General features: G+C 45.9%; 55 protein-coding genes (1 of these 55 only partly in view). 41 read left to right on the top strand and 14 right to left on the bottom strand.

The features are described from left to right. Positions 1 to 277 precede the first annotated feature (277 nt). Both QMY49_RS17790 and phnW read right to left on the bottom strand, forming a co-directional pair. Positions 278 to 1,657, bottom strand: coding sequence for an aspartate aminotransferase family protein (locus QMY49_RS17790; RefSeq protein ID WP_283315791.1), 1,380 nt, complete (start codon positions 1,655 to 1,657; stop codon positions 278 to 280). Positions 1,658 to 1,683: 26 nt separating this feature from the next. Next, on the bottom strand, positions 1,684 to 2,787 hold the full coding sequence (phnW, locus tag QMY49_RS17785; RefSeq protein WP_283315790.1) for a 2-aminoethylphosphonate--pyruvate transaminase: 1,104 nt from the start codon (positions 2,785 to 2,787) through the stop codon (positions 1,684 to 1,686). 266 nt (positions 2,788 to 3,053) lie between these two features. Here phnW and QMY49_RS17780 point away from each other — a divergent pair, with 266 nt between their 5' ends. The 5 genes from QMY49_RS17780 to QMY49_RS17760 all read left to right on the top strand — a co-directional run bounded on the left by QMY49_RS17780 (position 3,054) and on the right by QMY49_RS17760 (position 9,097). After that, positions 3,054 to 4,064, top strand: coding sequence for a putative 2-aminoethylphosphonate ABC transporter substrate-binding protein (locus QMY49_RS17780; RefSeq protein WP_005384363.1), 1,011 nt, complete (start codon positions 3,054 to 3,056; stop codon positions 4,062 to 4,064). Positions 4,065 to 4,571: 507 nt separating this feature from the next. Further along, a complete protein-coding gene (locus QMY49_RS17775; protein ID WP_283315788.1) occupies positions 4,572 to 5,678 on the top strand; it encodes a putative 2-aminoethylphosphonate ABC transporter ATP-binding protein in 1,107 nt (368 codons plus the stop codon). A gap of 8 nt (positions 5,679 to 5,686) precedes the next feature. Then, entirely contained in the window at positions 5,687 to 7,411 is a 1,725-nt protein-coding gene (locus tag QMY49_RS17770; protein ID WP_029789150.1) for a putative 2-aminoethylphosphonate ABC transporter permease subunit, read from the top strand. A gap of 9 nt (positions 7,412 to 7,420) precedes the next feature. Then, positions 7,421 to 8,125: a phosphonate utilization transcriptional regulator PhnR gene (phnR, locus tag QMY49_RS17765; RefSeq protein ID WP_005374048.1), complete on the top strand. Its 705-nt coding sequence runs from the start codon at positions 7,421 to 7,423 to the stop codon at positions 8,123 to 8,125. 66 nt (positions 8,126 to 8,191) lie between these two features. Next, on the top strand, positions 8,192 to 9,097 hold the full coding sequence (locus tag QMY49_RS17760) for an EamA family transporter (protein ID WP_283315784.1): 906 nt from the start codon (positions 8,192 to 8,194) through the stop codon (positions 9,095 to 9,097). 91 nt (positions 9,098 to 9,188) lie between these two features. On the opposite strand, the gene QMY49_RS17755 is transcribed toward QMY49_RS17760, so the two are convergent. Together QMY49_RS17755 and QMY49_RS17750 are read right to left on the bottom strand one after the other, a co-directional pair. After that, a complete protein-coding gene (locus QMY49_RS17755; RefSeq protein WP_005445404.1) occupies positions 9,189 to 9,740 on the bottom strand; it encodes an outer membrane beta-barrel protein in 552 nt (183 codons plus the stop codon). A 27-nt stretch (positions 9,741 to 9,767) separates the two neighbouring features. Further along, positions 9,768 to 10,679, bottom strand: a complete 912-nt coding sequence (locus tag QMY49_RS17750) for a VirK/YbjX family protein (RefSeq protein ID WP_017188571.1) — start codon at positions 10,677 to 10,679, stop codon at positions 9,768 to 9,770. Positions 10,680 to 11,269: 590 nt separating this feature from the next. Between QMY49_RS17750 and QMY49_RS17745 the strand changes: the two genes are divergently transcribed. The 6 genes from QMY49_RS17745 (at position 11,270) to QMY49_RS17720 (ending at position 18,048) form a co-directional block, all read left to right on the top strand. Continuing rightward, entirely contained in the window at positions 11,270 to 11,629 is a 360-nt protein-coding gene (locus tag QMY49_RS17745) for a DUF3316 domain-containing protein (RefSeq protein ID WP_009696903.1), read from the top strand. Between the two features lie 233 nt (positions 11,630 to 11,862). Then, a complete protein-coding gene (locus QMY49_RS17740) occupies positions 11,863 to 13,263 on the top strand; it encodes an FAD-dependent oxidoreductase (RefSeq protein ID WP_283315781.1) in 1,401 nt (466 codons plus the stop codon). Positions 13,264 to 13,376: 113 nt separating this feature from the next. Continuing rightward, positions 13,377 to 14,501: a M14 family metallopeptidase gene (locus tag QMY49_RS17735; protein WP_283315778.1), complete on the top strand. Its 1,125-nt coding sequence runs from the start codon at positions 13,377 to 13,379 to the stop codon at positions 14,499 to 14,501. Between the two features lie 618 nt (positions 14,502 to 15,119). Further along, positions 15,120 to 16,085 carry an OmpA family protein gene (locus QMY49_RS17730; protein WP_005445398.1) on the top strand — a complete coding sequence of 322 codons (966 nt, stop codon included), beginning with the start codon at positions 15,120 to 15,122 and terminating at the stop codon, positions 16,083 to 16,085. A 115-nt stretch (positions 16,086 to 16,200) separates the two neighbouring features. Continuing rightward, positions 16,201 to 17,076 carry a LysR substrate-binding domain-containing protein gene (locus tag QMY49_RS17725; RefSeq protein ID WP_277204494.1) on the top strand — a complete coding sequence of 292 codons (876 nt, stop codon included), beginning with the start codon at positions 16,201 to 16,203 and terminating at the stop codon, positions 17,074 to 17,076. A gap of 186 nt (positions 17,077 to 17,262) precedes the next feature. Beyond that, a complete protein-coding gene (locus tag QMY49_RS17720) occupies positions 17,263 to 18,048 on the top strand; it encodes a phosphotransferase enzyme family protein (RefSeq protein ID WP_009700230.1) in 786 nt (261 codons plus the stop codon). Here the strand turns inward: QMY49_RS17720 and QMY49_RS17715 are convergent. After that, positions 18,045 to 18,935, bottom strand: a complete 891-nt coding sequence (locus QMY49_RS17715; RefSeq protein ID WP_005445394.1) for a LysR family transcriptional regulator — start codon at positions 18,933 to 18,935, stop codon at positions 18,045 to 18,047. The genes QMY49_RS17720 and QMY49_RS17715 overlap by 4 nt on opposite strands. A gap of 210 nt (positions 18,936 to 19,145) precedes the next feature. On the opposite strand from QMY49_RS17715, the gene QMY49_RS17710 reads away from it, so the two are divergent. Further along, on the top strand, positions 19,146 to 19,382 hold the full coding sequence (locus QMY49_RS17710; RefSeq protein WP_005445393.1) for a VPA0252 family protein: 237 nt from the start codon (positions 19,146 to 19,148) through the stop codon (positions 19,380 to 19,382). 214 nt (positions 19,383 to 19,596) lie between these two features. Then, positions 19,597 to 20,868: an Nramp family divalent metal transporter gene (locus QMY49_RS17705; protein ID WP_005445392.1), complete on the top strand. Its 1,272-nt coding sequence runs from the start codon at positions 19,597 to 19,599 to the stop codon at positions 20,866 to 20,868. Positions 20,869 to 20,954: 86 nt separating this feature from the next. Here the strand turns inward: QMY49_RS17705 and QMY49_RS17700 are convergent, their stop codons facing one another. Further along, positions 20,955 to 22,439 (bottom strand): peptide MFS transporter, encoded by a 1,485-nt coding sequence (locus tag QMY49_RS17700; protein ID WP_009696908.1) that lies wholly within the window; start codon positions 22,437 to 22,439, stop codon positions 20,955 to 20,957. 374 nt (positions 22,440 to 22,813) lie between these two features. After that, on the bottom strand, positions 22,814 to 24,184 hold the full coding sequence (locus tag QMY49_RS17695; protein WP_283315773.1) for an L-serine ammonia-lyase: 1,371 nt from the start codon (positions 24,182 to 24,184) through the stop codon (positions 22,814 to 22,816). A gap of 144 nt (positions 24,185 to 24,328) precedes the next feature. Between QMY49_RS17695 and QMY49_RS17690 the strand changes: the two genes are divergently transcribed. Further along, entirely contained in the window at positions 24,329 to 25,171 is an 843-nt protein-coding gene (locus tag QMY49_RS17690) for a YdcF family protein (protein WP_283315772.1), read from the top strand. 9 nt (positions 25,172 to 25,180) lie between these two features. Here QMY49_RS17690 and QMY49_RS17685 read toward each other — a convergent pair whose 3' ends face one another. Then, positions 25,181 to 25,855 (bottom strand): hypothetical protein, encoded by a 675-nt coding sequence (locus QMY49_RS17685; protein WP_009696910.1) that lies wholly within the window; start codon positions 25,853 to 25,855, stop codon positions 25,181 to 25,183. Positions 25,856 to 26,114: 259 nt separating this feature from the next. Continuing rightward, entirely contained in the window at positions 26,115 to 26,375 is a 261-nt protein-coding gene (locus QMY49_RS17680) for a putative hemolysin (RefSeq protein WP_283315771.1), read from the bottom strand. A gap of 260 nt (positions 26,376 to 26,635) precedes the next feature. On the opposite strand from QMY49_RS17680, the gene QMY49_RS17675 reads away from it, so the two are divergent. Continuing rightward, complete coding sequence (locus QMY49_RS17675; protein ID WP_005445385.1) at positions 26,636 to 27,154, top strand: NUDIX hydrolase; 519 nt, start codon at positions 26,636 to 26,638, stop codon at positions 27,152 to 27,154. A gap of 403 nt (positions 27,155 to 27,557) precedes the next feature. Here QMY49_RS17675 and QMY49_RS17670 read toward each other — a convergent pair whose 3' ends face one another. From QMY49_RS17670 to flgA, 4 genes are all read right to left on the bottom strand, one after another. Next, positions 27,558 to 28,235 carry a lytic transglycosylase domain-containing protein gene (locus tag QMY49_RS17670; protein WP_033008241.1) on the bottom strand — a complete coding sequence of 226 codons (678 nt, stop codon included), beginning with the start codon at positions 28,233 to 28,235 and terminating at the stop codon, positions 27,558 to 27,560. Positions 28,236 to 28,278: 43 nt separating this feature from the next. Next, positions 28,279 to 28,716: a flagellar export chaperone FlgN gene (gene flgN / locus QMY49_RS17665; protein ID WP_005445383.1), complete on the bottom strand. Its 438-nt coding sequence runs from the start codon at positions 28,714 to 28,716 to the stop codon at positions 28,279 to 28,281. Between the two features lie 22 nt (positions 28,717 to 28,738). Further along, positions 28,739 to 29,020: a flagellar biosynthesis anti-sigma factor FlgM gene (flgM, locus tag QMY49_RS17660; protein WP_026000156.1), complete on the bottom strand. Its 282-nt coding sequence runs from the start codon at positions 29,018 to 29,020 to the stop codon at positions 28,739 to 28,741. A gap of 138 nt (positions 29,021 to 29,158) precedes the next feature. Continuing rightward, on the bottom strand, positions 29,159 to 29,956 hold the full coding sequence (gene flgA, locus QMY49_RS17655) for a flagellar basal body P-ring formation chaperone FlgA (RefSeq protein ID WP_283315766.1): 798 nt from the start codon (positions 29,954 to 29,956) through the stop codon (positions 29,159 to 29,161). A 78-nt stretch (positions 29,957 to 30,034) separates the two neighbouring features. On the opposite strand from flgA, the gene flgB reads away from it, so the two are divergent. From flgB to QMY49_RS17595, 12 genes are read left to right on the top strand one after another with little or no spacing between them, the layout of a single operon-like run. Then, positions 30,035 to 30,397: a flagellar basal body rod protein FlgB gene (gene flgB, locus QMY49_RS17650; protein WP_005445380.1), complete on the top strand. Its 363-nt coding sequence runs from the start codon at positions 30,035 to 30,037 to the stop codon at positions 30,395 to 30,397. Between the two features lie 2 nt (positions 30,398 to 30,399). Next, positions 30,400 to 30,834, top strand: a complete 435-nt coding sequence (gene flgC, locus QMY49_RS17645) for a flagellar basal body rod protein FlgC (RefSeq protein ID WP_005445378.1) — start codon at positions 30,400 to 30,402, stop codon at positions 30,832 to 30,834. Beyond that, entirely contained in the window at positions 30,834 to 31,517 is a 684-nt protein-coding gene (gene flgD / locus QMY49_RS17640) for a flagellar hook assembly protein FlgD (RefSeq protein ID WP_009696914.1), read from the top strand. Before flgC ends, flgD begins: the two co-directional genes overlap by 1 nt. Positions 31,518 to 31,543: 26 nt before the next feature. After that, a complete protein-coding gene (gene flgE, locus QMY49_RS17635) occupies positions 31,544 to 32,743 on the top strand; it encodes a flagellar hook protein FlgE (RefSeq protein ID WP_005445376.1) in 1,200 nt (399 codons plus the stop codon). Between the two features lie 12 nt (positions 32,744 to 32,755). After that, the gene (gene flgF / locus QMY49_RS17630; RefSeq protein WP_029789141.1) at positions 32,756 to 33,487 is read left to right on the top strand and encodes a flagellar basal-body rod protein FlgF; all 732 of its coding nucleotides are present in this window, start codon (positions 32,756 to 32,758) and stop codon (positions 33,485 to 33,487) included. Between the two features lie 60 nt (positions 33,488 to 33,547). Next, on the top strand, positions 33,548 to 34,333 hold the full coding sequence (gene flgG / locus QMY49_RS17625) for a flagellar basal-body rod protein FlgG (RefSeq protein ID WP_005445374.1): 786 nt from the start codon (positions 33,548 to 33,550) through the stop codon (positions 34,331 to 34,333). 32 nt (positions 34,334 to 34,365) lie between these two features. Beyond that, positions 34,366 to 35,037 (top strand): flagellar basal body L-ring protein FlgH, encoded by a 672-nt coding sequence (gene flgH, locus QMY49_RS17620; protein ID WP_009696916.1) that lies wholly within the window; start codon positions 34,366 to 34,368, stop codon positions 35,035 to 35,037. Then, the gene (locus QMY49_RS17615) at positions 35,037 to 36,158 is read left to right on the top strand and encodes a flagellar basal body P-ring protein FlgI (protein WP_005445371.1); all 1,122 of its coding nucleotides are present in this window, start codon (positions 35,037 to 35,039) and stop codon (positions 36,156 to 36,158) included. The genes flgH and QMY49_RS17615 overlap by 1 nt, the downstream gene beginning before the upstream one ends. 10 nt (positions 36,159 to 36,168) lie before the next feature. After that, entirely contained in the window at positions 36,169 to 36,717 is a 549-nt protein-coding gene (locus QMY49_RS17610; RefSeq protein WP_283315761.1) for a rod-binding protein, read from the top strand. Further along, positions 36,718 to 38,091: a flagellar hook-associated protein FlgK gene (gene flgK / locus QMY49_RS17605; RefSeq protein WP_005445369.1), complete on the top strand. Its 1,374-nt coding sequence runs from the start codon at positions 36,718 to 36,720 to the stop codon at positions 38,089 to 38,091. It begins immediately after the preceding gene. A 12-nt stretch (positions 38,092 to 38,103) separates the two neighbouring features. Further along, complete coding sequence (gene flgL, locus QMY49_RS17600; RefSeq protein WP_005445368.1) at positions 38,104 to 39,003, top strand: flagellar hook-associated protein FlgL; 900 nt, start codon at positions 38,104 to 38,106, stop codon at positions 39,001 to 39,003. Positions 39,004 to 39,014: 11 nt separating this feature from the next. After that, positions 39,015 to 40,055 carry a hypothetical protein gene (locus QMY49_RS17595; protein WP_005445367.1) on the top strand — a complete coding sequence of 347 codons (1,041 nt, stop codon included), beginning with the start codon at positions 39,015 to 39,017 and terminating at the stop codon, positions 40,053 to 40,055. A gap of 250 nt (positions 40,056 to 40,305) precedes the next feature. Here QMY49_RS17595 and QMY49_RS17590 read toward each other — a convergent pair whose 3' ends face one another. Next, positions 40,306 to 43,023, bottom strand: coding sequence for a DUF2339 domain-containing protein (locus tag QMY49_RS17590; RefSeq protein ID WP_283315757.1), 2,718 nt, complete (start codon positions 43,021 to 43,023; stop codon positions 40,306 to 40,308). Positions 43,024 to 43,527: 504 nt separating this feature from the next. Here QMY49_RS17590 and QMY49_RS17585 point away from each other — a divergent pair. The 14 genes from QMY49_RS17585 to QMY49_RS17520 all read left to right on the top strand — a co-directional run. Then, positions 43,528 to 45,321 carry a cation:proton antiporter gene (locus tag QMY49_RS17585; protein WP_283315756.1) on the top strand — a complete coding sequence of 598 codons (1,794 nt, stop codon included), beginning with the start codon at positions 43,528 to 43,530 and terminating at the stop codon, positions 45,319 to 45,321. A gap of 249 nt (positions 45,322 to 45,570) precedes the next feature. Then, positions 45,571 to 46,590, top strand: coding sequence for a type 2 isopentenyl-diphosphate Delta-isomerase (fni, locus tag QMY49_RS17580; RefSeq protein ID WP_101960119.1), 1,020 nt, complete (start codon positions 45,571 to 45,573; stop codon positions 46,588 to 46,590). A 161-nt stretch (positions 46,591 to 46,751) separates the two neighbouring features. Continuing rightward, positions 46,752 to 47,015 carry a DUF3012 domain-containing protein gene (locus tag QMY49_RS17575; protein ID WP_005445362.1) on the top strand — a complete coding sequence of 88 codons (264 nt, stop codon included), beginning with the start codon at positions 46,752 to 46,754 and terminating at the stop codon, positions 47,013 to 47,015. A gap of 168 nt (positions 47,016 to 47,183) precedes the next feature. Then, positions 47,184 to 47,585 (top strand): GFA family protein, encoded by a 402-nt coding sequence (locus QMY49_RS17570; protein WP_009696921.1) that lies wholly within the window; start codon positions 47,184 to 47,186, stop codon positions 47,583 to 47,585. Positions 47,586 to 47,736: 151 nt separating this feature from the next. Continuing rightward, positions 47,737 to 48,450 carry a class I SAM-dependent methyltransferase gene (locus tag QMY49_RS17565; protein WP_050934140.1) on the top strand — a complete coding sequence of 238 codons (714 nt, stop codon included), beginning with the start codon at positions 47,737 to 47,739 and terminating at the stop codon, positions 48,448 to 48,450. Positions 48,451 to 48,748: 298 nt separating this feature from the next. After that, on the top strand, positions 48,749 to 48,994 hold the full coding sequence (locus tag QMY49_RS17560) for a hypothetical protein (RefSeq protein WP_017188587.1): 246 nt from the start codon (positions 48,749 to 48,751) through the stop codon (positions 48,992 to 48,994). A gap of 140 nt (positions 48,995 to 49,134) precedes the next feature. Next, positions 49,135 to 49,587, top strand: coding sequence for a hypothetical protein (locus QMY49_RS17555; RefSeq protein ID WP_005445358.1), 453 nt, complete (start codon positions 49,135 to 49,137; stop codon positions 49,585 to 49,587). A 172-nt stretch (positions 49,588 to 49,759) separates the two neighbouring features. Next, positions 49,760 to 50,182 carry a hypothetical protein gene (locus QMY49_RS17550; protein ID WP_005448633.1) on the top strand — a complete coding sequence of 141 codons (423 nt, stop codon included), beginning with the start codon at positions 49,760 to 49,762 and terminating at the stop codon, positions 50,180 to 50,182. A 426-nt stretch (positions 50,183 to 50,608) separates the two neighbouring features. After that, positions 50,609 to 52,579: an FTR1 family iron permease gene (locus tag QMY49_RS17545; protein WP_283315749.1), complete on the top strand. Its 1,971-nt coding sequence runs from the start codon at positions 50,609 to 50,611 to the stop codon at positions 52,577 to 52,579. A gap of 45 nt (positions 52,580 to 52,624) precedes the next feature. Further along, positions 52,625 to 53,158 carry an iron transporter gene (locus QMY49_RS17540; protein ID WP_017188589.1) on the top strand — a complete coding sequence of 178 codons (534 nt, stop codon included), beginning with the start codon at positions 52,625 to 52,627 and terminating at the stop codon, positions 53,156 to 53,158. A 104-nt stretch (positions 53,159 to 53,262) separates the two neighbouring features. Then, positions 53,263 to 54,666, top strand: a complete 1,404-nt coding sequence (locus QMY49_RS17535) for a Fe-S-containing protein (RefSeq protein ID WP_283315745.1) — start codon at positions 53,263 to 53,265, stop codon at positions 54,664 to 54,666. A gap of 2 nt (positions 54,667 to 54,668) precedes the next feature. Beyond that, positions 54,669 to 55,955 (top strand): ABC transporter permease, encoded by a 1,287-nt coding sequence (locus QMY49_RS17530; protein WP_009696928.1) that lies wholly within the window; start codon positions 54,669 to 54,671, stop codon positions 55,953 to 55,955. Continuing rightward, complete coding sequence (locus QMY49_RS17525) at positions 55,942 to 57,078, top strand: ABC transporter permease (RefSeq protein WP_017188591.1); 1,137 nt, start codon at positions 55,942 to 55,944, stop codon at positions 57,076 to 57,078. The genes QMY49_RS17530 and QMY49_RS17525 overlap by 14 nt, the downstream gene beginning before the upstream one ends. Positions 57,079 to 57,080: 2 nt before the next feature. Continuing rightward, positions 57,081 to 57,671, top strand: the 5' portion of a protein-coding gene (locus QMY49_RS17520; RefSeq protein ID WP_017188592.1) for an ABC transporter ATP-binding protein. The gene runs 84 nt beyond the window's last position; the window shows 591 of its 675 coding nt (coding positions 1-591); it begins with the start codon at positions 57,081 to 57,083; its stop codon lies beyond the right edge, outside the window.

Here is a 57,671-nt window from a genome sequence, read left to right as displayed (position 1 = left end):
TCTATTGACTCTAGGTTTTGCTGACCTTTTGCGGTTAAATTTTGTTCGAGATAAAAGCGTTTTAATCGCGGCGAGAGGTTTGTAGCCTAGTCATTCTAAGCACAACACCTCACAACAAAGAGTAAAACGCTTTTAGCCGAACCCTTCGGGCAGCGTTTGTGGTTCCTTTCTTCTGCGTTATCGGCTTATCAGGTAGGACAGCTACAACTCAAAGCCTCTGCCTTGCATAAAGAACCCACAAACTGCTGCAAAAATCAGCTCAAAAGATCAACAAAACCTAAATGTAGTTAAAGTCTTTACACACTTTGGCGATGGCTTCTTCGAAGATTGCCAACGCTTCTGTTAGTTGTTCGCGAGTAATGATCAGCGGTGGGCTGAGCTGAATCACGTTACCTTGCGATACCTTGAAGCTCACTCCGTTGTTGAGGCATTGGTACAGCACAGCTTCCGCTTCGTCATACGCGCGTGCTTTGCTTTCGTGGTCAGTGACCAGTTCAATGCCCCATAACATGCCGATGCCACGAACATCGCCAATCACAGGGTACTTGGCTTTCATCTCTAGCAGCTTTTCACGCATGAACTGGCTGTCGGCTTTGGCTTTATCTAGCAAGCCGTCATGCTCAATGGCTTCCATGGTTGCCAGTGCTGCAGCACAACCGATAGGGCTTTTCTCATGAGTGTAATGACCCATTGAGATTTGCTCGGCAGTGTTGTATTTGTCTTTGGTTACCACGGCTGCGATAGGCACTAAGCCTCCGCCCAAACCTTTACCGATGCAGAGCATATCTGGCTCGATGTCGTAGGCTTGGTAGGTAAACCATTCACCACTGCGACCCATGCCGTTTGGGATGTCGTCGATGATCAGCATGACATTGTGTTTGTCACAGATTTCACGGATGCGTTTCCAATAGGCTTTACTTGGCACTTGAACATCCGTGTTGCGAACCGCCTCTGCGATAAACGCGCCCACGCCACCTTCTTTCTCAATCACGTACTCAAGGTAGTCGGCATAATGCACATCGCTACCGTCGGCAACTGGGAAAGCGCCTCGGTAAGATACAGCTGGTGGAATGCGCTCAACGCCTGCCATTAATGGTCCCATGCCTTGACGGAAACACGCTTCACCACCTACTGAGATGGCATCCAACGATGCGCCGTGGAAGGAATCCCACAGAGACACCACCTTGTAGTTGCCCGTGATGTGGCGCGCTAGTTTAAGTGCCATGCCAACCGCAGATGTGCCACCCGGAGCAAACAGCACGCGGTTCAATTCGCCGCCACAGATTTGGGTGAGCTTTTCGGCACATTCAATCGCGGTTTCATTGGTAAAACGACGTGGTGAAAACGGCAGTTTGGCAATTTGCTCTTGCACACGTTTAATCACATGCGGATGACCATAGCCTAGCTGGTGGACGTTATTGCCATGAAAGTCCATGTACTTTTTGCCGGTAGCATCTTGGATATAGATGCCTTCCGCTGCTTCCAAGGTATCTAAGCAAGGCGTTGACATGGCTTGATGAAGAAAGACCTCCGAATCACGCTTCAATAATGCTTGCGTGCGTTCGTCATCCATCGATGCATTCCAAGCTTGGCGCGCTGGTGTCGTGTTGACATCACCTTCGCTGCGGAAATGGGTCGGTTTGATATTCTGAGTCATAACGCTCTCTCAATCAGAAGGCTGCTTTACGCAACTTGCCAGTACATTGCTTTTTCAATCGCACCGATTAAGCGCTCGATATCTGCTGGGTAAACTTCGCCAATGTTGCCGATACGGAAGCAATCTGCGTTCGATACCTTACCCGGATAAATCACAAAACCTTGCTCTTTCAAACGCGTGTAGAACGCTTTGAATTGGTAATCACTGTGCGTTGGAGAGTAGAAAGAAGTGATGATTGGCGAGTGTAGGTCATCACTCAGTAGTGGCTCAAACCCCAAAGAACGCATACCTGCAACCAGTGTTTTCTGGTTAGTTTGGTAACGGTGATGACGAGCCTCAATGCCGCCTTCTTGTTCCAGCTCTAACAAGGCTTGGTAGAAAGCGCGAACCGTGTGCGTTGGAGACGTGAAACGCCATTTGCCGTGGTTCACTTCCATGCACTGCCACTGGTCGTAAAGATCAAGGCTCAAAGAACGTGCCTGACCTTGGCACTTTTCGAGCTCAGTTTGTTTTGCAATCACAAAGCCAAAACCCGGTACGCCTTGAATACATTTGTTTGCAGAGCTGATCATAAAATCGATGCCTAGCTCAGCGATATCGATAGGAATGCCACCAAAGCTCGACATGGCATCGAGAATCACCACTTTGCCGTGTGCTTTTGCCGCAGAAGCAAATGCCTTAATTGGGTTAAGCATGCCAGTGGTTGTCTCACAGTGAACAATCGCCACGTGTGTGATAGCAGGATCCGATGCCAATGCAGTTTCCACCTCGTTCAAGTGTGGCTGTGATGTTTCGCCAGGGGAAACTACATGGCATGGAATATTTAGGTAATCAGCGATCTGAGCGATACGCGCACCGTAAGCACCGTTGTCGACTACCAACAACTTTCCATCTTTGCCAATGGCGCTGCCAATCGTCGCTTCTACTGATGCGGTGCCGCTACCTTGCATTAGTACGCTGGTGTAGCCGTCTTGCTCCGTCGCCAGTTTTACAAGCTTAGTGCGGATCACTTCTACAATGTCTTTGTTGTATTCATCATCCCAAGTACACCAGTCTTTAAGCATGGCTTCACGTACCGTTTCAGAAGTAGATAGAGGACCTGGAGTCAGTAGTAGGTATTCGTTTTTCATCTCGATTTCCATCAGAATAAGCTAATTGGTCTACACCAAATTTCGGGTTCACTCTAGCGAGGAAGAAAAGGGCAGTAAATAGGCGAATATCCAATTTCATAAAACTTTAATATCCAGAAAATGGCGGATCAATTGAACGATTATTCATCGCAAATTTTCGTAAAACTGCCATTTAATGGTCATGATTTCGTCACAAAGGCTCAGTAGGGTGTATATCGTCAACTGGTACAGACCAAATGAAAACTTAGCCAAATTAACTGGAGAAAATGATGAAAAACCGTTTGATGAAAGGATCGCTGGCTGCACTTGTCTCTCTGCTAGCTACGAATGCAATGGCAGCACAGGAAGTCACGGTTTACACCGCTTTCGAAACTGACATTCTTGCGAAATACAAGTCTGCGTTTGAGAAAGATAACCCAGATATCAAGATTAAGTGGGTTCGTGATTCAACCGGTATCATGACGGCGAAATTGCTGGCAGAAAAGAACAACCCTCAAGCGGAAGTGGTTTGGGGTCTTGCTGGCTCGTCAATGGCACTGCTTAAAGATGAAGGTCTTCTTAAGCCTTACACGCCAAAAGGTTTGGAAGAGCTGCACGCGAACCTAAACGACCCTCAATCAAACCAAGCTTGGTTCGGTAACGATGCGTTCTTTAACGCAGTTTGTTTCAACGAAGCGGTAGCGAAACAACTTAACCTACCGAAACCAACGTCTTGGGAAGACCTAACAAAGCCGGTTTACAAAGGTCACATTGCAATGCCGAACCCAGCGTCTTCAGGCACTGGTTACATGCAGGTTTCTGCTTGGCTACAAAACATGGGTGAAGATCAGGCATGGAACTACATGCGTGACCTAGATAAGAACATTGCACACTACACGCACTCTGGTTCTAAGCCATGTGTTCAAGCGGGTATGGGTGAAGTAGCTATCGGTATTTCGATGGCGAGCCGCGGCGCGAAGTTGAAAACACAAGGCGCGCCACTAGCGGTTATCACACCAAAAGGCATCGGCTGGGAATCAGAAGCGGTTGGTCTAGTAAAAGAATCGGATGCAGCGAAACGTGTTGTCGACTGGTCAATCTCTAAAGCAGCAAACGAGCTTTACGTAGAAATGTACCCAGTGGTTGCACATAAAGAAGTGAAAGCGACAGTATCGAACTTCCCGAACGTTCAAGAGAACATGGCGAAGATGGACTTCGCGCAAATGGGCAGCAAGCGTGCAGAGATTCTAGCGGCATGGTCTGAGAAGTTTGACGCGAAATCAGAGCCAAAGTCTTAATTGAATTTACTTTGAGTTGAATGCTGAAATCCACCTCGGTTGAGGTGGATTTTTTGTTTTCTCTGTTATTTCAGAGTTTGCTGAAAGTAGATTCCTAGTCTCACCTAGGTTCGCTGGAATGACGGACTTAAGAAAGTTGGGATCTTCTATCCGCACTTACAACGTCATTCTCGAGAGCGACGGAGGAGTGAGTCGGGAATCTCAGAATATAGTGCTTGTAAGAGATTCCGGATGGCTCGCTTAGGCTCGTCCGGAATGACGATCTTAAGCGTATGGCGTGAAAGTCAAAGCTCGTAATTCTAGGCAATGAGTGTGATTTCAGAATTTATGAACCACACTCACCACGTCATTCTCGAGAGCGACGGAGGAGTGAGTCGGGAATCTCTAATTACCACTTGAACAAACCTCATCTCCCTTCATCTATTTGTCATCTTCTGGCTATAAATTTGTCATTGGAACGTAACACTCCAAAACTAAAGTTGGTATATACCATCTGGAGCGTGTGTTATGTCAACTAACCAACATTACCTAAATATCGAAAATGTAGTGAAGCAATTCGGACAGTTCACTGCATTAAAGAAAATCTCGCTAGCGATTGAAAAGGGCGAGTTCGTTTGTTTTCTTGGTCCTTCTGGCTGCGGTAAAACCACTCTGCTACGTGCCATTGCAGGTTTAGACTTGCCAACGTCTGGTGCGATTTTTCAAAACGGTCAAGAGACCACATTCCTACCACCAGAGAAGCGCGATTTCGGCATCGTATTCCAATCTTACGCGCTGTTTCCGAACCTAACTGTGCAAGAGAACATTGCGGTGGGTTTGAAGAACCAAGGTATGTCGACCAAAGAAGCGCTAGAGAAAGTAGATTACTGGTTAGAAACCATTGGTCTTCCAACCTCTGGCGAGAAATTCCCTAACCAACTTTCTGGTGGTCAACAGCAGCGTGTAGCACTCGCTCGCGCATTAGCGTTGTCTCCGGGTCTACTGCTACTTGATGAGCCGCTGTCAGCGCTGGATGCAAAAGTACGTGTTCACTTACGTGACGAGATTTGTAAGCTGCAACGCAAGCTGGGCATCACCACCATCATGGTTACGCACGATCAGGATGAAGCGTTGTCGATGGCGGATCGTATCGTGGTAATGAACCATGGTGTGATTGAGCAAGTCGGCACACCTCAAGAGATCTACCAACAACCAGCGACGCGCTTTGTTGCTGAGTTTGTCGGCAGCATGAACTTTATAGAAACCTCAGTAGCTACGAACTCCCAAGTACGGATTGCCGAAACCTTGATGCCAGCGCCAAGCTTGACCAATCGTAAGATTCAACGAGGTGACCGCTTCGACCTTGCGGTGCGCCCTGAAAGCATCAAGTTCGTTGAAAACTACAACAACTCTTTACCTGTGCGAGTTACCGCAACCGAGTTTTTGGGGGCGTTTTTCCGCATTGATTGTGTATTGCAAAACGACAGCTCAACGAAAACCATCGTCGTGGATGTGCCTGTTGAAACGGTTCAAAAACTCAATATCAAGGCGGGCGATGTACGTTACATCCAGTTTGCTGAAGAAGGGCTGCATGGTTACGCCGTGCCCTCGGTTGATAAAGCGCTAGCGGCGTAGGTGTAAACATGGATGCGAAGACAATGACGATGAATAGCCTGACCACACAAGACAAAGCAAAATCCCTACTCGGACGTGTCAGCCGCGACAACCTTGTGTTGTTTGGTTTGCTCGCTGGTTTGTCGACCATGATGGTGCTGTTCATCTTAATGCCGCTTTGGGCAATGTTGACCAAGAGTGTGCAAAATGCCAATGGCGAATTTGTCGGATTGGCAAACTTTGCGACGTACTTTTCCTCTTCAAGCTTGTGGGTATCGGTGGGAAACACCTTCACTTTGGGCGTGATTGTGACCTCGGTAGTGGGTGCGCTTGCGTTTGGTTATGCCTACGCGCTGACTCGTTCATGCATGCCGTTTAAAGGTTTGTTTCAAATCCTAGGCACTGCGCCAATCCTTGCGCCTTCGTTGTTACCAGCGATCAGTTTGATCTTCCTTTTCGGTAATCAAGGCATTGCCAAAGAGATGCTGTTAGGAAACTCGGTTTACGGCGTGATTGGTATCTCGATGGGTTTGATTTTCTGGACCTTCCCTCATGCATTGATGATTTTGACCACTTCGCTGCGCACTTCAGATGCTCGCTTGTATGAAGCCGCCCGTGCACTTAAAACTTCACCCATCAAAACCTTCTTTATGGTGACGTTACCTGCGGCGAAATACGGTTTGATCAGTACGCTTATCGTGGTCTTTACGCTGGTCATCACGGACTTTGGTGTGCCGAAAGTGATTGGTGGCAGCTATAACGTTCTGGCGACTGACATCTTCAAGCAAGTTGTGGGACAGCAAAACTTTGCGATGGGTGCGGTGACCAGCATTATGTTGCTATTTCCTGCGGTAATGGCGTTCGGCGCAGACCGCTGGGTACAGAAAAAACAAAAGAGCTTATTCGACACGCGCTCGGTGCCTTATCAGCCAGAGCCTAACAAAGCGCGCGACAGCATTTGTTTGGTTTACTGCAGCATCATTTCTATCGCAGTGCTGGCAGTACTTGGTATGGCGGTATATGGCTCGTTAGTTACGTTCTGGCCTTGGAACAAAGCGCTGACGCTAAACAACTACAACTTTGCTGAAATGAGCACTTACGGTTGGAGCCCATTCTTCAACTCGCTAACGCTGGCAGGTTGGACAGCGGTTATTGGTACAGCCATCATCTTTGTCGGTGCGTACTGTATTGAGAAAGGGCGTGCATTTGGTCCAATTCGTCAAGTGATGCAAATGCTTAGCGTCGTGCCAATGGCGGTTCCTGGTATGGTGCTTGGCTTGGGTTACATCTTTTACTTCAATGATGCGAACAATCCTCTGAACGTGCTTTATGGCACCATGGCATTCTTGGTAATTAACACGGTAGTGCATTACTACACCGTGGGTCACATGACAGCCCTGACAGCGCTAAAGCAGTTGCCATCGGAGATTGAAGCCACGGCGGCATCGGTGAAGCTTCCTCAATACAAGTTGTTCTTTAAAGTGACATTACCTGTGTGTTTACCTGCGATTTTGGACATTGCGACTTACTTGTTTGTTAATGCATTGACCACCACTTCTGCGGTAGTATTCCTTTACTCAACCGATACGATTCCGGCTTCGGTCTCGATTCTGAATATGGATGATGCAGGTCAAACTGGCGCTGCTGCGGCAATGGCGGTGATGATCATGATTGCTGCTGCAATTGCGAAGATTGTTCAGATGACTTTGGGTAAATTGTTAGAGAATCGCACACAAGCTTGGCGCAAAAGATAAGGACACTTCGTGCAATACGTAAAAATTAAAGATTCGATTGTTGAACAGATTGAAGCGGGCATGCTATCGCCGCGTCAAAAACTGCCAGCAGAGCGTAAGTTGGCGGAGTCGTTCGATACTACACGCGTCACTCTGCGTGAAGCTTTATCACTGCTGGAAGCAGAAGGTCGAATCTATCGCGAAGATCGCCGAGGTTGGTTTATCTCACCCGAGCCATTGCGTTACGACCCAACCCAAACTCTGAACTTCCCGAACATGGCGAAAGCGCAAAATCGCGTGCCAAAAACGGAGTTGGTTGCAGCAAAAGGAACGTTGGCAAACAAACAAGCTGCGCGCTTGCTGGACTTGCAGCCTTTCTCGGATGTGTATCGAGTCGACCGTGTGCGATACCTTGAAGATAGACCTGTAGTATTCGTAACAAACTACATTCGCCCAGAGCTGTTTCCGAACCTGTTGGACTACGATTTATCAAATTCACTGACGGACATTTACCGCGAGCATTATGGCGTGACGTATCAAAAGATTCGCTACCGCATTTCAACCAGCACTTTGTTGGGGGAAATGGCTCAGGCACTGCGCGCGACAGCCGGCACGCCCGCGATGGTGGTGGAGCGCATCAACTACAACCAACATGGTGAGTTGATTGATTGCGATATCGAATATTGGCGACACGATGCCATTAGCATTGAATCTCTGGCGGAACTCAATCGTTAAGTGGATTTTCTCATTATCTAAGGCTCCATCTCGGGGCCTTTCTTTTATTCAGATAGGAACGTTGAAATGGATTTGTTGGCGATTAGTCTCGTCGTTTTCTCTGCTGTTCTCCATGCGGGCTGGAATATCCTTGGCAAAAGCAACTCAGGCTCTGGACTCGCGTTTACCATGGCCGCCAGCTTTTCTGCATGTTTCATTCTTACCCCTTATTTGATTTGGTATTTGGCAACCATTGGCTGGACATCATTACCGAGTGAGTTTTGGGGATTGCTGTTCATTAGCGGCATTTCACAAATGGTTTATCTGGTTGGTTTGATTGTCGCTTATAAGCACGCAGACGTGGGTGTGGTTTATCCGATTGCTCGGGCGCTGCCAGTGATGATGGTCGGCGCAATCAGTGTTGCATTGGGACATGAATTATCTAGTCAGCAGTGGCTTGGATTCTTACTAATTACTCTTGGTTGTATGCTGGTACCACTGACGAACTTTCGTCAGATGACATTGGGTGCTTATTTGAACGTTGGTGTGTTCTGGGCATTGATTGCCGCAATAGGCACAACGGGTTACTCGGTAGTCGATAAAGAAGCGCTGAGTTTACTCACCGGACAAGCATCAGAGATCTTGAATGATCAGTACAGTGCAATTTTCTACTTGGGCGTGCAGTTTTGGGCGATAGGTATTCCTGCTCTTGTTTGGTGCTTAGTTACGGGTAAGCTAGATGAGATTAAGACAGCGTGGCAGATCCGCAAAACAGCCAGCATGGCAGGGGTAATGATGGCATCCACCTACGGCTTGGTGTTGTTTGCGATGACCATGACAGACAACGTAAGTTTGGTGGTGGCACTAAGGCAAATCAGCATCGTGTTTGGATTGTTTATGGGGATTTGGTTTCTGTCTGAGAAATGGTATCTCACTCGGGGTATTGGGGTTACTTCGATTCTGGTGGGGATTATTTTGGCATTAACGCATTAACTAATGAGCGGGATATGCCCCCGTTAATACAAAAAAGAAAAGGCAGCGAATGAGCCTCTTGCTGCCTTTTGTATTAACCTGTAAGCCTTGTTTAGAAACGCAATTGCGCACCAAACATCACGCCGCTAGAGTCAAAATCGCTGTTTTTTGAATACACATATTCTGCATTCAAACCAAAGTGTTTATAGCTCCAGCCAATACCGCCAGCCGCTTCACCACCAACACTTGAGTGTTCGATGTTTTTGCTCTGACCGTTCACTTTATAAGTGTATTCGAGAGTGTAGAGAGTGACACCTGCCTTGCCGTAAAGCTCGAAGCCTGAACCCAGTGGATAGCTAGCATAGCCACTTAAGCGAGGTCCGGAGAAGCTCGTATCGGTGACTTCTGAAATCGGACTCACGAGTATCGAACCAATACCGTCAAACGCGCCTTTATAACCCGCTTCGATACCAAAGTTATGCGTTGGCATGTAGCGGTAATAAATCTCACCTAAGAACATGTCGCCTGATTCTTCGCTCGTCGGTGCGTCGTAGTTCACACCGCCATAGCCAATGTTTGTACCTATGATGTGTTCGCTGGTGGTTGCGTTGGCAGACAAAGAAAGTGTCGACAACACCAAAGCAGTAACGAATGAATAACGCATAAACGTTTCCCCTTAGCTTTTAGCCTTTTAGTTTCTTAGGACTTGTTCGAAAGTGACTTTGGTGTTGTCTAGCCATTCGTAACGACGACGGTACATAGAACGTTTTGAACGAGACATACCTTCAATATCACGACGAGGTGCATTTACGTCGATAGAGTAGAAGTTGCGGTCGTATTCTGTGCCACCAAGTTCTAGCCACAGCGCATCGTAATCGGTTTTGATTCTTCCTTTGCTGTAACGCTTAGCTGCGTAAGTGTGCGATTGAGTTTTTACTGCCAACAGTGTTTCTATGCCCCAAACCTGCGCAACGATAGCCAGCAATCCAACCATCAAGCTTTTCGGACGTTGACCGTATAGCTTACGCGTCAGCTTTTTGATTTTTGCGTTGTTTTCTTCACAGCTGCGTGGTCCTTGTAAACCACCAATCATGATGCATCGCTCGCCATTCTCATGACCCAAGCTGAAAGAAAGGGTATAGAAGTTGCCATCTTCTTGGCTATGCAGCACCAAGCTCATATCACCTTCTTTTTGGTAACGCGCTTCGTAAACCAAGCGGACCGAATACAAGATGTCGTCAATTTCAAATGAAGTCAGAGTTAGACCTTCCGCATCGGTGTAGATCTCTTGAATCAGTTCAGGCGAGATCAGGTCTGCTACCGAGTTGTAGTGATCGACAACAAGCGCAGAACGGTCGAAAGCAGGTCCATTCTTAATAATGTAAGGACGAAATGGCTTCTCTAAGAATCGGTGTGTACGAGTGCAAAGCAGTTCGAGCAGTGATGCTTCAATGTTGTCCGCGAGGTACTTAAACGACTTTCTGTAGAATAAAGCGCGTGCGATGAATTTTACGCGGTAGGTCCAAATTGGACGATAAATGTCAGCGTACTCATCAGAATAAATGGTTCTGCTGTGATCAAGGATGGATTTATTCATGGTCATTTCACTCCAAACTCATTTCCAGTTGTTCGGCTCTGTCAAAGAGGCGTGAGCGCTTGATATAAAACGCGAAAATAGGGCGATAAAAGAGAGTGGTCTTATTTCGCTCAAGCATTGACGGGAGCTGGTTTTGAACGGTGTTCTTTTGGCGAAGATTTTAAGAGAAAAAAGAAGCGAGGTTTGTATGGTTTAGTATGAAATTGTCAGAGCGTGTTGTTGTGCTCAGACAAACCCGTTGAGTGAGCTAATAAGTGGGTTCGTTTCTTTAGTAACCAATAGTCATTGTCACTATCTAGGGGGACTGAATGAGCTTTGAAGACAAACAAGCGATACACATCGTTGTTTTGAGTGCGAATCAAACCATTTTTGCGGAAGCAAGTATCTCGAAGTGAGTTAGGTATAAAACGTAATCTATGGATTTTTCTAGTGTTTATTTTTTTAGAGTCAAAGACGTTTAAAGAAAGCCGATAAATAAAATGAATTAATTTTAATCTTTTTTGAAATTAATTTTATTCGCTATAGGTCTCTATACGTACGCTACATTCATCGAGCACTTGGAACTCGATATTTAAAAGGTAAGTAAGGAGCATATTATGAAACGTTTAATCACTCTTGTTGGTCTCATTGCACTAACCGCTTCGCCAATTGCTGCATTCGCTGGTGGGTATCAATGGACAAATAACAGCAAATCGATTCAAGGTAATGTCGTCGACAGCAAGCAAGCTGCTTACGAGATGGGCTTTGAAATGATTAAAGAATATCAAGGTAAAACATCTCTACAATTAAGCAAAGAACTGTATGGCTCTTTTGCAAAAGTAGACAAAAATTCTTTCTCAATCACCGATAGTAAAGTTACGGTGGATGAGTTTCTACAAGATAACGGACAAATTGCCTACCAACCAATTTTAAACGTGAAATACGAATATCGTTTGAGAGAGTTAGGTAACCGTTAATTTATATTCTCGCTAGCTAATATTTATTAATTTCTGCTTTATCCTTGCTGTGTGTTATTTATAGGAATGTTGGGGGGCTTTGCTCCCCTTTTTTTATTGCTTAATTTATATTTATTATTAATAGGCAATATTTTCTAACGCTCAGCGTCAGGTTTTCTCGCTCGTTGATTCTCATGTTCGTTTGTAAAGTGGTACTAAAGCAAGATTGTGTGCCACTTTACAAAGGATACGGAATGACTCATCTCTCTTACTGGTTCAAGCAAGCTCTGGAAATGGAACAGCCAACGCCGTCATTGTCACTCCAACAAGATATATCGACGGATGTGGCGATTGTCGGCGGTGGTTATACAGGTCTTTGGACTGCGATCATGATTAAGCAGCAATCGCCGGAAAAACAAGTGGTTGTAATTGAAAAAGGCTTGTGTGGCAGCGGGGCATCGGGCGCAAATGGTGGTTGTATGCTGACTTGGTCGACAAAGTTTCCAACATTGAAGCGCTTGTTTGGTGAACAACAAGCGGCATGGTTAGTAAAAGAATCGGAGCAAGCAGTCTTGGAGATTGAGGCGTTTTGTCAGCAGCATAATGTTGATGCACAGTTATCCTTGAAAGGCGTTTACTACACGGCGACAAACCATGCGCAAACCGGAAGTATGCAGCCGGTCGTGGATGAACTTAAGCGGCTAAACGTGAATAGTTGGCGACATTGTCAGATTGAAGATCTGCGAGAGAATGCTGGCTCACCAAGGCATGTGGACGGTTTTCACTCTCCTATTGCCGCAAGCGTCCAGCCGGCTTTGTTGGCTAGAGGGCTACGTCGTGTTGCTATCGAACTGGGTGTTGAGGTTTATGAAAATACGCCAATGACGCGTTTAGATTATGGTCAACCTGCAACCGTTAGTACGCCTAATGCGAGCATCAAAGCGAAGCAAGTAGTGTTGGCATTAAATGCTTGGATGGTGGAACACTTTAAGCAATTTAACAACAGCATCGTTGTTGTCTCTTCAGATATGGTGATTACAAAACCTCTGGGTGACGCTTTGCCTCAATCAGGATGGCAAACGGGCTCTAGCGTGTTGGATTCACGTATCTTCGTCCATTATTATCGAGATACGCCAGATGGTCGTTTGATGTTGGGTAAGGGCGGCAATCAATTCTCTTACAATAACCGCGTCGACGTGATGTTTAATAAACCAACGCGCTATCAAAATCTGCTGCGTAAGTCGTTCGATAAACTGTTTCCGCGTTTAAAAGGAACAGAATTCGCTTATTCATGGACGGGTGGTTCGGATCGCTCTGCTACCGGTTTCCCATTCTTTGGCGAGCTAGACAAACAGAACAATGTCTTTTACGGCTTTGGCTATTCGGGTAACGGTGTGGCTCAGACTCGAATGGGCGGAAAGATCTTATCTTCATTCGTATTGGGGTTAGATAATGACTGGACGCGAAGCGGTTTAGCCAGAGGACCATTAGGACAATTCCCACCAGAGCCTTTTCGTTGGACAGGGGCAATGATGGTGCGTAATGCCGTACGCCGAAAAGAGGAAGCAGAAGATAATGAGCAAACTCCATTTATCTGGGATAAGTGGCTAGCAAAACTTGCGGGACCAGCAGGCAAAGCGGATAAGCTCGACTAAACTGAATATTTTGATCGCAAACGGATAGGGAAGAAGTGAAATCGTTAGAGGCACCTCTTCCCTTTGTGTTAGCCTCAGTCTTTCAAGCTCAGATGCAAAAGGTGAGTAATAGAATGAAAGTATTCAGCAACTTCGACAGCGGCAGCATTCACGTAGTGAAAGCAGACGACAAAAACGACATCCAACTTAAAATCCCTAACGACAACATGTCGGAATTCTACCAGTGGTTCCACTTCCGTCTTGAGACCGAAGCCGAGCAATCGCACACCATCAAACTACTTGATCTTGCGAAGTCGGCTTACCCAGAAGGTTGGCAAGGCTACGACGTTGTTGCGTCTTACGATCGTGAAGAGTGGTTCCGCGTGCCAGCAGAGTTCGATGGTGATACGCTGACTTTCACTGTTATCCCTGAGCGCAGCTCAATCTACTTCGCGTACTTTGCACCATACACGTACGATCGTCATCTAGACCTATTACACATGGCACAAAGTGCACACCACTGCCAGTTGGAAACTTTGGGTCACACGCTAGATGGCAATGACATGAGCTTGCTTACTTTCGGTGAGCCAGAAGAAGGTAAAAAGAAAATCTGGATGATTGCACGTCAGCATCCAGGCGAGACGATGGCAGAATGGTTCATGGAAGGCATGATTCAACGTCTACTGGATGAAAACGACACGGTTGCGCGTGCATTGCTAGAAAAAGCAGTACTTTACGTTGTACCAAACATGAACCCAGACGGCGGTGCTCGTGGTCACTTGCGTACTAACGCAGTGGGTGTGAACCTCAACCGAGAGTGGCAAACGCCATCAATGGAAAAGAGCCCAGAAGTCTTCTTGGTTCGTGAACGTATGCTAGAAACTGGCGTGGATATGTTCCTAGATATTCATGGTGATGAAGCTATCCCTTACAATTTTGTAGCGGGATCTGAAGGCATTCCTTCTTATGACGAAGGCATGGCTGAGTTGGAAAACGCGTTTAAACAAGCACTTCTGACGATTACACCAGAGTTCCAAGACGAGATTGGTTACGACAAAGATGAACCAGGTAAAGCGAACCTAACCGTTGGCTCTAACTGGGTAGCAGAGCAATTTAAATGTCTGTCTTACACCATTGAAATGCCATTCAAAGACAACAACAACCACCCCGACCCTCTTTACGGTTGGTCTCCAGAGCGTAGTGTGTTGTTTGGGCAAGATATTTTAGCAGCGACGCTAGCCGTATCTGACAAAATTTAACGCAATTCGTTCACAGCCCGTACTTTGCGGGCTGTCTTTCCTGCCATTATTCTCTCCGCGTTCTCTATTAATGAGCTACTTTCTCCGCAGTTAAGACAAAAAATCTGCAATTTCTGATGCTTATGTGAGTCTCGATAAGTTGGATTTATCGTGTCGATAAAAAATCTAATTTAATTTAGCGATACTTATTCTGTTAAAGTTCATTTCGAGATTCTCGTCACAAAAATCATAACATCTCATAGGGGTAACAGCCTTGAGTGTGAGGTTGAAAGTAGGCACAGCCAGTTAAATTAGTTTTAAGTTGCTATGTAATTACAAGATGGAAGCCGGATAATTTTTCTCGCGGAATCTTGTACCTACAGAGGTTTGCTCATCGTTATCTATCACTCCAATCGTTCAGGTTTAAACGCTTGGGACAAGACGTGGCAGATAGGTGTATCAAAATTCCAACCAGCGCTCCTAATGGAAATATCCCAATTAGAGCGTCATGCGATGATGCGTTAATAGAGATTGTTGGCGTAGTTTTAATCACTAAAAACAGTGCAGGTTCTGACTTTCTTGATGACAGCGTATGCTGGGGAAAGTAATCGGGTCGCCTTCGCATAAAGGAAAAAAATAATGAAAAAGATTGCTCTTGCAGTGGCTACCGTTCTTGCTGGTGGCGTAATGTCAAATGTTGCTCTTGCTGATACATACATCGGTGGCAAACTTGGTTACAACGCACTAAACGACGCATGTCACTTAGACGCACCATGTGATGACGATAGCTTTGCAGCAGGTATGCACCTTGGCTACAACTTTAACGAATACGTTGCAGCTGAATACGGCGTTGACTACCTAGGTAACTTTACTGCTAACTTCAACAAAGCTGGCAAAAACACTGTTGATGGCGACCTATGGGCACTGACTCTAGCTCCTAAGTTCAACCTACCTCTAACAGACTCATGGAACCTATTTGCTAAAGTAGGTGCTGCTTACATGATGGCTGGCGATGAGAAAGATTTCGTACCAACGGGCTCTCTAGGTGCTGAATACCAAATCAACTACAACTGGAGCCTACGCGCTGAGTACCAACGTTACCAAGACATGTCTGATGACATCATCGACGACATGGATTCTGACTTCTTTGGTATCGGCTTCAACTACAAGTTTGGTTCTGAGCCAGTAGTTCAAGAAGAAGTGGTTGAAACTCGTCCTGTAACTCGCATCGTTGAGCACGAATACCCAGCTCAAACTGCAACAGTACAATTTGGTCTAGAAAGTGCTGAACTACAAGACGCTTCTGCGTTCAACGGTACTGTTGAGCTAATGAACACTTACCCACAAGCTCAAGTTGAAATCAACGGCTACAGTGATACAACAGGTTCTGAAGCTTACAACCAACAGCTAACAGAGAAGCGTGCACAAGCAGTTGCTGATCACTTCCAAGCTGAAGGTATTGCTGCAGACCGTATGACTGTTAAAGGCATGGGCGAAGCTAACCCAGTAGCGAGCAACGAAACTCGTGAAGGTCGTGAACAAAACCGTCGTGTAGAAGTTGTTGTTCCTGCGTTCCAATACCAAACAACTGAAGAAGCTAAATAATCCACCATTAGCTTAATGATTCTAAAAGCCAGCGTTTGTCGCTGGCTTTTTTGTTTTCATCGAAATGTCACAGCTCTGACTTACACTTTTCGTGTTCTTTTGTTCGGAGCTACAGATGCAGAACTTACCCCCACTCAATTCTTTAAAAGCATTTGAAGCGACGGCAAGATTGCACAGCTTTACTAAAGCGGCTGAAGAGCTCAATGTCACCCGTGCAGCGGTTAGCCAACAAGTGAAATCTCTGGAAATGTATCTAGATGCCACTTTGTTTGAACGCAATGGCGCACAACTCATTTTGACCCAAGCAGCACGCGATTACTTGCCCGTGGTTAGCAATGTATTTCAGAGTTTGTTCGCCGCAACTCAACATCTTTTCTCTCGCCAAAAACAGACCCAGTTAACGTTACACGTGGCGCACAGCTTTTGCTCCCTATGGTTGATACCTCGACTCGCTGATTTTCATCGCCAGTATCCTGAAGTGAGTTTTAAAGTTTCTACTACCGCAAATGCAGTGCCGAGTAATAGCGACATCGCAGATGTGGAAATCATTAATGGTTATGGTGATTGGTCTTCGCAACACGCAACGCAACTCACGCAAGAGAACTGGATTTTGGTGGCAAGTCCGGGGTTTCTTTTACTAAATCCCGTTTCTGATCTGGTTGATCTTGTCCGTTTGCCGAAACTTGCGACTGGTGGCTATCAGGAAACATGGCAAGGTTGGTTTGCGTACCAAGGGCACGAAGGAGGGAGCGTAAAGTTAGCGGGAGAATTTGAACATTCTTTGTTGGCTATTGAGGCTGCGGTGAATCAGCTAGGTGTCTTATTAGTGCGCGACTTGTTAGTAGAAGATCATCTTCAACAAGGTACTTTGGTCCAAGTAGGTCATTGGTCAATGCCAAGCCGAGGCGCACATCATATGATCGTTCGTTGTGGCGAGAAGCCGCATGTCAAAGCCTTTACTCAATGGCTAGTAAAAAGCTTACAAGCGTAACCAGATGTCCAAGCGATTTTCAGGCTATCGGGGGGCAAAATGACAAGATGAGCACGAACTGAGATAGAGCTAACAATCTGAAACATTATCAACCGTCATGACCAAAGTTCGGGTGCTAAGATGACAGAGTACGTTTCATGTCGTCATCACTCACAGAGCATGCGCTCTGGTTATCAAGGAGCAGTAATGGAAGCGTTAGAAGGGGGCAGGGATAATGCCATTTATCGTAAAGGTAATTTGGTCAGTAGACCAGCTAGCCACTGGACGATGACCGTCCATCAATTACTCCAACATCTTCATCAACATGGCTTTACTGCATGTCCAAAAGCAGTGTCGATTGAGGGCGGGAAAGAGTTGCTGACCTTTGTTGAGGGTGACAGCTATAACTACCCGTTAGAAGGACCGATTGCTTCGCTCACTGCGTTGAAATCTGCCGCAAACCTGCTCCGTTGTTATCATGATGCGTCGGAGAGTTTCCTTAAACAGCATGATCAAGATGTTCATCATTGGATGTTGCCAGCTCGCTCGCCGCAAGAAGTGATTTGTCACGGTGATTTCATGCCTTATAACGTGGCTTTAGATGGGGATGTCGTGATCGGTGTGTTTGATTTCGATACCGCTCATCCTGCGCCGCGAATTTGGGATATTGCTTTTTCTATATACGGTTGGGCGCCATTTAAGACTGATGAAGATGACAAGATGGGCACGTTAGAAGAACAAATTCGACGAGCCAAAATCTTTTGTGATGCCTATGGCTGCTCCCGATTAGAACGCGAAGAGTTGGTGGAGGTAATGACGTTGCGCTTAACGGCGTTAGTCGATCACATGCGCACGATGGCAGCCAATGGTGATGCCCAGTTTCAAGCCAATATGGAAGATTGTCACCATACGGCTTATTTACAAGATATCGAATACCTCAACAAACACCACCAAGCGATTACTTTGGGCGTATTGGGAGAAATCAAATTTTAGTCTGGCTTGGTGTGCCTTTTGATGATGGATTGAATCACACTAAACAGCCATTGGTTTTGTGGGTCGTGCTGCTGAGAACGTCGGCAGCTCATCACAAAGCTCACGCCGAGCTCTAAACCATTTGGAAGTTCGATGCTACGACATGATTCAGGAACGTTACCACTCATCGTAATACCGAAATGGTCGGTGTTCATGATGATGCTGTGAATCATGGCAGGATGTTCAATCTCAACTTTTGGATCAACATGAAAGCCGATGTTTTTTAAGCGATCCAAAAGTGGGTATTTATGATCGTTCCAACCAGGCGTCTTGAACAAAACAAAGGTATAATCGCCCAATGATTGGAAGTCCTTGGCAGGATGATCTTTGCGTACAAAGAATACCGCTTTGCCTTTTCCCAACTCTTTTTGTGCGATGGATTGAGGTAGATCTTCATCAAAGTAATGAATAGCAATGGCGTTCTCACCGTCAATGATGCGATTGCGAGCATCAGCCCCCCACCTTAAAAATGCATAATTGGCATGCGGCGCTTGCTTGAGCAACTCTAGGTAAAGTTTATCGCCAAAACGATCCCAAAAAAGTGTGTTGGCGTAGATTGCAACATCGCCAGTATAAAGCGGCGGGGAAAACTCTTGGGGTTTGATTGCGTCTGCGCTCGCCAAGATTTGCTCGAAATGAGGCATATTGGCTTCCACAAATGAGGTTGGTTCAAATCCATTTTTGGTTTGAATGAACAGAGGATCGTCCAGTTGCGCTTTCATTTTAGTGAGGTTTTTGCTGATGGCGCCGGAGGTTTTTCCCATTGATTCCGCGACCAAGCGAACGTTGCGCAGATCGTACATGCGCTTTATTACCAAGACGTTCTGCATATCTAGATTGATTGTCATTCTTTTACTCCAGCCAACGTTTGCTACGGCATCATAGCGCTGCCTCAACAGCGGAAAGACAGGGAATGGTCAATTCTAAGTTTATGGCAGAAAAGCCTTTTTCCAACAGGGATTTCCATTTGGTAAATTCGGGTTTTCCTCGTGCTACTTGGGCGGCGTTGCTAAAGTTTCTATATCGAAATGATGTACCACAAACAACAGAGGTGACGTATGAAAAAACTAATCGCACTAGGCTTAATGGTTTGTTCAGTAAATGTGGCATTCGCTGGCGATGGGTCATACACAGGTACCATTGATATGACAACAAGCCAAGCTAACCAAGTTGATGTGGAACGCGCAGATTCTAACCTGACTCTAAAAGGTCGAAATGATGCTGCTTATGGTGGTGTTATGATTCAAACAGACGCTTCTACTCAACCGATCCAACTTCGCGGTCGCCGCGACTAAATGGTCGAAATCTCCTTACTTTCAATGCCGCGTTTAACGCGGCATTGTTGTTTATGACACTTCTAGATTTAAAGTTATTCTGATAGCTTTTGTTTATCGATAATTGAAAATTAATTGTTGAAATCTTAATTACCATTTTTGTGCACCCAAATGATATTGATTCTCATTTAGGTTGGCGTATGATTTTCTCTATCGACGAGAGGGGAATACGCTCATGAATGGTACGTCCAATAATTTACACGCTACAGCGATACAAACAACGGCAGCACAAAACGCGTCAGCCTTTAACAAAATAAAACGCAAGTTACTCATGTTAGGTCCAGCGTTTATTGCTGCAATTGGTTACATTGACCCAGGTAACTTTGCAACGAATATTGAATCGGGATCTTCATTCGGCTATCAACTGCTTTGGGTTGTGCTTTGGGCAAACCTCATGGCGATGTTGATTCAGTATTTGTCCGCTAAACTTGGCATTGTTACAGGCAAAAACCTCGCAGAACACTTACGCGACCATCTACCTAATAAATGGGCAGTGGGTTTCTATTGGATTCAGGCTGAAATCATAGCGATAGCAACTGACCTAGCGGAATTTATTGGTGCAGCAGTCGGCTTTCAGCTTGTCTTTGGTATCAGTTTGATGGAAGGGGCGTTGATCACTGCCGTTGCGACAGTGATGATTCTGACGCTTAACCAGAAAGGTCAAAAGCCGCTAGAGGTGGTGATTGGTTCGCTTCTGATGCTGGTTGCAGTTATCTACATTGCGGAATTGTTCTTCGCTCACCCCGCTGGCGGTGAAATGGCAAAAGGTTTGTTAACCCCAACATTTACTAACTCGCACCAAATCTACCTTGCGGCAGGCATTTTAGGCGCAACTGTGATGCCTCACGTGATATACCTTCACTCGGCATTGTTCAAAAACAACTATGGTGAAAGTACGAAAACACGTCTTCGTACTACTCGTTTTGACGTGTTGATTGCGATGGTAATAGCGGGCTTTGTGAATATCGCTATTGTGGCGATGGCAGCAGCTGTTTTCCATTACTCTGGTAACCAGCATGTAGCAGAAATTGAAACCGCGTACATGACGCTGACCCCACTCGTAGGTAAAGCTGCCTCTGTGCTATTTGGTGTGTCTCTGATTGCTTCGGGTTTATCTTCCACAGTAGTGGGAACCATGGCAGGACAAGTCGTGATGCAAGGCTTTGTACGCTTCTCTATTCCAATGTGGTTGCGCCGCTTCATTACCATGGCGCCATCATTTGTGGTGATTGGTTTGGGTATGAACACCACTGATATTTTGGTGATGAGCCAAGTGGTATTAAGCTTCGGTATTGCGCTGGCGATTATTCCACTGCTTATCTTTACCAACAGCGAGCGCTTGATGGGCGAGTTCAAAAACAACAAATGGGTATCTTATTCGGGTGTGGTTATCGTCACTCTTGTATTGGCATTGAACGCGTATTTGATGTTTACGCTTGCTGCATAGCCAACGCTCGCTAAGCGACAAACCTCTGTCGATAAAAAAACGGAAGCCAATTGGCTTCCGTTTTTGCATTTAGGTGAAGAGGAATATTAGTTTTGTGCGTTAGCCTCAACCATTTCCAATTCAGCTTCACTGCGTTTGGCAGCTTCAAGCATTTTGCGGATGATGAAAGAAGCACCTAGTGCGATAGCAACCATTACAACAGCGAGCACGGTTAGCAATTGGAAGTAATCACCGTAGACGTGTTGTACGATTTCTTGGGTGATTTCTTGCCCTTTTTCTAGAGCGATAGAAGTCGAGAATGCAGCACCAACAATACCACTCAGCGCGATAGCAACAGAGAACAAGCTTACTGAGAAGTTTTCAATGTGCTTCGGTGCAACCGATAGGATAAATGCAACGACCATTGAGCCTACAATCACTTCTGCAATTGCTTGGAAGAAGTGAATCGCTAGGAAGATCTCAGGCATGATGATTACGTCTTCGCCCACTGTGGTTACAGCGAAGGTTAGGATGCCGAAAGCAATCGCTGTTAGCACGAATGCCAACGCAATTTTAGTTGCTGTAGATAGATGAATATCGCGTTTTTCTAGCACACCAAAGAAGCCAGCTACGATAGGACCACCAACCATACACCATAGCGGGTTCATCGCCATTGCAGCTTCAGGTTCTAGTGGAATAAAGCCAAATAGGGAACCTTTTAGTGTGTTGATCGCCACCATGTTCATTGAAGTCATCATTTGACCGTAGTAAACGAAGAAACACGTGGTTAGGAAGGTTACGATAAGGATGGTACCCATCTTCAATGATTCCGCTTTGCTTGCTTTCAACATCAAAGAAACAAAGTAAAGAATTGCTGCACCACCAATGGCGTAAACGATGTTTTGACCGATATCCATGTTTGAGAACATGAAGAATACCAACGCAATCATCGCCACAGAAATAAGAGCAAAGAAGATCCAGTTTTTGATGCTAACGGTTTGTTTGTCTAGATCTGATGCGACACCAACCAAGCCTTTGCGGAACACAAGTAGCATAACCAGTGCTGCGCCTGCCATTACTGCAGAGATGGTGAAACCGCCATTAAAGCCAATCACCAATACAATCATTGGGAACAGGTATTGACCTAGGAAGGCGCCTACGTTGTTCACTGAGTAGTTGATTGGATAGCCTTTCTCAAAGTCTTCTTGAGACTTAAAGGTACGTTTGTACAAGCTAGGGTAGGAAGGTGACATCAAACCACGACCGTAGCTTGCTAGTGCGATACCACACATAGACAGTGGTACGTTGGTAGCCGAAGCACCAAGAACAAGCAGCGCGTAACCAGATGCGAATGCTAGGAAGGCAATCGATAGAGAACGGTAAGCTCCTAAAAATTTGTCAGCGATGAAACCGCCAGCAATCGCAAATAGGGGACCAATCGCAGAAAAGGCACCCACGATCATCATGGTATCAGCTTCGTTGTAATTCAGATCCTCTAAGAAAAAACGCGTTAGACTGACTAACACGCCGTAGAATGATAAGCCAAACATCATTTGGCAGAACATCATAGATTTATTTAGTTTATTCCACATAATTAAATACTTACTATTGCGAGAAAGGTAGTTATTATTTCTGTTAAATGTTACTTAAACGCTATGTTACATATTGAAACAATTGTCGCATAAAACGAATTTAATGCACTAAATTTTCTAATGCGAAACGTTTGCCTTGCTAATGTATTGTTCTAGATCAACTAGGAAATATATGAATAAATGACTAAAAAATAACATTTTATAAGACTATTATTCTTTAGTGGTTTTTAAGGTTTTGAAAAGACGTTGAAATAATAAGCAGTCGAGAGTGAGGTGGGAGATAGTGTGATTTTTATGCAGGAATAAAGACGTTGGCGGAATTTTATCCGCCAACAATGAAAAATATTAATTAGCAAACGCTGAAATAAAGTATGCTATTCGCAAGGTGGTGCCATGTGAATCACTGCCAGACCGCCGAGTGACGTCTCACGATATTTCTTGTTCATGTCTTTACCTGTTTGGTACATGGTTTCGATAACTTTATCTAATGAAATAAGGCATTTGCTAGTGCGTTTTAACGCCATGCGTGATGCATTGATGGCTTTCATTGCGCCCATCGCGTTTCGTTCGATACACGGAACTTGAACCAAACCGCCAATTGGATCACAAGTCATGCCAAGTGAATGCTCCATAGCAATCTCAGCAGCAATGCAGATTTGCTCGTTGCTGCCACCACGCAGTGCGGTTAAACCTGCTGCTGCCATAGAAGAAGAAACGCCGACTTCTCCCTGGCATCCGACTTCTGCACCAGAAATCGAAGCGTTGGTTTTGTACAAGATACCAATCGCTCCAGCCACAGCTAAGAAGTCTTTCAGCTGTTTGTTGTCGAGCTCTTTGATGAAACGATGGTAGTACATGAGTACTGCGGGGATGACGCCAGCTGCGCCGTTGGTTGGTGATGTGACCACCTGACCGCCAGCCGCGTTTTCTTCACTTACTGCGAAAGCAAATAGGTTTATCCAATCCATGATCTCCATTGGATCGTTTTCTACTGCTGCGTTAGCTTCAAGCTTTTTGAGTAGGTTAGGCGCTCGGCGTGTGACGTTTAACCCGCCTTCAAGAATGCCTTCGGTGTCAAAGCCACGTTGCATACACAACGACATTACTTTCCAGATCTGTTCTGCTTTTTGGTCGATCTCTTCTTGCTCACGGAAAGCCAATTCGTTTTGAAGGATCATTCCCCCTAAGCTAAAGCCGTTTTGCTCTGCTTTTTCTAACATCTCGTCAGCAGACGTGAAAGGATAAGCAACTTGGATTTCTGCCTCATTGCCACCGTTTTCTAGCTCGGCAGCAGTGGCAATAAAGCCACCACCGATGGAATAGTAAGTTTCAAACGCCACTTGCTCACCAGCAGCATCAAAAGCCGAGATGGTCATGCCGTTTTCATGAAGAGGAAGGTTATCGCTGTGGAAGACGATATCGTGCTCATAACTAAACACGATTTCATGAACACCTGCGACAGAGAGCGTGCCGTGTTCAATGGTATGTTGTAGCGCGCTTTTCGCGCTCGTCATCTTGATAGTGTCGGGTTTATTACCCATTAGCCCTAAGACGGTAGCACGATCCGTGTGGTGTCCTTTACCGGTGAGCGATAAAGAGCCGTAAAGGTCGACTTGCACCTTGTGCACTTTCGCCATAGAGTCGCTAAGCAATTGAGTGAAATGGTAACCTGCGAGCATAGGACCATTGGTGTGGGAGCTAGAAGGACCGACACCGACCTTAAAAATATCGAAAATCGACAGCATAATTGACTTCCTTTCTTTGCGGACCTTTGTCAAGGTCTCTAGAACGATATTGTTAATTAGATGTTAATGCCTGAAAGAGTATTGGCAAAGCAAATTTTTGTATACAAATTGTTCGCGAAAGTATGAGTAATTGAGATCTCGGTAATGAAGTTAAACAAGGTAGTGATCATTCTAGGTAAGCGTTTGGTGCATGATCAGCTCAGTGCTGAAGGGCGCTCACGTGTGGAAGCTTTAGTTTCCGTTTTAAACCAATGGGATTTTGAGTCAACGGCATTGGTTTTTTGTGGAGGGGTCACTCAAGGTCAAACGATCTCTGAAGCGGATGCGATGTATCAGTATTTTGGTCAGCTAGCCAAGGTTAGGGGAATCGACTTTCCTGATCAGCAAGTCATCATCGAGAGTCGTTCCCTGAATACCGTGCAGAACATGCAAAATGCGGCAAAAGAGCTACTGAAAAGTGGATTATGTCCAATGGGACAAGCTATCGAAGTCATACTGCTTTCCAATGACTACCATTTAGAGCGCATTATTGAGATCCAAACCTTGATGGATGAACAAGGCTTATTACGAGAATTGAAATCGCGTTGTGCAGACATGGGAATAGAGCTCACTGTTTCACTAGATATCGCTGAGCATATCAGTGTGCCATATCCAAACTCAGGCACTCAGGCAGATGCGTTTCTTTTATTTGATGAACTGACGACTTATCGTGTTTATTTGGAAGGGGTGAAAAACAAGGCATTTAAGCGAGACTTGGCTCAAGTACAAGCGAAACCATTAGCGATAGCTTTAAAAGCAATAGAAAAACTCCAAACTTTGCCTTTAACACAAGACGTTAAAAACCAAATCGCAGAGATGAAAAAGGCCATCGAAATGACGGCCTTTGATGATTCAGTTTTTGCAGCGCAACAAGCGTTGGCTGTGTTTCATCCGATACTCACGGCGTTAAATCAACGCCTTGACCCAGAAGCGAGTGTATCGGAATGAAACTCAGGTTTACTGGCGTTTAAGTTCACGACGAGTACGAACTGCGCTTAGTGCAATAAGGCTGTAGCACAATAGCTCGATGCCTTCTTCAGAGATGTTTTTCACATCACGCACGTAGTGCTCACCCATAACGTGTTGCCAGAAACTTCCCATTCCGTATAAGCGAGAAAATACCACCAATAAAACAACAGAGCCAATGAGCAGTTTCATGTATGGCGACTGAAGTATAACCGCCATCTGATTCACGGTACCTTTACCACCTTGGTAAGCTTTTGCACATGCGAGTGCTGTTACTGCTAAGGCTGGGAATACCCAAGAGCCATGGTGAATCATATCAAACCAGTAATCCATTTCGCGGATCATCAATACCGCAAAAAAGCCAGAGATAAGGATTGCGGCGTGCGATAAGTGAGCTTCTTGCTTGGAAACGCGATAGAACGACCAAGAAGCGACGGCTAACATGATCAGTTGTAGCGTTTCAGTGATGGATGTTTCACCCAAGCTTGAGCCCAGTAGAACGTAATCTACGCGAATACTCAGGTTCACTAAAATACTAATCGCGATGATGGTCAATGCACTCAACATCGCTTTGTAGATAACGCGCTTTGATTCTTCAGTAATTTTTGAGTCTTCAACAAGGTTGGATTGTGCCGATTCGACTTGTTTGACAGTATCTATTTTCATCCTGACCACCCGCTCCAATAAAAATGTGGAAAAAACGTGAAATTTCGTGATGTGCGCGAGAAATTTTATTGCCCAAGTGGAAAGTAATGTCAGAGGAATGTCAGAAATAAAACGGCGTTCGATATGGTGTCGCTATGCGGTAAGGCTGGTGAATAAAGGACTAAGTGTCAGAAATCTGGAATGTTTAGATAAAATAAAAAGGAGCATGAAGCTCCTTTGTTGTGGATTGTGCAATCTTAGATTGCGTAAATGTTAACCATTACGACTCAGCGTCTTCTTTGTGGTTTTTACGGTAATATTCCCATTGCTCAACACGCTCATTTTCAGACAATAGGCAGTAAGTTACGCGTTCACCGTTTTCTGTCACTGTATCTAGTTCACCACCTTGCTGCACGCAGTATACTGCTGCTGGGTTTGCTGCTGATGTGTATTCGTTTGAGCGAGTTGCACCTTCATAAGTAGAACAACCTGCCAACACCATTGCTGCCACCACTGCCGTTACTAAAGCCGTCTTTTTCATTCTTGATCTCCGCGTGGGAATTACGAGTAGTGTGTTGATTATAGGAGAGTTTAAGAAAAATACTGTCTTATGTTTGTTAAAAGCACGACGCTTGAAAGGGAATTCTGTGTAATTTTAGAATTTGCTCACTGTTCGTCTGTATATCCAAGTATCTCAAGGTTATCTTGGGTGGCATTGTTGTAGGCTTGCGCAAATTGAAACTTGGGAATAGTTATGAATTTCGGTAGTATGCGCGCAAAACATTCACAGCGGATCCTGCGATGAGACACTTAAAAACAACTACGCACCCAGACATCGAACATTTGGATGACAAAATCATCTTTCAGCGTAATGCAGCACGTGCCATTGTGCTTGATGGTGAAGATGTTCTTCTCCTCTACACTGAACGTTACCACGACTACACTCTGCCGGGTGGTGGTATTGATGAAGGCGAAGACGTGATTGCAGGTTTGGTTCGTGAACTTGAAGAAGAAACTGGTGCGAAAAACATTCACAACATTAAGCCATTTGGTATCTTTGAAGAGTTTCGTCCTTGGTACAAAGACGATGCGGATGTGATGCACATGACGTCATACTGCTACACGTGCAAGATTGACCGTGAGCTAGGTGAAACGTCTTATGAAGATTACGAAGTGAAAAACGGCATGCGTCCAGTTTGGATGAATGTGCATGATGCGATTGCGCATAATGAAAAGACGATGGCAGAAAGCCCAAAGAAAGGAATGAGCATTGAACGCGAAACCTTCTTGCTCCAACTAATCGCAAAAGAGTTGTTGTAATCACCCTCCGATCAAAGTTGTAACTTCCAGCCAATAAAAAAGTCCGAGCTCCCCCCCGGAACCCGGACTTATTCCAGACGCGCAAGCGAAGCGTCATCTCGATATTCTGTATTTTGTTTCAATCTGTAAAAACAATAGCGGTTTTATATTTGTTGTGTAAATAATTAATAGGTCTAACCATTGTTTTTCACTGAATTTGCACCCGTAATGTGATGCATCTCTACTCAATACACAAGCACAAATTGGTGAATTATCAGCAAACCACTGCTCTTTCTTATCTTTGAGATACATTACCTTAACTTTTATGCACGCGTTTGCATCGAGATCACGAGTTTGCAAATTGGCAGTACAGGATCTTGTATTTTTACGAACACCTGACATTGTCGAGTTTTAGTGATAGGTGTCACAATTCGACCAGAGGTGGTAATCGACTAAGGTCTATAAGCGGTTTGGTGTAGATAGATGACTGCTCGGAAAATAACAGCAAAGGCTGAAAAGAATCCGTACGAAGTTGTTGTACATCAACCAAGCGCTCTAGTGCGTAGAAGCGGTTGACGTACTCTTGTGTTTCATTGGGTAAAGTGAGCGCATCAAAATGTCGACTGCCCGCATTTTTCATCGCCCTTGATACGCGTCCCTCGCCCGCGTTGTAAGCTGCTAGAGTCAGTGCCAAGTCTTGATCAAACTTCTCATACAGGAACGCCAAGTATTTCAACGCCGCTTGAGTGCTGGCTTTGGTATCAAACCGTTCATCATCGGTGTCTGATACTTGTAAACCAAATCGTGTCGCTGTGGCAGGGATTAATTGCCATAGACCCGCAGCATTCGCATGTGAGACGGCTTGAGGGTTATAGGACGATTCCAACATGGGCAACAAAACGAATGTGGGCGGTAACGACTGCTGCTTAAGCTGTTTGAAAATATGATCGAGCAATGGGCGAACAGAATCGAGACGTTTGGCAATTTGGCTCTGGTAGGGCGCGAGCACTTGATATTGTTGGGTAATGGTTTCTTCGTTGGGTTTGGCTATTGAGAGAGAGGAAAAGCAGGTGAGCCAAAACGCAAAAAAGCCCACAGTAATCGACCTGGATGGAGGAAGATTCTGTAGGCAAGGCGAGAATTGTTTAGAACGAACGCTCTTCATAAGTGTGTTGCACAGGTTGCTTGAGTTGACTGACCAACTCTTGGAACGCCGCAGAGCTTTGACCGTTGCTCTGATTGTCCGTTTGGCATTGTTTTACCAAGGTTTCCAACAGCGCCCATTGTTTTCTTGCTTGCGTGCCAATTTTGGCAGGCAGAGCATTGAAAATTCGATTCACACTGGTTTCGTTGCAAGGGAGTCCAAGCGAGCGCATCAACTGACTTCTTTCACTCGCCGAGCGACTAAGTCGATTCAAAATTGGCGTTTGCTTTTGAATGTTCTCGCTAAGCGATTCCCCATCAAACTTCAAATACAGCGTTTTTTGTTGCTGAATAAGCTCTAGCAATTGCTGGTAGAGTTTAATGTCTTCCGCTAGGGAACGAACAAATTGTTGAATGTGCTGCGATGCGGCCGTTGCCATGCATGACTCCTAGTGCGCTGCGTTACTCGTGACCAGTGTGGAACTGCATTACTGCTTTGGATAGTGCTTTGGTATCCAGATTCAGTTCACCACGTGCTAATGCGTTGCGGATCTCTTCAACCTTTGCCATATCTACGTCTGGCAGTGATTTCATTTCTGCTTGAGCGCGATCGATGGCGGCAGTGTTAGCTTGGAATGCTGGCTCGCTAGTTTTGCTCTGTGCGATGGTTTCGACAGGCTTCTTGCTTGCTTGCTGGAATTTCGTTTGTGGGACATGACCGCCCGCGACTTTGTCGATTTTCATGCTGTTGTCCTCAATCATCATGTTCTAAATCGAATAGGCGACTAGGGTGTGATGAACATTAAATATTTATTTTTTGTACTCGAAGTTCACCTGTGCTGACGAGTGTAAAAATCAAAAAATGATAACCTGAGTCCAAAATCAGAACTGAGTATGTACTTGATTTAACCCTGTCACGACTGCTCGTATCACTTTGCCAGAGCTGATGTTTTCTACATCGATCTGCTGACCTTTCTTTCCCTGTTCTAGGGCGACGCCTTTGGTACTGGCGCTAAATCCATCTTTGCTCGCAACAATAATCACCTCGTTGCCTTTCTCAACCAGAGCAGGGGAGCTTAGGTTTGAAGGGTCAATAATTTGTCCGGCGCGAATACGGCGAGAGGTCTCCAATCCTACCGCTTGGTTCACTTGTGTGTAGAAGTCGTCTTGGCGCGAAATCGTGCGCGTTTCAGATTTTAAATGAGTCGCGGAGATCGTTTCGTTACGCCCAATTGTGTTGGTCGCAACGAGGACAGGGAGTGTCACTGCAGATTTGATTGTAACGTTGATTCGCCAAGGAGAGGTGATGTCCTCACAACTGACCGCGCGCTTCAAATTGCCAACAGGAAGTGAGCGATTATCTCGTCCTGCGATGACCAAAGGCGACGTACAGGCGGGCAAGTGATTGGCAGAGCCCGGAACCCAAATACGATATTCGAGCTGATAGGTTCCCCAATGGTGTGAACGCGCGATTTGTGCGACTTCTTGCTCAAATTGTTCACTGACGGTGACTTTTAGTTCGTTCGCCGTGAGGGTTTTCTCAGCGGCAGCGGCACTTATCGAACTGGCACTCAAAACCAAACCACAAAGCAGCATAATTTGGGGAAATCGACCTTTCCCCTTGTTTTGAGTGGTTTCCGTAAACCGGAAGCGAGGCTTCCTTCCTTGTTTGTAATTCATTGATTTTTATAGTTAATTTTTATGGCACGCATCTTGTTTCATTCTTGGCGTATTCGAGCCGACTTGAAGGAAAGATGCATGGCGATCACATTCGAAAATGCGTTAGGTGTACATCCAGAGGCACTTAATTTTCGCGTTCAGCGTACCAAAGTCCTCGCCAGTAACCTAGCAAATGTTGATACCCCAGGGTACTTGGCAAAGGACCTGAGCTTCACCACCGTGATGAACAATATGTCGACGGGAAGTGTGAGCAAATCAGTGCCGAAGTTTCAGGTAGAGGCGCAATATTCAGTGCCTTACCAAAACAGCAAAGACGGCAACACCGTGGAACTTGGTGTTGAACAAGCCAAATTCACACAAAACAACATGGACTTTCAAACCAGCCTGACGTTTCTCAACATGAAATTCAGTGGCTTGGCGAAAGCGATTGAGGGACGTTAAACATGTCATTTACTGATATCTATTCGATCACTGGCTCAGCGATGACGGCGCAAACCGTTCGTCTGAACACGGTAGCCAGTAACCTTGCAAACGCTGATGCGGTGTCTGCCAACCCAGATGATGCCTACAAGGCACTTAAACCTGTGTTTGCGACTGTGTATCAAAAAACGCAAATGGCAACAGAGAACAGTGCTTATCCAAATGCAGAAGTTCGCATTGTGGATGTTGTGAAAAATGCAGGGCAGGCAGAGAAGCGCTTCGAACCTAATAACCCATTGGCAAACGATGAAGGTTACGTGTACTACCCGGATATTGATGTGGTGTCAGAAATGGCAGACATGATGTCAGCGACACGCAGCTTCGAGACCAATGTCGAGGTATTGGCGAATGTGAAAAGCATGCAGCAAGGTCTGCTTCGATTAGGGCAGGGTAGCTAATGAGTATTGCACAATACACCCCACTGTCTTCCGATAAACCGGTAGCAACCAAATCTGGCAGTGACGCAAGTGTTTCCGCCAACCCATCAGATATGAACAGTGCCAGCTCACTGCAAAATGAGTTTATCTCGTTGATGGTGGCACAAATTCAAAACCAAGACCCACTAAACCCGTTAGACGGAACCGAGTACGTTGGTCAACTTGCGCAGTTTTCTCAGGTGCAGAGTACCGAAAACATGTCGAAGTTGATGCAAAACAGCATGGTGTTACTCGACAACATGCAAGTGCTTTCGACCGCTGGTTTGGTTGGTCAAACCGTGTACGTTTCATCGAATGAGTTTGAACTCGGTGAAGGCGCGCAAAACGGCAAGATAGAACTAGAACATGGTTCTAACCAAGTAACGCTAGTGGTGAAAGACCAGTTTGGTCAATCAACGAAAGTGCCTCTTGGCGCGCACGCTGCTGGTGATTTGGAATTCTCCATTAATCCTGAAGAGCTCGGTTTGAAACCGGGTAAGTACACCGTTGCGGTGGAAGTTCAAGATGGGCAGAAAAGCCCTAAAGTTTTGCTGGCAGGCACGGTTGAGCAGGTTCGTATTCCAAGCTCAGGTGGCTCAGCACTGGTCAATGTTCAAGGCGTTGGCAACGTTCCTTTCTATCAAATTACTCAGTTTGGTGCTTAACCAAATAAGGAAATCAGAGGTTATTTATGAGTTTTAACATCGCACTTAGTGGTCTGGACGCGACCAATACAGAATTGAACACCATCAGTCATAACATTGCTAACGCATCGACGTATGGTTTCAAAGGCGGTCGTACTGAATTCGCGGCGGTTTACAACGGCATGCAGCCAGGCGGCGTAGAAGTGGCGTCAATCTCTCAGAACTTCGAAAAAAACGGTTCTGTAACGGGTACTGGCAGAGCAATGGACCTAGCAATTAACGGCAACGGTTTCTTTGTGACCAAAGACTCTATGGGTCAAATGCTCTACACCCGTGCTGGTGTATTTAGCACAGATAAGAACAATTTCGTTACCGCGAACAACGGAACCAAACTACAAGGCTACAGCGTTGACAACAATAATAACCTGCAAACAGGTTCAGTCGGCGATATCAAGGTATCCACTTCTTCTCTGAGTGCTAAAGCAACAAGCAGCTTAGAATTTGTTGCTAACTTCGATGCAAGTGCGACCAAGATTGATCAAGCGGTTTATCCATTTAATTCTTCGGACCCTAAATCATTCAACTCTTCTTACACCACCAAGGTTTTCGACTCGCTAGGCAATTCCCATACGGTGACTCAGTACTTCACTAAAACGTCAGATAACGAATGGCAAGTGAATGTAGAAGTGGATGGCGCGCCTACGACTCCTGCAACAGCTCAAACCGTTCAATTCAATACCGATGGTACGCTGGCTTCTCCTGCTGGCGCATTTAATGTGGCATTCCCAGCCGCGGGTGCAAACGCAATGAGCGTTGATATTAGCCTTTCAGGTAGTACTCAGTTTGGTGCTGCATTTGGCGTGAGCACCAATAATCCAAATGGTTACACATCGGGTGAACTTGCTGGCGTTCGAGTGGAAGACAACGGCATGGTTTACGCGACGTACACCAATGGTCAATCTCAACTTCAAGGTCAAGTAGTGCTTGCGGACTTTGCTAACACGCAAGGTCTATCGAAAGTGAGCGGTACCGCTTGGACACAAAGCTTTAGCTCTGGTGCGCCGATCATGGGCGTTCCGGGTACAGGTACACTGGGTGACCTTACTCCGGGTGCATTGGAAGGCTCTAACGTTGACTTAACCAGTGAGCTTGTCGCGCTAATGACGGCGCAGCGTAACTACCAAGCGAACGCCAAAACCATCTCAACCAACGACAAGCTAACTCAAGCTCTGTTCAACGCAGTGTAATGGGAGTATTGCATGGATAGCTTGTTATTTACTGCAACGTCTGGTGCGAGCCGAGTTCTTAAGGCTCAGCACGTTCGTTCTAACAACTTATCGAACGCCGACACCGCTGGTTTCCGTGCGGATATGGAACGTGTACGAAGCGTTGAATTGCAAGGTGCGGGCTTTGATGGTCGCACCATGGTGGTGACGAACTCTGCATCGACGCGTTTTGATTCTGGCGACATCATGAAAACGGGACGCCCCTTAGACGTTGCGATCATGGGTGAAGGCTACCTAACAGTAGAAACACCGGCTGGAAATGAGGCTTACACGCGTGCGGGTAACATCAAAATCGATACGTTTGGTGCCATGAGTATCAATGGATTTCCCGTTGTAGGTGAAAACGGACCAATGATCGTGCCTGATTTTCAAAAGATTGAGATCAGTGAGCGCGGTCGCGTGTCTGTGATCCCACCGGGCGGTGGTGCAGAAGTTGAAGTTGGCACTTTAAAAATGGTGAAACCTGCCATTAACCAACTTCAGAAAGAAAGCGACAGCTTACTGCACAGTGTTGATGGTGTGCCTTTTGTCGCTGATGAAACGGTGCAATTGGCACCAGAGCATATCGAAGGTAGTAACGTTTCAGCCATCGATGAACTACTCAGCGTGATGTCACTGACGCGCAACTTCGAGATGCAAGTTCGCATGATGAAAACCGCAGAAACCTTGGCGCAAGCCGGAAACAAATTGATGGCAGCGAGATAACACTTTTTGCTCAACGTAAATCGTGCTTCTAGATAATTCCTGCCACAAAGGAGATAACCAATGCATTCAGCATTATGGGTAAGTAAAACGGGCATGGCAGCTCAAGATACAAAAATGACTGCCATCTCGAACAACCTAGCAAACGTCAACACGGTCGGCTTTAAGCGTGACCGAGTAGTGTTTGAAGACCTGTTCTACAGCATTCAGCGTCAGCCAGGCGCGCAAGTTGACCAAGTTAACGAGCTACCAACCGGTGTTCAGTTGGGTTCTGGTGTTCGTGTCGTGGGGACGCAAAAAGTCTTCACACAAGGTAACACACAAAACACGACTGGTGAGTTCGACTTGGCGGTAATGGGTCAGGGCTTTTTCCAAATCGAAAACTCTGACGGTCAGATCATGTACACCCGAAATGGTCAGTTCCATATCAACTCAGAAGGTTTGATGGTGAACAGTCAAGGTCTACCACTAGAGCCTCAAATTCAGATCCCAGATAACGCCATTTCATTCTCTGTTGGTGTGGATGGCACGGTAACAACTACGTCAGCCGATGACCCGACGCCGCAGCAACTAGGGCAAATCACTCTGGCTAAGTTCATTAACCCTGCGGGCTTAGAAGCAGTGGGTGGCAACTTGTTCCGTGAAACAGCAGCAAGCGGACCAGCTGACGAGTTAATCGCAGGTGAAGATGGCGCGGGCAGCATTAAGCAAGGGGCTTTAGAAGGCTCTAACGTGCAAGTTGTTGAAGAGATGGTCGACATGATCACAACTCAGCGCGCATACGAAATGAACGCAAAAGTCGTTTCTGCAGCGGATGACATGCTGAAGTTTGTCGCACAGGCAATGTAGGTAAGAAATTGGTGATGATGAAGGAAAAAGCAATGAAATGGCTTTCGAAAAGTTGGGCAGTTGCCGTCGTGTTGCTGGTGGGATGTGCTGGGCGTCAGGAGTTTATTCCGCCTGAACCAAATGCAGAGGAATACGCGCCGCCGGTGTTGGATTACACCTTGCCAGAAGCAAACTCAGGTAGCCTTTATCGTCACCAATACACCATGACGTTATTCCAAGACCGACGTGCCTACCGTGTTGGTGATGTCTTGACGGTGCAGCTATCGGAAGAGACGGAATCTAGCAAAAAAGCAGGCACTAAGTTTGGTAAAAGCTCAACTGTAAATTTTGTTGCGCCAACCATTGGCACTAAAACCATCGATGAATTGGGTGTAAGCGTGGACGGTAGCCGTAATTTTGATGGCAGCGCTTCTAGTTCACAGGGCAACAAATTACAGGGTGCAATCACGGTTACTGTGCATGAAGTGCTACCAAATGGTGTGCTTCGTATTAGCGGTGAAAAGTGGTTGCGACTTAACCAAGGCGATGAATTTATTCGCCTAACTGGCATCGTGCGTGTTGATGATATCAACCGTAGCAACCAAGTTTCTTCTCAGCGTATTGCAGATGCTCGTATCACCTATGCAGGTCGCGGCGCATTAGCTGACAGCAACGCAGCTGGGTGGCTGACGCAGTTCTTCAACAGCCCATGGGTACCATTCTAATGAAGCCAATAAACGCATTCTTTTCTTCTTTCCTATTGGCATTGACCTTGGGACTTCCTGCCACTTCGCAAGCTGAAGTGGAAATTCCGATCATGGACTTGGTGGATGTTCAGGGCATCCGAGAAAACCAATTGGTCGGCTACGGTTTGGTAGTGGGCTTGGCAGGTCAAGGTGATCGGAACCAAGTTAAATTCACTGCTCAATCGATTACCAACATGTTACGCCAATTTGGTGTACAAATTGATGACAGCATGAACCCGAAACTACGTAACGTGGCATCGGTGAGTGTTACTGCATCGGTAGACCCAATGGCGGGACCGGGTCAAACACTCGACGTCGTAGTCTCTTCAATTGGTGACGCGAAAAGCTTACGTGGCGGTACGCTATTACTTACACCACTGCGCGGTATTGATGGTGAAGTTTATGCCATCGCTCAAGGTAGTGTGGTAGTTGGCGGCTTATCGGCAGAAGGCAAAAGCGGCTCCAAGGTAGAAGTGAACACACCAACTGCAGGTCGTGTTCCAAACGGTGCAACGTTGGAGCGAGAAATCGAAACAGACTTTAACCAGCGTGGTGAAATCACGTTAAACCTTCGTAAACCAAGTTTCACTACCGCAAAAAACATCGCCCGCGAAATCAACAACACCTTTGGTCCAAATGTAGCGAAAGCAATCAACAAAGCACGCGTTGAAATGCGTGCACCAATGGATACCCAGCAGCGTGTAACCATGATGTCGATGCTAGAAGAGATGAGCGTGGAAGAAGGTCGTAAACCGGCTCGAATTGTTTTCAACTCTCGTACTGGCACCGTTGTCATCGGTAAAAATGTCAAAGTGGGCGAAGCGGCAGTTAGCCACGGTAACTTGACTGTCCGTATATCGGAATCGCAGCAAGTTAGCCAGCCGAACGCCTTTGCTGGTGGTGATACAAAAGTCATAGATCAAACGCAAATTAACGTTGATGAAGAGCTTGCGCAAATGGTGATATGGCCGCCGGGAACGGAGCTGAACACCATCGTCAATGCAGTGAATAGCTTAGGTGCAACACCGACGGATCTGATGTCGATTCTGCAAGCACTCAGTGAAGCGGGTGCGTTGAATGCCGAGCTTGTCGTGATTTAAGGAGTTTGAGATGAAATTAGATACCAGTAACGATCAAGCCAAACTGAGCTCCATGTTGTATCACGACAATAGTGCGCTAGCGAACATCAAGAGAAGCCGTGATCAAGAAGGTGCCTTGGAAGTGGTTGCAGGTCAGTTTGAAGCCATGTTTCTGCAAATGGTGCTTCGTCAAATGCGCAGCAGTAGTGACGTGTTGGCTGACAAAGACAGTCCGTTTGCTAGCCAACAACAAGGTGTGTTTCGCGATATGTATGACGGTCAACTGGCAATGGAGCTTGCTAAAAAGCAAAATGCGGGCATTGCCAATATGCTGGTTCAACAGCTAAGCCCATCAATGCGTGAGGTAGCATTCGACCAATCACGCAGTATCTCTTCGGCGAATGATGGAAAAGTGACCTCGCTTGAACGCAAGTCACAACTTGAAAGTTATGATATCGCCACAGTCACTGATGCAGTTAATTCCGTGCAGCAAGTGGTCGCCTCTGTTAAACAAGTGCTCGGTGAAGCCGGTATGACGACCGCGTTTACTCAGCCGCTGATCAGAAAAATGGAGCTGTAAATGAACCTTGTTAATATCGGCCTTTCAGGCTTGAACGCAAACCAAGTCGCACTTGAAGTGACGGCACAAAACGTGGCAAACATCAATACGCCAGGATACAGCCGTCAACAAGCGCTTATGGCATCTGTAGGGGATGGTAAGTACAACAAGCTCAGTCCGGGCATTGGTGTTGAAGTCACAAGTATTCGCCGCGTAACAGACCAGTTTTTGGTCAAACAGACTTGGTCGACAAACAGCCTAGCGTCATACTCAAGTGGTTACACTACCGCAATGAGCCAGCTTGAAAGTACGCTTGGCGCTGATGGTTTTAGTATTTCTGCGGGCTTGGATTCGCTTAACGCAGCTTTGAATGATGCCACAGTAAAACCAGAATCAATTCCATACCGTCAGCAAATTATCAACGAATCAGAAGCGTTAGCGCGTCGCTTCAATACGTTAACCGAGTCGCTTCATAATCAGCATAAAGACATGAGTGAGCAACGTAATGCGGCGTTAAATCATGCCAATAGCTTGATGACGAACATCGCTCACATAAACAAACAGATTGTCGAAATGCAGGGAACGGGCGGTAACCCGGCTCAGCTAATGGACACTCGTGATGTTTTGATTGGTGAGCTCTCTCAGATCGTTGAAATCAAGACAACGGATCAAGCTGATGGAAGCATGCAAGTGACACTCGCTTCAGGTCAGCCTTTGGTGATGGGGACTGATTACGGTCAGCTAACGTCGAAGCCAAATCCTTCCGATCCTTATCTTGCTGATTTAAATGTTGAGTTTGCTTCTCAAAGTTTTGGTCTCGATCAATCTGTCGGCGGCAAATTGGGCGCGATTAACGACTATCAAACAGAAATCCTAATGCCAAACCAAGTGGCACTAGACGATATGGCGAAGGCGATGGCAGACGAGTACAACGCGGTACTTGCGACGGGTAAAGACCTTAAAGGTAACCCGGGCAAACCTTTGTTCAGTTACGACCCAGCAAACCCTTCATCTAGCTTAAAAATTACGGGAATCAGCGCAGAGGAATTGGCATTCTCAAGTGATGGCGCACCAGGTAATGCCGACGTACTGAATAACTTGATTAAGTTGAGCAACAAACCGGTCGCCATTACAGGTTTTGGTTCTTTGAGCTTGAACGATGCATTTACCGCAATGGTTGGTGAAACGGCGATTAAAGCGCGCCAAGCTGCGGCAGATTATGAAGCAAAAACCGCAATGAACAAGCAAGCTCACGCGGCACGCGATAATGTTAGTGCGGTTAACAGTAATGAAGAAGCGGCGAACTTGATGACGTTTGCTAACGCACACAATGCCAATATGAAAGTCATTAGCACAGCTAACCAACTTTTCGATGCTGTATTGCAGCTTTTCTAAAGGGAACTCGATATGCGAATCAGTGACACTCAATTTAGCCAAATGATGCTGCAAAGTCTGCAAACCAACAACGCAGGCTTGGGGAATGTGCTACAACAAATGTCGACAGGTAATCGACTGACCAAGCTTTCAGACGATCCAATGGCGTCCATTAAGCTACTTAACCTTGAGCGTGAAAACAGCGCAATCGGTCAGTACCAAAGCAATATTGCCAATCTGAAAACGACGCTTTCTGCGCAAGAAACACATTTGGATTCTGTGAATGAAAGCCTGAAAAGTGTTCGCGATTTGGTGCTTTGGGGGGCAAATGGCTCGTTAACCGATGATGACCGCAGCGGCATGGTTACCGAACTAAAAAGCTACCGAGATGCCATACAGTCTTCCTTTAATGCACAAGACGAAGAAGGTCATTACTTGTTTTCAGGCACCCAAACCGACAAACCAGCGGTGAGTAACGGGGGCGGTGTTTACCAAGTAGACGGCAACAGCGATAAGCGTGTTGTGACGGTTGCTAAAGGCGTCACCATGGAATCCAACATGACCGCTAAAGACATTTTAGAGCTTGGCAGTGGCGACAATGTGCTGAACCAACTTGATGCTTTAATTGCAGAATTTGAGAAGCCGAGTCCGAATTTTCGAGCTGAAGTGGACGCTAGCCTTGCTGCCATTGATGATACCTCTGCAAACGTATTAGGTGCTATCACAGAGATTGGTGGACGCCACAACAACCTAGATCTGATGGATGGAGCTCACGGCGAAAACAAGCTGTTTGTTGATAAAGTGACGAACGATTTGTCTGCGCTCGATTACGGTGAAGCATCAGTACGTTTGAGCAACTACATGGCAGCGTTACAAGCAACGCAAGCTAGCTACGTTAAGATCAACGATCTCAACCTGTTTGATCGTATTTAAGGAAGTTTTATATGGTGATGAGCACAGTAGAGGTAAGACCCCACAGTATACGCTTAGGTGGGCAAGAACAAGCCTCTATCATGCCGACCCGCTCAGCGGATACGAGCAGTGCGATTAAACCGCGTCCTAGGCAAGTTCAGGCTGACACTGCGTCAGCCTATTCTGTTTCCGGTATTCAGCTTACTCAAGGTCAGCAACAAGCAACTGCTGTGCAGATCGCATCAAAATCGCTGCAAGTGATTGGTAGAGAGCTGACTCAAATTAAGCGAGGTTTGACTCAAGCCGTTAGCCAAGGCACACAGAACGTCCCTGGTTTGCAAGACAGTTTAGTTCGCTCCAAAACGTCCATTCAGCAAGTGGTTGATCAGGCGCGTTTTGATGGACAAAAGGTGATTGATAACGAACTGCACCTAAAACTGGATAAAGCCGATATTCGCCGCTTCTCTATCCCGGGTTTGAACGTACATCGTTTGAGTGAAAAAGCAGAGCAAATTCGCTTGGATTTTCCGCAGGGTCAATCGGTGATGATCCAGTTTGACGGTCAGGCGGATGGTGCGCGTACGGTGAAAATGCTCGATCGCAGTTTGATTGCGATGGGAATGCGCGCATCACTGGCGGAAGACGGCACTATTTTATTTGAAGCGCGCGATACTGCTTATCAGCAAATGCAGCAAAAGGTATTGGTGACGGGTGAAGGGCATCGATTCCCAGCGGGGCACGCCAATGTTCTGAACCTAAAATCGGAACCTGACGGTATTGCAGAGTTAAGCTTTGACCTAGGTTCTCGCGATGGCATCAAACAAACTATTGCCAAGGTGAATCAGCATCTAAGACAAGTGCAAACCAGTTTGGAAGAAGCCAAAGCTTTTCACGGTGAGTTGAGTGCTCAGATGCGTTCGGTGCAAAGTAAATCTAACCAGATGAGTGCCGAGGATGTGAATTCGAAACTCGATGGATTTATGGCAACGTCAGATCAATTTACGTCAACGTTCCAAGCGCTTAATGCACAAGCGAATGTGCGTCGCCATACGGTTGTGGCGCTCCTGAAATAACCTTTCAAGAACACTCCAAGATTCCCTTCTCGATTCTATATGTGGTTTCAAAAACCAGAAAAGAGTTGGGAATCGTCTTTCTAGTTCGCGATTAAAAGAGAGATTCCAGACACTTCGTTCCTCAGTTCTGGAATGACGATCATTAGGCACGTATTCCGCTTTAGAATTCGTCAACCGCTCAATACTTTTCTGGGTCATTCCCGAGAGCGACGAAGGAGCGACGTCGGGAATCTCTGTCTAAGTTCAAACTCTATTCTGCTTGCTCAACAGGTCCTGCAACCGAACGATGGAGTTTTTGGAACAACCACCCAAGTCCAATCAGTGACGCCCCTAACCCCAAGAAGCTAACCGCTCGCCAGAAGCCATCTAGTGAGCTTACATCCCACAAGAACACCTTAAGCGCGACGCACGCCAACACTGCCAAACCAATGCGTTGAATCGTCATCGCTTTACGTGTTGCGCCTACCCAAGTGAGTAAGCCGCCGACAATCAAACCAGCAATCGAGTAGGTAAACAGCTCAGCCATACCCGTTGGTTGAGCTAGCGTCATCGAGATAGGCTGCCAGAATTGGCGGATCGACATACCTAGCCAAGCTGCCGTTAAGATAAGACCAAAGCTAGCAACAATAGGGCGTGGGATTTGCAGTGTGTTCCAGTGTTTGTAAGTAGTTACTAGCAAAATAATTGCAGGCAGTAGCCAGCCGACTGATAGCATGTTGAACACAGGCACGGACTCAGCGGAAACATTATTGACCATCAACGGTGATTCAAGGCTATTGAGTAGCAACACCAACACAACAAAGACGCCCCAAAGTAGGTAGCTGTAAGCTTGATAAACACGTTCTAATTGTTGCGCGAACTTGCTGCGATAGCTGTAAACCAATCCCATCACTAATGCTTGGTTGGCAAACACAATGGCAGAAGTGAAATCGACGTAGCCAAGGTAGCCGTATTGCCCCGTCAGCCAGTAGTTGGTCTGAGTGAACACTGCCATCAAGAACACGTGTAAAAATGCACCTTCAAACCAATTGGCGAGTTCTGTATCTGAGTGATGTAATACAGTACGAGCGTAAGCAAGAATCGCCAAAGACGGCAAGTAACTGATCAATACCCAAGCCCAGTGTCCTGCATTAACGGGTTGCCACTCTGGAATGAATGGTAGCAAAGTCAGACGCACGACCAAGATCCCCATGGTAACTTTCACTGCCCAACTTGCAGGGCGGAACAAGTTGGCTTGAGTTTGTAATGCCATAACTGCCACTTGAATCGAAATGGCAGTCGTAAGCCATGTGTCATTGAGCCAAACAAAAGCCGTTCCTGCAATGATGGCGTGCATGATAGCTGAACACTCCAGCGCCAGAGCTTTGAATTTCTGTCCGAGTAAGGCGTAATAAACCGCAATCACGGCGGTGAAGAGTGTCCAAGCAAAAACATGACGACTCATAAACTCGTACGCGTAGAGCAGGGTAATCAATGTCATTGCTGGGGCAAGAACAAGGAAGAGGATACCCGTCAGCCGTGAGTGATCACCTGCTAGGGTCTGGAATAATGTTCGCAGTGCAATCAACGCAATACTGACACCAAGCGCAACCAATACTGGTGTTTGCCCCTCTGCCATATAGATAGACTCAAGCGCGATAGAAAGCAGCATGATTGCGGTAGAAGCCACCAAAATTGATGGTAAAAAGATTCTTAACGACCAAGCCTTTCGAACGGCTGGTAGCCAAATCATGGCAATAAAGAACACATAGAAGTAAACCATCTCTGCGGTATCAACGCTAGACATGCGAGCCAATGCCGACAGCATTAACAACGTGACAGCCAGAGCAATGCCTGTTGGCGGATGTGTCCACTTACCTTGGCAATGACGGTAACGCGGTTTGAGCATCCAGCCCATTCTTGGTACGACAAACAACAGGTACAAACTGAGTGAAAGGAAGAGCGTAAGCCAAGAGAATAGTTGCTCTATTGGTATGCTTTCGATCAGCAGAAGCATCCACAAAACATGCGGCACGGTCATCGATGGTGAAATCCAAGCGTGTCGGATCTTTTGCATTAACAAAGTCGCTGCAACTGAAATCGCAGTGATATAGCCCGCGAGCAAGTAATAGTTGGGCTCTGCGCCGCCAATCCACAGGGGCGCGGAGTAGCCGCCGATCAAACCAAGTACAGCCATTAAAGGTCCCTGGCGCAGGGAGAGAGCTAAGCTCGAAAATGCGGCGCCCGCTAAGATCAGCAGCGATGCACTGGGCGATAATAGTTGATAGAAGACAAACGCAAAGATCACCGTGCAGTAAATCCCTGTTAACCCTGTTCCGGTAATGGCAGCAGGCACGTAAGTAAAACCTTTCGCTCGTTCTGCTCGGTCTGAGGATTTTTGCTCACGGCGATGGAACCACTCACCTGCTATCACGGTAGCAAGGGAGATTGAGAATGCGATGGTCACGCGCATGATTGGTGAGAACTCGATATGACTGCCAATCACTTGCACGAGATAACCGCCACCAATCAACATGGCGAGTGCGCCAACCCAAACCAACCAATTTTCTTGGATGTTGGTCAGCAGTTTATTGGCTTGCTTCTCAAAAACGGATTCACTGCTATGGGCTAAACCACCAATGTGCACTTCGTCGAGTGACGGGAGGCTCGGCTCAACAATCGGTTGTGGCACTTCTTTGGCGGCTAGAGACGCAGTTATTGGCTCTGGATCTGATTTAAGCTTCGGAGCATTAGGTGGTACGGGACTGTCTGATGGTGTTGACGCATGCAGTGTTGCAGTAACCTTATGCTCAGGCTGTGGAGTCGCTGATGTATCTCCCTCAAACCAACGCGCACGCAGCTCTGTCAGTTCTTTATGAAGCAGAGACACTTCGTCTTCGAGCCTTGATATTCGACCAACTGCTTTCCATGTGATGACTATGGCACAAACCGCCAAGATGACCGCCAATGAGATTAACAACTGCTGCACTCCCTTCCTTGTTTGAGAACCCTTAACTTTGAGCAACTTAGCTAAGTTTAGTTCACTGCGTGGCAAGCTAACGGGATATATACCCAAGTGACTTCAAGATGCAGGATTCAGAGCGTTGTCATTGATTCTCTGTTTTTACCGAAAGCAAGCAAGGAAAACAACGTAGCGTAATAGCCCGCTCTTTCCAAGTTGTTTGACGCAGCAATCGGGTCAATGACACGCTCCCAAAGGGCGAGTTGACTGGGCTTGTATACTTTGTTGTCGGTTCTTGATTTAGACCCGCTAGACCTTTAAATCGCCGCCGCGTCTACAAACCCAGTCATTCTCGCTGAACCGAGCATCTCGAGGTTACTTGGGTATACAACACAGACCGAGAATTTTGAGGGAGAGTCGCATATTTGAACGAAAACTGGCGGAGCATTCACACTAAACTAATCTTTTTTATAGAGTTAATTGGTTTTGGGCGAAAGCTCACCATAACAATACCAAATTAGGTGATGATAAATGCAAGTGGGTAACGAAGCGCTGGTGCTGTCGGCGATTGGGGTTATCGGTTTAGGTTGTCAATGGTTGGCGTGGCGAATGCGCTTACCTGCTATTCTGTTCTTGCTATTAGCAGGGATCATTGTTGGTCCGATTCTACAATGGCTCAATCCAGATGACATTCTCGGGGATTTACTCTTCCCCTTAGTTTCCCTCGCTGTGGCGGTGATTCTATTTGAGGGCAGTTTAACCCTTAACTTTAAAGAGATCCGTGGCGTGAGCGGTTCGGTGTGGAGCATCGTGTCTGTCGGCGCAATCATCTCTTGGGTGGCAACCAGTGTGGCGACGCACTATTTCCTTAACTTTACTTGGGAGCTTGCGATTTTATTCGCCAGTTTAACCGTCGTTACTGGTCCAACGGTGATCGTACCATTGCTAAGGACCGTGCGCCCAAGCTCCAAACTCGCCAATATTCTGCGTTGGGAAGGCATTCTCATTGACCCATTAGGCGCGCTGTTTGTAGTGATGGTGTACGAGTTTATTGTCTCGCACAATGCCGTTAACAGTGTCGAAGTGTTCGGTACCATCATTGCGGTGGGTTTGATTCTTGGTGTTGCCTCCGGTGCTGCGGTATCTACCGTTTTGCGCCGAGCTTGGTTGCCGGAATACCTTCAGCCATTTGCGGTTTTGATGGTGGTGCTCGGTGTGTTCTCGATTTCTAACCAAATGGAATCGGAAGCAGGGCTATTGACGGTTACCGTGATGGGCATGTGGTTAGCAAATGCAAAGGGCATCAACATTCAGCAGATCCTGCACTTTAAAGAGCACTTAACCATCTTGTTGATCACCGGGTTGTTCATCTTCTTAGCGGCTCGAATCAGTCTTGATGACTTTGCCGCGCTTGGCAGTGGTGCGATAATGTTGTTTGTTTTCATGCAGTTGGTATCGCGTCCACTTTCGATTTTCGCTTCAACTATTCGCAGTAACTTAACCCTCAAGGATAAGCTGTTCCTCTCTTGGGTTGCACCGCGCGGTATTGTTGCAGCATCCATCTCGTCTCTGTTTGCTATCAAGCTGACAGAATATGGCATTTCAGAAGCCATGCTGTTGGTGCCAATGACCTTCATGGTGATCATCGGCACCGTGGTACTACAAAGTGCTACGGCTCGCCCTATGGCTAAAGTGTTGGGCGTGGCTGAGCCAGCACCGAGAGGCTTTCTATTGATTGGCGCAAACCGAGTGGCGCAAGAGATAGGAAAAGCACTGGCGAGATACGATCGCAAAGTTCTGCTCACCGATTCTAACTGGGATTACATCAGCCAAGTTCGCATGTTGGGCTTAGACCATTACTACGGTAACCCGATCTCTAGCCATGCGGATGATAACCTGAACCTGATTGGTATTGGACAAGTGGTGGCACTGACGCCAGACCAACACTTCAATATCATGGCGTGTATGCAATTTGTCGGCGAGTTCGGCGAAGATAAAGTACATTGCCTGCAGAAAACCAAATCTAACGGCAATGAAAAACACTCGGTTGCCGAAGAGTATCACGGCAAATTGCTGATGGGTGGCAACGTCAGTTACACCCAAATGGCAAGTTTGTTGAGCCAAGGGGCAGAAATCAAACACACCAAGCTAAGCGAGAGTTTCACCTACCAACATTACCTTGATCACCACAAAGACAATTTGATGATTCCGCTTTTCCATGTTGAAGAGAAAGGCAAAATTCAATTCTGTGATGATCCAGACCAGTTCAAACCGCCTACAACCAGCACTGTGGTGGCACTTATTCAATCAGTCGAGACTCAATAGCGCAAATGGCGTATAGAACTGCCACTCTTGGCACATCGGAGTGGCAACATTGTTAATCGTTACCCAAGCTTAATAGAGCAGTGAGGCGCAGTGTTTTAAACGCTGCTCCTTAATATGATTTCTTAGTCATAAGACCAGAGCCCACAAGGCTCGATTCGGCAAATAAATTGTTCAATTTCCGAATTTTCGCATTGACGTAAATGACAAGGATCGCAATACTGCGCGACTGTTTTACTTTAGGGTGACATTATGGCTCCGCAATCTAATCGAAAAGACTTACATCTAGACGCTGTTTTACATCATGACATGAACATGAAAAGCAAAACGGCGGGCTTTGAGTCTGTCGAATTTGAGCATTGCGCATTGCCTGAATGTGACTTTAACACCATCGATCTTTCGAGCGAGTTTCTTGGTCATTCATTGGCGTTGCCGTTTTTGATCAGTTCGATGACTGGCGGCGCAAAAGACGCAGAAATCATCAACTGTCGTTTGGCAGAAGCGGCTAGTGAAATGGGCATTGCGATGGGGGTTGGCTCACAGCGAGTGAGCCTAGAAGACAGCCTACATTCAGGTCTGGGTAAAACCATTCGTGATCTCGCCAAGAGCGTGCCTTTGTATTCCAACCTGGGTGCCGCTCAACTGAGAGACAAACAACGTCTCGACAACGCCCAACGTGCGGTCGACTTTATCCAAGCGGACGCTTTATTTGTGCATCTCAACCCTATGCAAGAAGCTTTTCAACAGAATGGCGACCATGATTGGATTGGTGTGCTTAAATCGATTGAGCAGCTAAAACAGCGCATTGATGTCCCGATGATCATCAAAGAGGTGGGTTTTGGCATCAGTGGCGCAGTGGCGAAACAACTTGTCGAAGTGGGCGTGGATGCGATTGATGTTGCAGGCGCTGGTGGTACAAGTTGGTCAGCGGTCGAAGGTTACTGTCGGACCGACAATAAGGTGCAGCGCGCAGCTGAGTTGTTTCGTGACTGGGGCATTCCAACGGCTAAGTGTTTAGAGCAAATTCACGCTCAATACCCTGACTTACCTTTAATTGCGTCTGGCGGCGTGCATAACGGCTTAGAAGCCGCGAAGGCGATACATCTGGGTGCCAATCTAGTTGGGCAAGCTGGTGCGGTATTAAAAGCCGCAACAATCAGCACACAGTCTGTTGTCGATCACTTTGAACAAATGGCATTAGAGCTGCGTTTAGCGTGCTTTGGTACCGGCTCTGTAAATCTCCAAGCATTGACCCAAGCTCGTCGTCTTTAGCTCAACGGCTAATATTTACTCGCTTATTGATACAGTTAGGTTGATTTCGCCGAATTTCACGTCTTTTACAGAGTGAACGTCGATAAATTGTCTGAGTCTTAACACTTGCGCTGATATTTTGGGTATAGTCCATTCATCAATTGAAAGTGGAACCTGAATTTATGAAAAAATTGGTAATGCTACTGCTAGCGGCAACAGCGCTTACCGCATGTACTGACGAAGTGGGCACAGAAGCTTGGTGTAAAGACATGCGTGACAAGTCTAAAACAGAGTGGACCGCTGATAACGCAGTAGATTTTGCAAAGCACTGCGTTCTGCAAGATGGCATCGGTAGCGAGCAGTGGTGTGAAGATTTAAAAGAGAAGCCAAAAGGTGATTGGACAGCCAACGAAGCGACTGGCTTTGCTAAGCACTGCGTGTTCTAAATTGACCGAACAAAATTGAGAAAGCCGAGCGTCATGCTCGGCTTTTTTGTTTCTGTTTCTTTACTTCCAATTTGTCGTTCCATTTTTGCAAACCTGACTTACTTATCTTTATTTCGTTGTATGGGACTGGCATGGTTACCGTAATTCCAATAAGAGAAGGACTAAAAAATGGAAGTACTCAAAGGTTCATGTCTGTGTGGCAAGGTAAAAATCGAAGTTGCGGATGAATTCAAATACATGGGCAATTGTCATTGTTCTGAATGCCGCAAGTTTACGGGTTCTGATTATTCATCGGCGGGAGGTGTTGCACTCGACAAGCTGATAGTTATCGAAGGTGAAGAGCATATCCAAACCTATCAGAAGAGCGCAAATACCGAACTCTCATTCTGCCGTCATTGCGGATCTAGCCTCTATTCGAAAAAGAACAACGGTATTGTGAATGTTCGTTTAGGTATCCTTGACGATATCCCTGCCGACAAACCGAGTTTCCACATTTTTGTCGGTTCGAAAGCGCCATGGAATGAGATTACTGATGAGCTTAAACAGTTTGAAGCGGAGCCTAAGCTATAGGTCGGTTTCTTGCTGCGTTTAGTACAAAATCGCTAAGGATTTAAAGTTGTGAGATAGAGCCACTCAATTGAGTGGCTTTTTGCTTTTGAGTGGCAGTAATATCCAACACTATACGATTAGTTAATATCGACAGTTTTTTGGGAGAACATCAGTGAGCGAAGAATACAACCAAGCCATTTCTAAGCACTACGCGGCTTATCGTCCTCCACTGCATCAAGTGATTTTGCAAGCCAATTTGGAAGAGTTACCTCAGTTTCAATTGGGGTTGGATATCGGCTGCGGCACGGGCGTATCGACGTTTGCTTTGGCTAAGTTCTGTCAGCAGGTTCATGGGGTTGACCCGAGCACATCAATGATTGAACAAGCCAAACCATCAGTAGGTATTGAATATCATGTTGGTGACGGTGAACACGTACCTCTTTCAGACAGTAGCGTGGATGTGGTGACGTTTGCTGGCTCGCTCTCTTATGCAAAATCAACGGCTTTATTGGCAGAGCTACAGCGTGTTTGCCAGCCTAAAGCACATGTCGTGGTTTATGATTTTGAAGTGCTGCTAGAAAAATCTCTTGAGCAGCTTGGTATCGAGATGGACTTGGTTGAATCCAACTATGACCATGCTATCAACTTCAGTGATTGTGAAGGGTTTCAAGCGGTCAACGTTTATAAAGAGACAGTAGAGTTAGAAGTCAGTGCAGAAGAACTGGCGCATGTGTTGTTCTCGTCTTCTAAGCGATACTCTAAGTTAGCGGAAGCATTTGCAGGAGATGACCCATTTGTAAACGCTGTTGAAGCGCTGAAACAGCATAACCAAAAGCATGTTATCCAAGCGGATACTTATTTCGCGATGTACCAAATCAACATCTAATGCTCTTGTCCTATGAACGCTCTTAAGACCGCTAATTCAGCGGTCTTTTTGTTTGTATATTTTGTGAAATACACGCGCTTTTTACCTTGTTTGTGAATTTGCGGTCAGATTTTTGGTAAATGTTTCATTTGTAAGTAAATCCAAGTGAAAGTGCGGTTTGGCTCTAATTTTGAAGGCGAGCGCTTATGATAGTCTCACGTCAATCTTGGCGCAGAATTTCAGTCACTGTGTGGCTGTTCATCGGTCTGTTGTCCAGTTACCGAATTTCATTATTACTTTTAGGCTGTAGGAAATCATCATGGCGAAGGCATTAAAAATCGAGTCAGGGCGTTACCTAAATATGGATCATGTTGTGACGTTCTCGCTTGCGAATGATTTCATTGAAATTACCGCGGCAATTGAGACTTTTACATCGATTCATATTGGTATTGAAGGCAAAACTGATTACGCCGACTACTTCGTTTCAATCCAAGACTTCCACCGCATTAAGCGTGAATTGTGTGATTACATGGGCATTGACGACCCTTCGCTATTAGTTGACTAATCACTCAAAAATGACAATAAGATTACAGAGGCAGTATGCAATGCTGCAACTTGTAGTCTACGTTTTAACAACCACTGGCTAGGGTGAGCAACAATACGGCGGCGAAGATCGTCCGTTCACCAAATACAATAAGGGACGTTATGTCTGACAAATACATTGCAATGATCCAAGACTTTTTTCAGGTGTTTGAAGCCCTGAATCAACATGTCTTGGACTCCCACGGTGAATTGGCAACGTGGGAGACCCAATTGGTAAGGCTTGATATTAACCAAGGTGATAAAGAAAAGTCGTATGACGTGGCGCAGATTGCCGGCATGCTTAACTTTTCTGAAGATGCAGTAAAATCATTCTTAGTGATATACAGCTTCTTAAGTAACAATCTTTATGATCTCATTGGTAATCGTGAATACGAAGATTGGGGGACGGACGGCGATAGCCTACAAGTTGAGTACTCTGATCTTACTATTGAATCATTTTATGCCGATCAAATTGCGCCACTGATGGAGCGAAGAGTGTACTTCGAGTGGACATTTGATGCGTTACAACGGTCGTATGATGAAATGATGGCGATTAGCCACGGTAGAATAGCTTAGCCGTTGGTTAAACAGTTAAGTTAATATAAAAACAAAAGCCGCTCGTTTTAGCGGCTTTTGTTTTTAGGGCTTTCAAGTATTTCTGTTTCCTCTTCTTACAACTCTTGAATTAAAATCTATTGGCTTATCACGTATTGTGATGATGAGCGATTTACTTGTTAGAAGAACAAACATGAAAAAGACAATCTCAATAATGGTATTGGCAGTGGCGCTGGCTGGCTGTGATGACGCAAGCAAAGCCATTGACCAAGCACAAGAAGCAGCAAACAAAGCGATTGATACGGTTCAAGAGCAGATGGAATCGGTAGAAGATGCATTCAATCTCGATCAGTTTGGTGATGCTGCTGAATCTGCAGAAGAGTTAGCTGCATCTGTAGAGGAAGCGATGAATGTAGATTTCAGTGATCCACAAGCCTTGATTGAAGCAAAAGAGCATATTGCCAATGCATACGCTTGTTTGGTGGAAGCGTCTTCAGAGTCGACGGTGGATAAGGTGATGGATAAAGTAATGTCATCGATCGGTAGTGAAGAAACCAAATCTTTGATTGAAGAAGGCATCGAAAAAGCACAAGCCGCCAAAGAGTGTGTGATGTAATCAAACCGGAAAATGAAATACCCATGGCTTGTGTCGTGGGTATTTTCCTTTTGCCAGTTATTCGAGCCCATCTTCTTCGTCCTGCATCTTGAAGTCACTTGGGTATACAGACTTTATTTCTACATTTTTACTTTTATTGGGCTGTGAACTTTCGTTTTATATGCACTTTTATTCGGATGAAAACAGTTCACAACAGGATGATATCCTGTCATCAGAAGTGAAAACTTAAGTTTTGTCGATTTTGTCGTATTTATTATCCAGATGAATACTAAAAAATCCTGTAACGCAAATATCTCCACAAAATCATAGCCTTACATTTGAGGCGATAGCTTCTTATCACTTATACGTGCTTCATGGTTGTTTTCACCCAGCAAATTTTACTCATTGTAAATGATAATAATTTGCAATAGCGTTCACGAAATATTCATGTTTTGTGGACGAACTATGTTGGCGGTAAAGAAAACGACGTTCTCAACACTCTTGGTGTTACTTGTCTCTATTTATTCCTCTTTTGCCTTTGCGATTGACTATGACAGTGCGGTCAACGACATTGCGCAGCGCTTAGATAAAGCATCTCAGCTTTATGAACAAGGCGATAAAGACCAAGCAAAAACAACAGTACAAATGGCGTATTTCGAGGTGTTTGAAAGCCTAGAAGGTCCGGTACGAATTAATTACTCGCAGCAATACGCGTATCAACTAGAGGCGAAGTTTGGTGACATTCGCAAGTTAATCGTTGCGGGAAAACCAGTTGATGAAGTGGATACGGAAATCAATTGGTTGAAAAAAGAAATTCTGGGTCTGCCGGAGATCTTGGCGTCAGGTCACCAACTTAAAGCTGAAAACACCAATCTACATACCGAGGATATCTTGCCGTTTTGGCGTGAAGCGGTCACAAGCATCGACACCCAGCTCAATGCGGCTTTGACTGAATATCGTGAATCTGGCGAACAACCAGAAAGCGCAGCAGAAAAACAACAGCGTGCATTCGATTTAGTGCAACAAGCGCAGTTCAAAGGGTACAAAAATACCGAGCTGGAAATCGCTATTCGGTTACATCGATCTGCAGAGCGTTCGGCAGAATACAACGCGGCGTTCCGCTCTATTGCCAAAATCACCAAGCAACCTTTTAATCAACAAAACCTGATCCGATTTGGGTATGAGTTGTCGACCTTGGTTCAAGGGTTGAAAGACGAATTACCAGGTCTGCCAGCGACACGCGATTTCCAAGTTCCTGATACTGCGAAGAACGCCGATACAGCAGTTGCTGCACATGATTGGAACCCAGTCGTCAGCGATATCATGACTGCGATTGATGGCGCTATTGATAGCTATAAACATGGTGACAAAACGGCGGCTATTCTTGCGGTACAAGACGCTTACTTCGATCATTTTGAAGCATCAGGTATGGAAAATGCGGTGGGGTCAAGAGATAGCGCATTCAAATCAGAACTTGAAGGCTACTTCACCCGTATTGTCAGTATGCTAAAGGCAAATCAAGCTCAGGCTGATATTGATCAGCAAGTGCAAAAGCTAGAAGTAGGCTTGATGGATGCAGCAGGCAATCTATCTGAAGGCAACTTGAGTTGGTGGGCGATGTTGATCGCGAGCTTCACCATTATTTTCCGTGAAGGATTGGAGGCGCTGCTTATCGTTGCCGCCATTACCGCTTACCTGATCAAAAACGATGCCTCTGACAAGCTACATGTTGTCAAAAATTCGGTCGTTGTTGGTCTGATTGCCAGTGCGATCACCGCGGTATTGTTCCAGTGGCTATTTGAAAACTCTGGCGCAAGTCGAGAGCTGCTTGAAGGCATCACCATGTTGATTGCTGTTGTCGTGCTGTTCTCTATGAGTTACTGGCTGCTTTCCAAAGTTGAAGCCGCTCAATGGAAGCGCTACCTCGAAAGCAAACTTGCCACGTCGATCACCACAGGTTCTCTCTTTGGTTTATGGCTGGCGAGCTTCCTAGCGGTTTACCGTGAAGGTGCAGAGACGGTCTTGTTCTACTTTGCTTTGGCGGCCGATACCAATTCTCAAACCATGGTCGCCCTGATTGCTGGATTCGCTATTGGCGTGCTACTGCTCGCGATGATCTTCTTTGTCATGCGCTATAGCGTGGTCAAGCTCCCTCTGAAACCTTTCTTCATCTTTACTGGCGGATTCATGTATCTGATGGCGTTTGTCTTTGCGGGTAAAGGTGTCCTAGAGCTGATTGAAGGCAAGTTATTCCAACCGACATTAATTTCAGGCGCGCCAGAGTTTGCTCCGTTGGGCATTTACCCATACATGGAAACTTTGCTGCCTCAACTGGCGCTTATCGTGGCAGCAGTCTTTGCGCTCATCGTAATGAAAGCAAGAAGTAAGCGAGATCTTGCTCAGCAAGCTCGTTGTTAAACATGAAAAAATCTTTGTAAAATCAAGTAAGTAAAGGACATTGCTATGTTGAATAAAAAACTCATCGCTACCGCAGTGGCTGCTTCAGCTCTATCAGGTATGGCTATGGCAAATGATCTACCTTTCGTTGAGCACCCAGCTGGTGAACCTCTTGAAATGAATGGTATGGAGATTGCTGCTGTTTACCTTAAGCCCGTTACGATGGAGCCTCAAGGTATGATGCGTGCAGCTTCTAAATCGGAAGTGCACTTAGAGGCAGACATCCATGCTCTTGCTGGTAACAAAAACGGCTTTGGTGCGGGTGAGTGGATCCCTTACCTAACCATTAACTACACGTTGAAAAACGTCGATACCGGTAAAGTGCAAGAGGGGACCTTCATGCCGATGGTGGCAGCAGATGGTCCTCACTACGGCTCAAACATCAACATGTTAGGTGTGGGTAACTACGAGCTTACATTCCACATCGATCCACCGTCAAAAGCGGGTTTGCTACGTCATACGGATGAAGAAACTGGCGTTGGTCGTTGGTTCAAACCATTTGATGCTCAATACAAGTTTAAGTACGTAGGCATTAAGTAACCTTCCTTGCGTAACAACCAGACCGCAGTTTGTGGTCTGGTTGTTCTGGTTTTTTGAGTGACTTATCTGTCTGATGCACTGTGCATGAATGGTCAGTGGTAAATATGAGCTTCTATCTTTCTCACGTCTTACTCGTTTTTTTGCTCCCAGCGATGCTATTTGGTGTGCTGTGGGCTGCGCAATCTAACGCTTTGTATAAACACCAGATTGGGTGGTTTGTGCTTGCGGTGCTCTTTGGTTCTGCACTGTTTCATCTACTGCCATTTAGCCAAGTGAATGTACTTATTATTAACAGTGTTTATCTTGGCGTTATCTTCCTGTCGGCTTTACTTGGTGCCATATGGCGATTGCCTTCGACCTTATTGGTGTGCCTGCAAAGCGTAACGGTCTTTCTATGCAGTTTTGTTTGGGCAAAAGAAGCCAAGCTCACGATGTTGAGCACAACCAACGTTATTAACACAGAGCTGATTTTAAACATCAGTTCTGTGGTCCTAGGATTTGTCTTGATTGCACTAATCAAGATCGCGGTCTCTTTGACGACCAAATCCCTATCCAAGATGGCTCGTAATACACTTTGTTTACTGTTGTTAGTGCTGGCAGCATTGCCCCTCTCTGGTGAGATTATTCTGGCGTGCATGAAGCTAGGGATTCTTGGTCTCGATAAAGGTTTACTGTCTTACGTATCTAAAGTCACCAACTTCTCTTGGATTCTGTCTTACGCCGTACTGGCATTAGTTTCTATTTGTGTGACTGTCTTTTTCGTTACTCAAACTCGACCACTACAAGAGCAGGTGAAGCAAGCTGAATCCGCGATTGAACGACGCAAACATCAAGCGGCTTTGAATTCAGCTCAACGTAAAGTGCGTTTTAATATTGCGACTATCGCTACGATTCTGGTTGCACTGCTTTTCTGGGATCTTGTCGCTTCTCAACCGATTCGTCGTTCAGAAGCGCAACGTATTGAAGTGGCAGCCGATGGCGCTGTCCATGTCCCTATCTCTGAGCAATTAATCGATGGAAAACTGCACCGATTTGAATGGGTAGCAAGCGATGGCAAAGTGGTGCGCTTTTTCATCATTGATCGTTTTGCTGGTGAAGAGAAGTTTGGCGTTGTCTTTGATGCTTGCATGCTGTGTGGTGATGCAGGGTACGCGCAAGTTGGCGATCAAGTGGTGTGCTTGGCGTGTGGCGTACATATCTTTATTCCTTCGATTGGTAAGCCTGGTGGGTGTAACCCAATCCCTATTCCTAAATGGACCGTCGCGAATCATGAAATCATAATTTCGAAGTCAACCCTAGAAAGCGGTCTGAAATATTTTAGTGACGTGGTGGAAGTCATGGCGACAGATCCAGTCAATGGCGAGAAGATCAGCAATATGGAGGCTGAGCACAGTTATTCATTCTCAGGAAAGACCTACTTCTTTACCTCTGAGCAATCTTATGACGCCTTCCGTGATGATCCATGGAAATACGCGGACGTTGAACCGCTAAATCCGTTAGGAGAGTAATCATGTTAATCAGAATGCTTCGTCAGTCATGGCGACATGATACCAACCGAAAATTACTCGCTGTCGTTACGGTTTTTCTCGCGGCGAGCCTAATCTCAGCGCTGCTGGCTATTTCAATCAATATCGGTAACAAGATGTCGATGGAGATGAAAAGCTATGGTGCCAACATTGAAATATCTCCTGAAGGACAAGTAAAGCTGCCAGATATTTTGGCGAAGAACGTCAACAAGTTGGAAAAAGAAGACTTACTTGCAGAGAGTGAACTGCCCAACATCATGGACATCTTTTGGCGCAATAACATTATTGGTTTTGCTCCATTTGTACGTGGGCAAGTTAAAGCGCCTGAGTTCGATAAAACCGTCAATATTATCGGTACTTTTTTTGATAAGAATCTGCCTGTTTCTGACGATGGCAAATACCGAACGGGTAATAAAACCATCTCGACGTATTGGCATGTCGATGGTCAATGGCCAGATGATGAAAAAACTCAAGCCTTGGTAGGGCAGTCATTGGCGCAAAAACTGGGTCTTAAATCTGGCGACAAGCTTGAGTTGCGCGGCATCGAAAACCGCACATTGTCGGTAACGATAACGGGCTTACTGGAAAATGGCACGACGGATGAGAACGCAGTGTTACTGCCGCTGAACCTTGGGCAGAAACTACTGGGTTTGGAAGGACGAGTACAATCGGTAAAAGTCTCAGCATTGACGGTGCCGGAAAACGCACTATCAAAAAAAGCACGTGAAGATTTGGAATCGCTCGATTCGGATGAATATGACCTTTGGTTCTGCACGGCGTTTGTCTCCTCAATCTCTTTCCAATTAGAAGGCGCGATGAATAACGCAATGGTGAAGCCTTTGTGGCAGGTTGCCGCTTCAGAAGGCATGGTGATTCATAAGATCCAAAGCTTATTATTTGTTGTGACATTTGCCGCCTTGATCGCTTCTGCGATGGGGATCGCCTCATTAATGACCAATGCGATATTGCAGCGAGCCAAAGAGATTGGTTTGATGAAGTCCCTTGGTGCTCACAACTGGCAAGTGTATGCGTTGTTCTATTCTGAATCGATGATTTGTGGCGTGTTGGGCGGCTTACTTGGTTGCCTTGCCGGGTGGGGACTATCCAAAGTGGTTGGTTATGCACTGTTTGGTTCATCCATCTCTTTTGATTGGATCATCGTTCCAGTGGTGCTGTTTATCTCAACCCTAATTACAGTGTTAGGTACTTACTTCCCTTCACGCAGAATTGCTTCTCTCTACCCAATTGAGGTGTTGTATGGCCGCAAATAAATCTTCCTCTATGCTGCTTACCTTAGTTTGGCGTTCATTGAGATTACGTGCGCAACGTGTTCTCGTGGTGTTTATGGCGTTGACGGTTGGCGCGGCAATCATTACTGCAATGGCAGGGGTCTACTTCGACATTAACCAGAAGATGAGTCATGAGCTACGAAACTACGGAGCGAACTTTTTTGTAGGACCGGACGCGACAGCGACATTAACGACAAAGCAATACCAACAGATCAAAGCTGAGGCACCTAAAGACAGTTTAATTGCTTCCAGCCCATATCTGTACGGCATGGTACAAGCCGAGCTAGAGAAAATTGTCTTAATGGGTATCGACTTTTCGCAGTTGAAAAAACTGGTTCCTTATTGGCAAGTGGAAGGTCGATGGATTGGTGTCTCTTTTGATGATCGGAATGTCATGATCGGAAAGAAACTGGCAGAGAAATTAGAACTCAAAGTTGGCTCTGACCTGACGGTCTACAACAAAAGTGACCGTTATACGTTCAAGATTAAGGGCATCATTGAGTCAGGTTCGGATGAAGATAACTACCTAATTGTAAACCTACCGTTCGTACAAAAATGGTTGAACAAAGGGGATGAAATCAATTTTGCCATGTTCAGTCTAACGAATGATAAAGGTCAGGTAGGGCAGTTTGAATCGACTTTGAAGCAGCAGTACCCAGACTTGCTTGTTCGTCCTATCCGAAAGGTGTCAGCATCGGAAGGTAAAGTACTCAATAAGATTAAGCTGTTAATGGGCATCGTCGCTTTGGTCATTTTAGTGTTGTCTACCTTATGCGTGAATACAACCATGACGTCGATGATTTCTGAGCGACGTTATGAGTTCGCACTACAAAAGTCTTTGGGCGCATCCAATCAATCCATTACTCGTCAGATTGTTGTTGAAACTCTTGCCATTACCTTTGCTGCAGTTATTGCAGGGTTGCTAATCGGCTATGTGTTAGCGCAATTTCTTGGACACTCGGTGTTTAACGCCACCATTGATTTACGTTTCCCTGTGCTGGTTATTACTAGCTTACTTTCTTTCGCTGCGGCTTTAGTGGCTGCAACGCTTCCAACCATCAGAGCCATTCGTATCGATCCGGCTAAAGTGCTCAAAGGAGATTAACCATGTCAGATTACGCTATTAAGACCGAAGGCTTATGCAAGGTTTTTGACCAAGTTCATGCATTGGACGATATCAATATTGAGGTCAAGAAAGGGGAGTTTGTTGCCATTATGGGCGCGTCGGGCTCAGGTAAAACGACCTTAATGAATATCCTCAGCTGTTTGGACAATCCGACCTCAGGCAAGGTGTTCCTCGATGGTGAGGAAGCGGACAGCCTAGATGAAGAAGGGCGACGAGCATTTCGAGCAGAGAAAATCGGTCTGGTCTTCCAGCAGTTTCATCTCATTCCTTATCTCACTGCTCTGGAGAACGTGATGCTTGCGCAGCATTACCATAGTGTGCCCGATGAAGAAGCAGCAAAGCGAGTGTTAGAACAAGTAGGGCTAGGGCACCGCTTTGAACACTTGCCGAGTCAGCTTTCTGGTGGTGAGCAGCAGCGTGTATGCATCGCTCGCGCGATTGTGAATGAAAGCCCGATCCTGTTTGCTGACGAACCCACTGGTAACTTGGACGAGGAGAACGAAAAAATCGTCCTCGATATTTTCCAAAAACTCCATGCACAAAACCGAACCATCATTATGGTCACCCACAAC

Source organism: Vibrio harveyi (assembly GCF_030060435.1).
Lineage (GTDB): Bacteria > Pseudomonadota > Gammaproteobacteria > Enterobacterales > Vibrionaceae > Vibrio > Vibrio harveyi.
Note: the sequence above shows the minus strand (reverse complement) of the source record. Positions and strands in the feature narration are given on the sequence as shown.

Excerpts from the sequence above, each read along its gene's own strand:
- flgN (WP_005445383.1), bottom strand. The coding sequence starts at position 28,716 with ATGGCAACGGCCGCATCGCAGCACATTCAACAATTTGTTCGTTCCCTA.
- flgA (WP_283315766.1), bottom strand. The coding sequence starts at position 29,956 with ATGAATTACAAACAAGGAAGGAAGCCTCGCTTCCGGTTTACGGAAACC.
- QMY49_RS17775 (WP_283315788.1), top strand. The coding sequence starts at position 4,572 with ATGTCAACTAACCAACATTACCTAAATATCGAAAATGTAGTGAAGCAA.
- flgB (WP_005445380.1), top strand. The coding sequence starts at position 30,035 with ATGGCGATCACATTCGAAAATGCGTTAGGTGTACATCCAGAGGCACTT.
- flgF (WP_029789141.1), top strand. The coding sequence starts at position 32,756 with ATGGATAGCTTGTTATTTACTGCAACGTCTGGTGCGAGCCGAGTTCTT.
- QMY49_RS17530 (WP_009696928.1), top strand. The coding sequence starts at position 54,669 with ATGTTAATCAGAATGCTTCGTCAGTCATGGCGACATGATACCAACCGA.
- QMY49_RS17680 (WP_283315771.1), bottom strand. The coding sequence starts at position 26,375 with ATGAAAAAGACGGCTTTAGTAACGGCAGTGGTGGCAGCAATGGTGTTG.
- QMY49_RS17690 (WP_283315772.1), top strand. The coding sequence starts at position 24,329 with ATGAAGTTAAACAAGGTAGTGATCATTCTAGGTAAGCGTTTGGTGCAT.
- QMY49_RS17750 (WP_017188571.1), bottom strand. The coding sequence starts at position 10,679 with ATGACCATGAATAAATCCATCCTTGATCACAGCAGAACCATTTATTCT.
- QMY49_RS17540 (WP_017188589.1), top strand. The coding sequence starts at position 52,625 with ATGTTGAATAAAAAACTCATCGCTACCGCAGTGGCTGCTTCAGCTCTA.
- QMY49_RS17525 (WP_017188591.1), top strand. The coding sequence starts at position 55,942 with ATGGCCGCAAATAAATCTTCCTCTATGCTGCTTACCTTAGTTTGGCGT.
- QMY49_RS17575 (WP_005445362.1), top strand. The coding sequence starts at position 46,752 with ATGAAAAAATTGGTAATGCTACTGCTAGCGGCAACAGCGCTTACCGCA.
- QMY49_RS17535 (WP_283315745.1), top strand. The coding sequence starts at position 53,263 with ATGAGCTTCTATCTTTCTCACGTCTTACTCGTTTTTTTGCTCCCAGCG.
- flgM (WP_026000156.1), bottom strand. The coding sequence starts at position 29,020 with ATGAAAATCGACAAAGTCGCGGGCGGTCATGTCCCACAAACGAAATTC.
- QMY49_RS17615 (WP_005445371.1), top strand. The coding sequence starts at position 35,037 with ATGAAGCCAATAAACGCATTCTTTTCTTCTTTCCTATTGGCATTGACC.
- flgH (WP_009696916.1), top strand. The coding sequence starts at position 34,366 with ATGAAATGGCTTTCGAAAAGTTGGGCAGTTGCCGTCGTGTTGCTGGTG.
- flgC (WP_005445378.1), top strand. The coding sequence starts at position 30,400 with ATGTCATTTACTGATATCTATTCGATCACTGGCTCAGCGATGACGGCG.
- QMY49_RS17730 (WP_005445398.1), top strand. The coding sequence starts at position 15,120 with ATGAAAAAGATTGCTCTTGCAGTGGCTACCGTTCTTGCTGGTGGCGTA.
- QMY49_RS17770 (WP_029789150.1), top strand. The coding sequence starts at position 5,687 with ATGGATGCGAAGACAATGACGATGAATAGCCTGACCACACAAGACAAA.
- QMY49_RS17545 (WP_283315749.1), top strand. The coding sequence starts at position 50,609 with ATGTTTTGTGGACGAACTATGTTGGCGGTAAAGAAAACGACGTTCTCA.
- phnW (WP_283315790.1), bottom strand. The coding sequence starts at position 2,787 with ATGAAAAACGAATACCTACTACTGACTCCAGGTCCTCTATCTACTTCT.
- QMY49_RS17745 (WP_009696903.1), top strand. The coding sequence starts at position 11,270 with ATGAAACGTTTAATCACTCTTGTTGGTCTCATTGCACTAACCGCTTCG.
- QMY49_RS17740 (WP_283315781.1), top strand. The coding sequence starts at position 11,863 with ATGACTCATCTCTCTTACTGGTTCAAGCAAGCTCTGGAAATGGAACAG.
- QMY49_RS17755 (WP_005445404.1), bottom strand. The coding sequence starts at position 9,740 with ATGCGTTATTCATTCGTTACTGCTTTGGTGTTGTCGACACTTTCTTTG.
- QMY49_RS17700 (WP_009696908.1), bottom strand. The coding sequence starts at position 22,439 with ATGTGGAATAAACTAAATAAATCTATGATGTTCTGCCAAATGATGTTT.
- flgD (WP_009696914.1), top strand. The coding sequence starts at position 30,834 with ATGAGTATTGCACAATACACCCCACTGTCTTCCGATAAACCGGTAGCA.
- QMY49_RS17760 (WP_283315784.1), top strand. The coding sequence starts at position 8,192 with ATGGATTTGTTGGCGATTAGTCTCGTCGTTTTCTCTGCTGTTCTCCAT.
- QMY49_RS17560 (WP_017188587.1), top strand. The coding sequence starts at position 48,749 with ATGGCGAAGGCATTAAAAATCGAGTCAGGGCGTTACCTAAATATGGAT.
- QMY49_RS17725 (WP_277204494.1), top strand. The coding sequence starts at position 16,201 with ATGCAGAACTTACCCCCACTCAATTCTTTAAAAGCATTTGAAGCGACG.
- QMY49_RS17585 (WP_283315756.1), top strand. The coding sequence starts at position 43,528 with ATGCAAGTGGGTAACGAAGCGCTGGTGCTGTCGGCGATTGGGGTTATC.
- QMY49_RS17715 (WP_005445394.1), bottom strand. The coding sequence starts at position 18,935 with ATGACAATCAATCTAGATATGCAGAACGTCTTGGTAATAAAGCGCATG.
- QMY49_RS17675 (WP_005445385.1), top strand. The coding sequence starts at position 26,636 with ATGAGACACTTAAAAACAACTACGCACCCAGACATCGAACATTTGGAT.
- QMY49_RS17685 (WP_009696910.1), bottom strand. The coding sequence starts at position 25,855 with ATGAAAATAGATACTGTCAAACAAGTCGAATCGGCACAATCCAACCTT.
- QMY49_RS17695 (WP_283315773.1), bottom strand. The coding sequence starts at position 24,184 with ATGCTGTCGATTTTCGATATTTTTAAGGTCGGTGTCGGTCCTTCTAGC.
- QMY49_RS17710 (WP_005445393.1), top strand. The coding sequence starts at position 19,146 with ATGAAAAAACTAATCGCACTAGGCTTAATGGTTTGTTCAGTAAATGTG.
- QMY49_RS17550 (WP_005448633.1), top strand. The coding sequence starts at position 49,760 with ATGAAAAAGACAATCTCAATAATGGTATTGGCAGTGGCGCTGGCTGGC.
- flgL (WP_005445368.1), top strand. The coding sequence starts at position 38,104 with ATGCGAATCAGTGACACTCAATTTAGCCAAATGATGCTGCAAAGTCTG.
- QMY49_RS17780 (WP_005384363.1), top strand. The coding sequence starts at position 3,054 with ATGATGAAAAACCGTTTGATGAAAGGATCGCTGGCTGCACTTGTCTCT.
- QMY49_RS17705 (WP_005445392.1), top strand. The coding sequence starts at position 19,597 with ATGAATGGTACGTCCAATAATTTACACGCTACAGCGATACAAACAACG.
- QMY49_RS17595 (WP_005445367.1), top strand. The coding sequence starts at position 39,015 with ATGGTGATGAGCACAGTAGAGGTAAGACCCCACAGTATACGCTTAGGT.
- QMY49_RS17720 (WP_009700230.1), top strand. The coding sequence starts at position 17,263 with ATGGAAGCGTTAGAAGGGGGCAGGGATAATGCCATTTATCGTAAAGGT.
- QMY49_RS17735 (WP_283315778.1), top strand. The coding sequence starts at position 13,377 with ATGAAAGTATTCAGCAACTTCGACAGCGGCAGCATTCACGTAGTGAAA.
- QMY49_RS17570 (WP_009696921.1), top strand. The coding sequence starts at position 47,184 with ATGGAAGTACTCAAAGGTTCATGTCTGTGTGGCAAGGTAAAAATCGAA.
- flgG (WP_005445374.1), top strand. The coding sequence starts at position 33,548 with ATGCATTCAGCATTATGGGTAAGTAAAACGGGCATGGCAGCTCAAGAT.
- flgK (WP_005445369.1), top strand. The coding sequence starts at position 36,718 with ATGAACCTTGTTAATATCGGCCTTTCAGGCTTGAACGCAAACCAAGTC.
- flgE (WP_005445376.1), top strand. The coding sequence starts at position 31,544 with ATGAGTTTTAACATCGCACTTAGTGGTCTGGACGCGACCAATACAGAA.
- QMY49_RS17790 (WP_283315791.1), bottom strand. The coding sequence starts at position 1,657 with ATGACTCAGAATATCAAACCGACCCATTTCCGCAGCGAAGGTGATGTC.
- fni (WP_101960119.1), top strand. The coding sequence starts at position 45,571 with ATGGCTCCGCAATCTAATCGAAAAGACTTACATCTAGACGCTGTTTTA.
- QMY49_RS17555 (WP_005445358.1), top strand. The coding sequence starts at position 49,135 with ATGTCTGACAAATACATTGCAATGATCCAAGACTTTTTTCAGGTGTTT.
- QMY49_RS17610 (WP_283315761.1), top strand. The coding sequence starts at position 36,169 with ATGAAATTAGATACCAGTAACGATCAAGCCAAACTGAGCTCCATGTTG.